The sequence below is a fragment of the Paraburkholderia fungorum genome (assembly GCF_902833645.1).
GTDB classification, from domain to species: Bacteria; Pseudomonadota; Gammaproteobacteria; order Burkholderiales; family Burkholderiaceae; genus Paraburkholderia; species Paraburkholderia fungorum.
In genome coordinates this window covers 287,695-338,732 of record NZ_CADFGE010000010.1, presented here as the reverse complement: position 1 = coordinate 338,732, position 51,038 = coordinate 287,695, and the positions used below count along the sequence as shown (strand labels likewise).

Here is a 51,038-nt window from a genome sequence, read left to right as displayed (position 1 = left end):
AATCCGGAGCGCACCCTGGCATCGGCTCACAGATACAAGCAGGCAGCGTAACGGTTCAGGCGACAACTACCTTGACACACACCGCCGCAAAGAAAGTAAGCAAAGAAAGCGGCTTTACACCGCCAGCTCATAAGCGGGTCCCCCGCACAGCCACGGTAGTGGTGCATCTGGAATCTGTCGGCTCGCACATTCCGCTTTAGTGACAAAGCAGTCATACCTCCGGCGGCGCTGCGCGCGCCGATACCTGGTTTCAAAACAATCAGTTATGCAAAGCATCGGTGGGTTTCCCTGGCAGACCCGTCCGCGACGCACGTAGTGCGGAGTGGGAGCTGATGAGTCCTTTGTCAACGGCGCGGAGTGTGCGGGGGCACGGATTCCAGATGTGCCACTACCGTGGCTGCGCGGGGGACCCGCTTAAGAATTAGCGGTGTGAGCCGCTTTCTTTGCTTACTTTCTTTGCGGCGGCAAAGAAAGTAAGTGCCGCCCCGCACAGGGGCAACGCTAATAGACCACTAACAAATCAAGGAAAGGCCAAAGGCTAAAAAAAGACCAACAACAGACCAACCCGCCAACGGTAAAAAAATCCCAAAAACCCAAATCCAGGAAGTGCCACAGGCAAAAAACCCAACAAAAAAACTGAAAGTCTGTCTTGCAGCGGCGACCGTTTCTGGCCTCGATATATTCACCCGGTAGTCACACAGTTCCGCAAGGCATCCTTATTTAAATGAAAAGGTGATTCATGAAAAAAACGATGAAACTGACACATCTGGTCGGGGCACTGCTCTGTGTCGGTGCCGTTTCCGCCGCGCATGCGCAAAGCAGCGTCACGCTCTACGGTATCCTCGATACAGGTATCGACTTCGCGAGCAACGTCAACGGCAACCATCTCTATCAAATGGCCAGCGGCGTCAGCGCAGGAAGCCGTTGGGGCCTCAGGGGCAAGGAAGATCTAGGCGGAGGCCTCGCCGCCGTGTTCGACCTGGAAAGCGGCTTCAACTCGACTAACGGCAGCCTGGGCAGCGGCCTCGCCTTCTCCCGTAATGCCTACGTCGGCCTCGCCAGTCAAACGGCCGGTACAGTCACGATCGGCCGGCAGTGGGACCCGGTCGTCGATCTTATCGAGCCGTACTCGCTCAACGATAGCTACGGCGGCTGGTATTTCTCCCACCCCAATGACATGGACAACCTCGATAACGGCTTCGCTGTCAGCAACTCAGTGAAGTACACGAGTCCCACCATCGGCGGCTTCACCGGTGAAGCGCTCTATTCGTTCGGCGGCCAGGCCGGGCAGTTCTCGAATAACTCCGCCTATAGCGCGGCAGCCTCGTACACGAATGGACAGTTCTCCATGGGGGCCGGCTATCTGCGCGTCAACGATCCGGAGCAGTCGATCCAGAGTTATCAGAACGGCACAGGCTACACCAACGCGGTGTACGGCAACTATCTCGCCAATGCCCGCAGCCAGGGTATCTTCGCAGCCGGTGCTTCGTATCAGATCGGCAAGTTCAAGATGATGGGCAACTTCACCAACGTCAACTTCCAGCAAGGCGATGCAGGACAGGACGTCAAATTCCAGAACTACGAAATTGCCGGCACCTTCGCGGCGACCAGTCAGCTGAACCTGGCCGCCGGTTACACCTACACGGATGGCCGCGATCACGCAACCAATCAGGAACCGAAGTATCAACAACTCAATCTGAGCGCGGAATACGAACTGTCCAAGCGCACGGCCATCTATGCGCTTGCGGCACTGCAGAAGGCCAGCGGCGGCGCCGTTGCGCAGATCGCGGGTTTCGATCCGTCGTCGGACGGCAAGCAGGTCGTCGGACGGGTGGGGATTCGACACTCGTTCTAAAAGCCGCCGCGTCAAATAAAAGAGCGCGCTGCCCGAAGGGGTGGCGCGCTCTTTTTTCGTTCGTTCATGAACCAAAATAGACGTTGCAGTAACTCGGTGGACCGACACAGTTGTCGGCGCTGGTGGGTGTCGTTGTCGTTGCGCAACCGGATAACAGCAGGCCGGCTGCGGCAGCGGCAACAGCGAAGCAAGCAGATCGTTTGATCGCGGTACGGAGGGTCATTGACGTTTTCGGGGCAGGAGGTCGGAGCGGTGCGATTAACGATTAAGCCGGGTGAAATCATTCACCCGCCTTAATTGTTCATCGGGATCAGTGAGCGTAAAGGGTCGAGTTCAGGTAGGCGAGCTGGCCGTCTTTCTCCGCATGCACCAGCTCCTGATAAACCTGTGCACGCGTCTTCCCGGCGGTCGCCTGACCGTAAGGCGCAACCCACGATCCTGCACCGTTGCTCCCGGTCGTGCTGTTCTGTGCCACTTGCATCGCCGGCGCGGCGTTTTGCTGTGCGGGCGCGGTGGTCGATTGAGCGAAGGCGGAAGCCGTTGCGGTTGCACCGATGAAAGCGATGGCGAGCGTCAGAGATTTCATGTTCGTAATCCTCACAAATAAAATTGGTTGGGGCCGATGCGCGAACCGCAATGCATTCGTGGATCGGTTGATGAGAAGGATAGTCACCCGGCTTTAGCGGTTCGGCGATGTGTGCATGAAAAGATATTTATCTGTTCAGGCGTCGTCGCGGTATTGTTTTAAAGGGCCTTCGGTCACATGTCATGAACATAAAAAACGTTTCATGAATCGGCCGGTTTTGATCACGGGTGTGTCATCGCGCAAATCTACATTGCGGCTACCCGCACGGTGTGCGGGATCGGTCCGTCAATGCGCGGGCCGGCGCCTTCTCTTACCCGGAATCAAACATGAATAAAGCATTGGTAACCACGCTCGTCGCGCTGGCAGGCACCTTCGGTGCGGCGGCGCACGCGCAAAGCAGTGTCACGCTCTACGGGACCCTCGATACGGGCATCGACTACATCAGCAATCAGAAAACGGCCACGGGCGGCAAAAGCAACTGGATGATGGAGAGCGGCAATGTCAGTACCGACCGCTGGGGCCTGCGTGGCAACGAAGACCTGGGCGGCGGACTGAGCGCGGTCTTCGACCTGGAGAACGGTTTTAATATCGACAGCGGCAAGTTCTCCAATGGCGGCGACGAATTCGGCCGTCAGGCGTGGGTCGGTATCGCAAGCAAACAGTGGGGCACCGTGACGATGGGCCGGCAATATGACTTCCTCGTTGATTTCGTCGCGCCGCTTTCGGCAACGGGTTCGGGTTTCGGCGGCAATATCGCCGACCATCCCTTCGATAACGACAACCTCAATAACGATCTGCGCATGAACAATGCGCTGAAATTCCGCAGCGCGACGTATGACGGCTTCACGGTCGGCGGTGCTTATGCGTTCAGCAATGCGGCCGGCGGTTTCAGCAACAACAACGCCTATAGCCTCGGCGCGCAATGGGCCGGCGGTCCGTTCAATCTGGCGCTGGCCTATCTGCAGGTGAACCAGCCGGGTGGCGTCAATCAACCCAGCAATACCGGCGGCGCGGTGAGCAGCAGCGACGGCGACGCGGTCTTTACCGGCGCGCGCCAGCGCATCCTCGGCGCGGCGGGCCGCTATACGTTCGGCGCGGCGACTGTTGGCCTCGTCTTCACACGAACGATGCTCGACGATCCGCATCAGATCACCCAGGGTGGTGCGTATTCCACGCTCAACGGCGATATGCTGACCTTCAACAACTACGAACTGAATGCGCGCTACGCGATTACACCGGCGTTCACGCTGGGCGGCTCGTACACGTTCACCGACGGGCATTTCAGCGACGACGGCAGGAGCGTCGCGCCAAAGTGGAATCAGTTCATGTTGCAGGCGGACTATGCGTTGTCGCGCCGGACCGATGTGTATCTGGAAGGTGTGTATCAGCACGTGTCGGGTGCGGACGGCATCGCGGTGCTGGGCAATGCGTCGATCTACTCGCTGGCGGCTTCGTCGAGCGATCGGCAGGCAGTGGTGGCGCTGGGAATGCGGCATCGGTTCTGAGTGCTGCAAGCTTGCTGCGAGTTGCAGCGGGCTTGCCCAAAACAAAAAAGTCGCCGGTTCATCACCGGCGACTTTTTTATGGCATTGGCGGACCCGGCAGTGAGATTCAACCGGCAGACTCAACTGGCAGCTTCAGCCAGCCGGTTCAATTCGCGGATGCGAGCACTCCGGGATCGGGATGCGCCACCTGCACACTGGCCGCCTGAACCTCAGGCGTGCCTGTGGCGCCGTCCGGCGACCAGCCGCCCCCCAGGGCCTCGATCAACCCCACCGAGGCCAGCAAACGCCGCGTAGTGAGGTTCAGCGCGTCGATCTGCGTGGTCAGTTCGGTGGTCTGCGCGGTCACCACGTCCAGATAGCTGACCACGCCGTCGCGATAGCGCGACATCGAAAGCGTCAAGGTGCGTTGCGCGGCGATCAGTGCCTCGTTTTGCTGCGTGGCCTCGTCGCCGAGATGATGTAGTTGGGCCAGGTTGTCCTCGACCTGCTGGAAGGCGAGCAGCACCGTCGCCTTGTATTTCGCGCCGTTCTCGGCGAGCTTCGCGCGCGCCTGCTGTGTGATCGCTTCACGGCGCCCGCCGTCGAATAGCGTGAACACCAGGCTTGGCCCGACCGACCAGATTTCGTTCGGCGCCATCAGCCAAGGCGAAAGCGTGTCGCTCTGATAGCCGCCGTCGAGACCCAGCGAAATGTCCGGGAAGAACGCTGCCTTGGCCACGCCGATCTTCGCATTGGCCTCGGCAACGCGCCGCTCGGCTGCCGCGATATCGGGACGCCGTTGCAGCAGCGCGGCCGGCACGCCGGTTGGAATCGATGGCAGGTACGCCGTTTCGATCTCCGGTGCGAGTGTGAACGAGGACGCCGGTGTGCCGGTCAGGCTGGCGATCGCGTGCTCGTACAGCGCGCGGCGTGCTGCGATGTCGTCCGCGGAAGCGCGCGCGGTGTCGAGTTGCGTTTGCGCGCGCGACACATCGAGATCGGATGCAATGCCTCCCGCGTGGCGGCTCAACGTGAGCTTGAGCGCGTGCTGATAGGTATCGATCGTATCGTTGAGCAGTTGCTGCTGCTCGTCCAGCCCGCGCAGATTGAAGTACGCACTGGCCAGATTTGCCTGCAAGCTCAGGCGCACCGACTGGAGATCGGCCTCGCTGGCCTGCATTGCCGAGCGGCCTGCTGAAACCTCGTTGCGGATCTTGCCCCACAGGTCGAGGTCGTAACCGATGCCGACGTCGACGGTATTCGCGCCGTACACCGCGGGCTGACCGACACCCCGCAGCGGGCGATTATCCGATTGCCTTTGGCGTTCGACGGACGCTTCCGCGCCGATGGTCGGGAACAGGCCCGAACGGGCTTGCGACAAATAGGCGGTGGCCTCGTCATGCCGCGCCATCGCGGCGGCCACGTCCGGATTGGCCGCCGCCACCTGAACTTCGAGATGGTCGAGTACGGGATCGCGATAGACGCGCCACCACGCGTCACGCGGCACGCGGTCGGCCGGTCTGGCGAGCTGCCAGGCGCCGCCTTCCTTGAAGGTCGTGGGGATGCGGGTGGCGGGTGCCTGGTAGGCCGGCGCAAACGAGCAGCCGCTCACCAGCGCCGCGGCCGCCAGGGCGATGCAGATGCGGCGTTTATCCATGAGCGCTCTCCGCCGGCCGGCGTTCGGCTAGCGACGTGTCCGTCGTACCGGCCGGCTTGCTTTCGAGCCGCACTTCGTCGCCGGACGCGAGCGAGTCGGGCGGGTTGTCGATCACGCGGTCGGTGGGATTCAGACCTGACGCGATCTCGACGTGCGTGCCGAGATCCGTGGCGATCGACACCGATTTGAGCACGGCGCGGTTATCGTTGCCGACTACGGCAACCTGCAAGCCGGCCTGCCGGAAGATAAGCGAACTGGCCGGGATCGACAGCGCGTGCGAGTTGGTCGGCAACGCGAAGTGCACCTCGGTGTATTCGCCGGGGATCAGCAAGCCATCCTGGTTGTCGACCGCGAGCTGCACCAGCAGTGTGCCCGAGGAAGGCGTGATTGCGTCGTCGGTGTCGACCAGTTTGGCGTTGAATTTCACGCCGGGCCGTTCCGGTACCGTGAGTGTGGCGGTCATGCCGGGTTTGATGGCGGCCGCCTCGTCCTGCGGCACGCTCACATAGACACGCAGCTGACGGGCGTCGGAGACCGTGAACAGTTCGGGCCCGTTGCCGCCGCCCGCATTGATGAGCGCGCCGATGTCGGTGGTGCGCGCGGTGACGATGCCGTCGAACGGCGCGGTAATGCGTTTGAACGATTCGAGCGCTTCGAGACGCCGCACGTTGGCTTGCGCGGCGGCTACCGTCGCCTGCTTGGCAACTAGATCGCTGGTCTTTTCGTCGGCATCCTGCTGGGAGACCGAATCCTGCTGGAGCATCCTGGTCCAGCGGCTGGCCGTGGAGGCGGCGAGTTTTTCGTTCGCCACCGAATTCTGCAGATCGGCGCGAGCCTGCAGCAATTGCTGATCGAGGTCGGGCGTGTCGATCACGCCGAGCAACTGGCCGGCTTTGACATGCGTGCCGATATCGGCATACCACGCATGCAGATAACCTGATACGCGCGCATAGATCGGTGCGTTGACGAAGGCGGAGAGGCGTCCGGGCAACACCAGTGCCTGCGCGTCGAGGTCATGCTTCGGCGTGTAGGCAACCACCGTCGGCACGGCTTGCTCGGCTGACCAGGTGGTGAGTTCCTGTTTCGCGTGCACGCGGCTGGCAATGCCGCTCGTCACGATGCCCGCTGCCGCCAGCAGCGCGACGATACCGACCAGCTTCAGATGACGCAGCCGCTTCGGCGAATTGATCTCGATCTCAGTGGACATGTTGGACTCCGGGTTCGGACGATGAGTGATCGTGTGAGGGATCGTTGGATGAGCGATGCGATGGGCCGTGCGACGGACCGTGAGCGCCGGCGTCGCGCCGGTGCACGAGGCTGAACACGACCGGTACGAAGAGCAGCGTGGCGAAGGTCGCGCAGATCAGGCCGCCGATGACGGCGCGGCCGAGCGGCGCGTTCTGCTCGCCGCCGTCGCCGAGGCCGAGCGCCATCGGCGCCATACCGATGATCATCGCGAGCGCCGTCATCAGCACCGGGCGAAAGCGCGTGAAACCGGCTTCCATTGCCGCGACCAGCGCGTTACCGGTCACCGCCAGCCGTTCGCGGGCGAAGCTGACCACCAGAATGCTGTTGGCGGTCGCGACGCCCATGCAGAGAATCGCGCCGGTCAGTGCGGGCACCGACAGCGGCGTATGCGTGGTGAACAGCATCCACACGATGCCGGCCAGCGCCGCGGGCAACGCGGTGACGATCACGAACGCGTCGCTCCACGAGTGGAAGTTCACGACGATCAGCAGATAGATCAGCAGAATCGCGCCGACCAGCCCTAGCGACAAGCCGAGGAACGCGCTATTCATCGTTTGCACCTGACCGCGCAGCGTGACAATCGAGCCTTTCGGCACGTCTTTCGCGCTCGCATGGACGATGTTCTGAATCTTCGCGGCGACGGCGCCCAAATCCTGCCCCTGGGTGGTCGCGAACACGTCGTAGAGCGGTTCGATGTTGTAGTGCGACACCACCGCATTGCCGACGCCGCGCGTAATGGTCGCGATGCCGCCGAGAATCTGCGCCTGGCCGCTCTTGCCGGTCACCGGCAGGTTGCTCAGATTCGACAGGGACGTCATGTCGTATTGCGGTGTCTGCGCGACGATCGGATACGACACGCCGTTCTTCGGATTCAACCAGTACGTCGGCGACACCTGGCTGGTACCCGAGAGGCTCGCCACTACGGAATTGGTCACGTCCTGTTCGGTAATGCCGAGCTGATCGGCACGCGAACGGTCTACCGACACGGTGAACTGCGGATACGTCGCGGCCTGCTGGATGCGCGTATCGGCAATGCCGGGAATCAGACGCATACGCCGCATCACCTCGTTGGCGTAGCGATGATTGGCCGCCTGGTTCGGTCCTGCCACCTGCAGATCGATCGGCGCGGGTGCGCCGAAATTCAGGATCTGGCTGACGATATCGGCCGGCAGAAACGCGAAGGTTGTCCCCGGAAACTGGCGCGGCAGTGTTTCGCGGAGCTCGCGCACAAAGTGGGCGGTCGGCTGGTGGTTCTCGTTGAGCGAGATGAGAATGTCGCCGTCCTGCGGTCCGGTGGTGCCGCTGTTGTTATAGGTCAGGTTGATCCCGCTATTGGGCAGGCCGATATTGTCGACGATACTGCGCAACTGGTCGGGCGGAATCGCGCGGCGCACCGCATTCTCGATCCGGTCGAATTCCGCGGCGGTATCTTCGACCCGTGTGCCGATCGGGGCGCGCACGTGGATCGAGATCGCGCCGGAGTCGATATCCGGGAAGAAATTGCGGCCGAGCCACGGCGCGAGCAGGAAGGACGCGCCGACCACGACCAGGAAGCCCGCCACGAAGCGTTTGCGATACGTGAGCGCAAGACCGAGCACGATCCGGTACACGCTGCGCACGCGCTCGAAACGACGTTCGAAGCCGCGCTGAAAACGCACCAGCGGATTGCGCGAGGGTGCCGCATGCGCGTGGTCGCCGTGCGGGTCCATCACCGCGGCCAGTTCGCCGGAGGCGTGGCCGCCGGACGCATGAGGGCGCAACAGGTACTGCGCCATCATCGGCACGAACGTACGCGAGAGAATGAACGACGCGATCATCGCGAAGATCACCGCTTCGGCCATCGGCACGAACAGGAAACGCGCGATGCCGTTGAGCAGCAGCATCGGCACGAACACAATGCAGATGCACAGCAGCGACACGAACGCGGGCGCGACGATCTGCGCGGCGCCGTCCATAATCGCGCTGCGCACGTCCTTGCCTTGTTCGAGATGCCAGTTGATGTTTTCGATTGTGACGGTGGCGTCGTCGACCAGAATCCCGACCGCGAGCGCAAGGCCGCCGAGCGTCATCACATTGAGCGTTTCGCCCATGGCGGCGAGGCCGGCAATGGCCGCCAGCACGGCGAGCGGAATCGACGCCGCAATGATCAGCGTCGAGCGCCAGCTGCCGAGGAACAGCAGAATCATCAGCGAAGTGAGCGCGGCGGCGATCACGCCTTCACGCGCCACGCCGCTGACGGCGCCCTTCACAAAGGTCGATTGATCGCCCATCGTCACGAGCTTCAGGCCGGGCGGCAGCGTCGCTTCAATACGCGGCAACTGCGCCTTGACCCCGGAGATGATGTCGAGCGTCGACGCGGAGCCGTTCTTCAGAATGCTCATTAGAACCGCGCGATGACCGTCCACTCGCACTACGTTGCCTTGTGGCGGATAGCCGTCGCGCACGTGAGCCACGTCGCGGATATAGATTGTTGCGCCGTCCACCGTCTTGATCGGCAGCGCATTCAGTTCGTCGAGCGCGAGCGGGCTGTTGTTCAGCTTGATGTTGTATTCGAAGCGGCCGATCTTCTCGGTACCGGCCGGAATGATCTGGTTCTGCTGTGCGAGGGCGGTGGCGACATCGTTGGCGGAGAGCTTTTTTGCCTGCAGCGCCTGTGGATCGAGATCGATCTGTACCTCACGGGTCTTGCCGCCGTACGGTGTCGGAATCGCCACGCCGGGCACGCTCAGCAATTGCGGACGAATGAAATTGGTCGCGTAGTCGGCGAGCTTCTGTTCGTCGAGCGTGTTGCTGGTCAACGCCAGTTGCAGGACCGGCACGGTCGACGCGTTGTAGTTCAGAATCTGCGGCGGCGTGGTGCCCGGCGGCATCTGCTTGAGCACCGTTTGCGAAACCGAGGTCACCTGTGCGGTGGCGGTGCGGATATCCACGGTCGGCTGGAAGAATATCTTGACGATGCCGTAGCCGCGAAACGATTGCGACTCGATATGCGCGACGTCGTTCACCGTCGTGCCGAGCGTGCGTTCGTAGTAGGTGACGATGCGTCCGGACATATCATCCGGTTGCAGGCCGGCATAGTTCCACACCACGCTGATCACGGGAATGCGGATGTCGGGAAAGATATCCGTCGGCGTTCGCAACGCGGCAAGCGGGCCGATCAACAGGATCAGCATCGCAAGCACGATGAACGTATAGGGCCGGGTCAAAGCCAACCGGACTATTTTTAACATCGAAGGCTGCTCCGTTCAGAGGCGCGCTTGAATCCGCGCGGGCGTGTGGCGGTTAGGGCACGCACCGATTGCGCGGGCCCGGTAACGGCATTCTGGAGAGCGGGTCCTAACAGTCGTGGACTAAACAAATGAAACTAGTTTTAGGAAGCCGGGACGATGTGCGCGATTGCGCCGATACTCGCGTTGCAACGGCTTTAGCGCTGCATGCAGCGCTAAAGCCTGGTCAGAAACCCTGCGAGTAGAGCGGCGTCAGCCGAACAGATAGCCCGAACCGCGAATGGTGCGAATCAACGGACGCTCGCCGGGTGTCTCGACCTTTTTGCGCAAACGGCCTACATGTACGTCGATCAGATTGGTGCCGGGATCGAAGCGGCAACCCCACACGGCTTCGAAAATCATCGTGCGCGTGAGCACCTGGCCGGCGTGGCGCATCATGAACTCGAGTACGCGGAATTCGGTGGGCTGCAGGTCGAGTTCGCGTTGCCGGTAGGTGACCTTGCGGCGTACCAGATCGAGTTCGAGCGAGCCGCTGCGCAGCAGCGTTTCAGCTTTGGCGTGACGTGGCCGGCGACGTAACAGCACCTCGACGCGCGCGAACATTTCCTCGGGCGAGAACGGCTTGGTCAGATAGTCGTCGCCACCGGCGCGCAGACCTTGAATGCGCTGATCGACATCGGACATCGCGCTCATCACGAGCACCGGCGTTTCCATGCCGACGCCCCGCATCGTCGCCACGATGGTCAGGCCGTCGAGGTCGGGCAGCATGCGGTCGAGTGTGACGACGTCGTAGTCGCCTGCCATGACCTTTGCCATGCCTTCGCGGCCGGTGCGCGCCACGTCGACCGCGAAACCACTCGCGCTGAGCGTGCGCACGATGTCGTGGGCGATCAGCTCATCGTCTTCGATCGTCAGTATTCTGGGCATGATGTGCGAGCCTGGTTCAGGCTACTGCCCGCAGTGCGACCGGACGGTCCGGCGCGCGATACTGGCTGACCGCGAAGTCGATGAAACTGCGCACGCGCATCGACAGGTAATTGCGGCCGGAATAGAGAATCGACACTTGACGTGGCCCGCCGTTGATTTCGAACTGCTCGAGTACGGGGACGAGCGCGCCTTGGGCGAGATCGTCGGCAATGATCGGCTGTGGCAGCAACGCGATACCCATGTGGCTGAGCGCGGCCACCCGCACCATTGCACTGCTCGTGGCGGTGAGCGCGCTGCCGGTATTGACGCGGTAGATGCCGTCTGCGTCCGAGAACTCCCACGCGCGCGACGAACCGTCGGAGACGGTCAGCAGGCCGTGGCGGTTCAACGCAGCAGGATCGCGAGGTGTGCCGTGACGTGCCAGATAGGCCGGCGAGGCGACCGTCATTTCATCGATGCTGGTCAGCATGCGGCTCACCAGCGACGAGTTGGCGAGCCGCCGGTCGTCGGAGAAACATACGTCGAAACCGCCTTCCACCAGATCGATATGCGTGTCGAACGTCGTCACGTCGAAGTCCACGCGTGGATGCAGGGTGCGATACGCGGCCAGCAACGTGCCCAACCCGGCGGTCGCGAATGTCATCGGCGTGGCGATTCGCAACGTGCCCTGCGGATCGCGCGTTGTCTCCAGCAGGTTCGACTCCATCTCGTCGAGTTTCTCGATGATCGTGCGGCAACCGTCGAGATATTCACGGCCCACATCGGTCAGCGAAAGACTGCGCGTGGTGCGGTTCAGCAGGCGCATATTCAGATGCGCTTCCAAAGTGCCGACACTGCGCGTGACCGCTGCTGCGGACATCCCTAGCTGTCTCGCCGCAAGATTGAAGCTGGCGAGATCGACCACCCGTGTGAAGACACGCATCGCTTGTAGCTGGTTCATGTTGGAACAGTAGAGAAGGACGATGAGCGCATCATCGGCGATCGCAGGTAAAACGGAACTGCTAGGTGGATTAAGTCTTTTTTAATTTTGTGCAATGTTCATGAACTGCAAGGAATCGACTTTGCATCGATCCATTTTTCTATCAACGAGCAATCCCAAATAATTGGCAAAAAAAGAGCACGGCCAGAGCCGTGCTTCGGAAAGAGACCTGAATGAAAGTAACCGCTATCACGCGGCGGGTTTTTTCAATTGAGCATGCCGTGTACTTCGAGCGATGCTTCCAGTTGCTGGGTCAAGGCGTGATGGAGCCTCGCGAGGCTTTCAGTGGGGAGCGCGAAGCCGGCCCAGCCGAGGCCGGAATGCCGCAGGAACAGCACGGCGCCGTCATGCAGCGGATGTTTTTCAGTGTGCCAGCACGGATCGATCTCGATCACATACTGATGAGTGCGCAGCGGCTCTTTCGGCACTTCCGGACGCATCGTGGCGCGCAGCGCGCTGAGGTGCTCGATCACGGCGTCCAGATCGGCCACTTCGAGCAGTACCGCGCGGTCGTCGATGGCGATGCGAACTGCGTTCTGTCCATATTCGTTGACTCTCTCGATGCTCATGGGGCGCGACATGTCTCTACTCCTTCCTGCTCTCACGGTAGGTAAATTATGATGCCGGCCCGCAGCGGGAATTCTTAAACAGCACGATCCAGGCATGAAACTTTGTTTAAGGAGGCAGCTGGCACGATTCCCGCCGCGATGCTTAATCATCTGATGTTTTCGCCGGTCAAGAAGCAAAGGAAACCGATATTTATCATACGAAAAAGAAGCCGATGTTTCATTATCGAAACATTTCCAGACGTCTGAAATCCAGGTTTCGAAATGCTTAATTCGGATTGTTTCATTAAATGTGCGGTTCGCCACATTGCCATCGCCGATAAATTCCCGATTTGCGAATAAAAGCGGGATTGAATGTTCATTATTTGCGATGTACGGAGTTCACGTTTGAAACATTTCTTGATGCGATGACGGTGAATTGCCATTGCAAATCCCATCATCCGAAATAAATGCGCCGACCCGGGCAGAAAGCTTCGAAGCAAGTCTGTGTAAGCTTTTACGGCATCATGGTTAGTGCGTATCCGGTATGATTCATTGCTATGGCCGATCGTATGCCGGTACTCATATGAAACGCGAAATAATGGTTTTCTTCATACGTTCTATTTCTCCGTCAAGATTTGTTTTTCAAATTTACTAAGTCAGGGTATTCCGCTAACATCACGCATAATCCGTTAAGCGGCGTTGCCGGCGGTTTTCACCCGCCGTTATTTAAATTCGTCTGTACCGGCCGGCCAACGGGCAGCGGGGTCCACAACGTACGACAGTTTGAGGAAAGATCATGCCGCACATGCATCTGGATACTGCGAGGATCACCTGGTTACATACGCCTACGCTGAACGTACGTAGCGCAGCGCGGCGAATCGGCGTGTTGCTGTTCGACGGCTTCTGGCTGCTCGGGCCCGGCACGGTGGTCGAGATGTTTCAGACCGCCAACGAACTTTCCGGCTCGCGGGCCGGCGAAGATCCGCCGTATGAAGTGCAGTTTCTGTCGATGGACGGTGGCAGCGTTGCGAGCTCCTCGTCAGCGCGCATCTGGACTGACCGCATCGACACCCGTTACGGCAGCGGTTTTGACGTGCTGTTCATCGCAGGCGGCTACGGTGCACACGAGGCCGCGCAGGACGAACGGCTGCTCAACTGGCTGCGTTCGGTGCAAACGCGTACTCGGGCGATCGAGACGATCGGCGAGGGCCGTCTCGTGCTGGAGGCTGCGGGTCCGGCGGAACACGACGGCTCGCAGGTGAGCCGCTATCCGGGCAGCGCCACCGTCGACGCCGCGCGCAGTGCCGCCAACGATCGCAATGATTGCGCGCGCAGCGCGCTGATGTTCATCAAGCGCGACCTCGGTGCGGAGCTCGCGCGCAGCGTTGCCGATCGGGTCATGCCCGGCATGGGCGCCAGTTGGATGCCGCTGCCGGCCGAAGGCGGCACGCTCAGCGTCGCCGAGAAAATCCGTGCCGCCGCGCGCTGGATGGAGGCGAATTGCGATCGTCCCGTGTCGGTTGCGGACGCCGCGCAAGTGGCGGCGATGAGCGAGCGTAATTTCCTGCGGCGCTTCAAGCATGAAATGCAGGTCACGCCTTCCGACTATCTGCTCCAGGTGCGCCTGCGGATTGCCTGCAACTTCCTGACCGAAACCGAACTACCGGTCGACAAGATCGCGCGCCGCAGCGGCACCGGCAACGGCGATCGTCTCGCGAAGATATTCCGCAAGCGCATGGCACTGTCGCCGACCGAATATCGCGCGCGCAGCCGGGTGGCGAGCGAGGTTTGAGTTTCGGCAGGCGCCTCGTCAGCAGCGCGCCGCATTGCCGGTGGCTGCATGCAGCGCGCGGCGTGTGCAGCAACCTGCGCAGCCGCGTGTGCATCGGCGGCCGCGTTTTCTCGGGGCAGGCTTCTAACGAGCACAGTGGCCATGATGGGCAACAAGGTAATGGCGACGGCGCTGCCGGAGGTTAAACTCATCGAGCCCGAGGTATTCTGCGACGAATTCGGCTTCTGCTTTGAGAGCTTCAGCGCGGACGAGTTTATCGACGACGTCGCGCAAGGCTTCAACTTCGTGCAAGACCGGCATTTGCGCGCGGTGCGTGGTGTGCTGCGGGGCCTGCACTACCAGGTGCAGCGTCCGCAGGGCCGCCTTGTGCGGGTGGTGGTGGGTGAAGTGTTCGATGTCGCGGTGGACTTGCGGCTCAATTCGCCGAATTTCGGCAAGTGGAGCGGTGCTCGCCTGAGCGCGGAGAACTATCGGCAGGTGTGGGTGCCGCCAGGTTTTGCGCACGGTTTCGTCGTGCTGTCCGAGGTGGCCGAATGCCTGTGGAAAACCACGGAGTACTGGTTCCCCGAACTCGAGCGCTGCATCTTGTGGAACGATCCTGATATCGGCATCGAGTGGCCCATCGAAGTCGAGCCGATCCTCGGCGCCAAGGACGCAGCCGGCCGACGTCTCTACGAAGCGGAAAATTTCGCCTGAGCGCTGCGTAAAGCGCGGTCCAGCACCGTCAGCGTGTTGCCACCACGGCGCCCACACTCGCGGCGACCACCAGCAGCGTGCCGGCTATCTGCACACCTTCCATTGGTTGATGGAGTACCACGAATCCGGCCAGTGCGCCGATTGCGGGTTCGACACTCATCAGGATTCCAAACGATGAGGCCGGCATATGCCGCAATGCCACCATTTCCAGTGCGTAGGGTAACAGGGGAACCAGCAACGCGAGGCCGGCGGTGGCGGCGATTTGCCCCGCGGCGATGTGTATGCCGCTTTGCGCGAAGCCGAATGGTGTAGCGACCAGCGCCGCCGCGAGCAGCGAAACCGACAGGCCTTCGAGGCCGGCGAACAGGGCGCCGGTCTTTTTCATCAGCACGATATAGCTGCCCCAGCCGATTGCGGCGCCGAACGCGAGCAGCACGCCGAGCGGTTCGCCGATCCAGCCGGCTCGATCGCGCGAGAGCAGCAGCACGCCGGCAATCGCCAATACGGGCCACAGTAACGCGCGCATGCGACGCACCGCGAGCGTGGCGACGGTGAGGGGGCCGAGAAAGTCGATTGCGACGGCGAGGCCCAGCGGAATCCGCTGAAGCGCCGCAAAAAAGCATAGTGTCATGCCGGCCATCGCCGCCCCCAGCGCACCCGCCGCGAACCAGTGCGAGCGCGAGTAGGTGAAGAGCCGCGGGCGAACCAGCAACGCCAGCACGACCGCGGCCCAGCACAGACGCAACCAGGTGGTGCTGAGCGAGCCGTAGGTTGCCATTGTCGGCGCGGAGAGCGCGGCACCGAACTGTACGCTCGACATCGACAACACGCACAGGAACGCGGCGCCCGCCGCGGCACCGGCAGGCTTCACCGGCATGGGTGTGGAATTCAGCGCCGGTTTGATGGTGGTGTCCTGCATCGTGGCCTCGTTGACGCTCGTTGGATTCATTGGACGCTATCTTATCGGTCCGAGCGGTATTAAGATAAGTTGATATTTCTTATGACCACTTCAAGAAACGTGATGACCCGAGATATCGACAGCAGTCTCCTGCGGGCGTTCGTTACCGTGGCGGAGACCGGCGCCGTGGGCGTGGCGGCGGCGCGCCTCGCGCGTACCCAGGCGGCGGTGAGCATGCAATTGCGCCGGCTCGAAGAAGAACTGGGACAGCGTCTGCTCGACCGCTCGCCGCGCGGCGTGCAACTCACCGAAGCGGGGCACCTGCTGCTGCCGTTCGCGCACACGATCCTTGGCGCGGGCGCCGATGCACGGCGGGCTTTGAGCGCGGGGCAGGTGTCCGGGACGGTGCGGCTCGGCATGCTGGAAGATATCGCGGTCGGCCGGCTGCCGCGTGCCCTGCGGCGCTTCTCGCTCGCCTATCCGCAGGTGGCGCTGGAGATCGTGGTCGATACCAGTTCGGCGTTGTCGAACCGGCTGGCGGACGGTGGCCTCGACGTGGTTGTTGGGGATCCCGCGCTGGTCGAATCGGTGCCGCCGCTATTGACGTGGACACAGCCGCTTTTCTGGGTTGGCGCACGCGGCTTTAGCCGTGACAGCGACGCGCCATTGCCCGTGGTCGCGTTCGGCGGCACATGTCTTTGGCAGCAACTGGTGTTGACGGCGCTGCGGCGCGCGGGCATTGCGTGGCGCATTGTGTGCACCAGCACCAGCTTGCCGGCGGTGCAGTCGGCAGTGGAGGCAGGGCTCGGTGTGTCGGTGCTGCTCGAGGGCAATATCCGCCCGGAGTCGATGCGTGTGCTCGGCCAGCAGGCAGACGGATTACCCGATGCGCCCACCGCCGATTTCGGGCTGTTCATGCGCCCCGTCCCCGGCACCCAGGCGGCCGCCGTGCAGACATTGCAGACCTTCCTTTGCGAAGAATTGCATCTTGGCCTGCGGGAAAACGAGCCGTGCGTGGTATCGGCGGCGTAGTGCCCGGGGCGAGATGCCGGCTTGCGGGCAGACATGCGCGCCGGGCGTCCCATGTGAGTTTTTACGACATTTTTTCTTGAGACGCCTACACGCCAAACTTACACTTCGTGCATCCTGATAGCGCGAGGTGTTCAACGTGAAGCGACGTGCAACGACGCAGCAATCTGTCCGCATCGACTACGTGTATCACGGCGTGGGCCGTGTCGAACTGCGCCGCTTCGATCCGTCGCGCGATTCATACGTCGCGTTGACCGCGCTGCTGCATCGGGCTTTCACCCGGCTCGGCGCGATGGGTTTGAATTGCACATGTGTGGATCAAACGGTGGAGACGACACGTTCACGCGCGACGCGCGGCGATTGTTACGTGGCGGTTTGCGAAGGGCGCATGGTTGGCACGATGACGCTGTATGCGCCGGATCATGAATCGCCGTGCGATCTATACCGCCGCGATGATATTGCCAGCTTGCGCCAGTTCGGCGTGGAGCCTGTGTGGCAGGCGCGGGGCATCGGCACCCTGTTGATCGCATTCGCCGATCACTGGGCCGCGACGCGTGGCTATGCGGAACTCGCGCTCGATACGCCGCAACCGGCTGCGCATCTGATTGCGTTTTACCGCGGGCAGGGGTTTCGCATTGTCGATTTCGTGCGCTTCGACGGCAAGCAATACGACAGCGCGATTTTGAGCAAGCCGCCGGTGGCGACGCGCTCGCTTGCGAACTGGTCGCATCGGTTGACTGTGCCGGCGCGGATTGCGCGCGCGGCGTGAGAGGGAATGGTGTGGCGGTAAAAACCCCGGAGCGGGCGGCAACTATTGCAATGCCATGAGGCAAGTATTGCAATAGTTGCGACTCCACGCGCCGGGGCGGGTGTTTCTTCGCTTGCTGGCTGACTTGATGGTCAGCGTCGCATCACGCCCATCAGAAGGGTGACGAGGAAGATCACTATGAAGATGAAGAACAGGATCTTGGCAATTTCTGTTGCGCCTGCGGCGATGCCGCCGAAGCCGAATACCGCGGCGATGATCGCGATGATAAAGAAGATTACAGCGTATCGAAGCATGGGGCCTCCCACCGATAGATTGCTGGATTGAAGTTAAAAACGGCCGCTCGTTGTGGGCACAGCGTGCTTTGACGGGTTTTCGCCGGCGAGCGATATACAGCAATAGGCGTGCCCAGGGTGAGGGGAGCAGGGGGTGCCCCTAATCGGCCAGTCGATGCCGTGCTGTTACCATCGCGGATCATCGATTCCCGGCCACCCTTGCCATGCAACACAATCCGCTCAGCGAGATCTCCCTGATCCGCAAGCTGAAGCTCAATCAGCTGATGATCTTCGAACGCGTGCTGGAGACGCGTTCCGTCGTCCGCGCGGCCAACGAGATGCGCTTGACGCAACCGGCTGTCACCAAGGTGATCCACGAACTCGAATCCTGTTTCGACGGCGCGCTATTCGCTCGTTCGAATCGCGGCGTTGTGCCGACTGAGTTGGGCTTGCTGCTTGGTCGGCGGGTCAAGTCGCTGATGGCGGAGTTGCGCTATATGACCGACGAGCTCAACGATTTCCGGCTGGGTACGAGTGGGCACGTGATCGTCGGTACGTTGATTTCCGCATCGGCGCGGCTGTTGCCTGCGGCGATCGGCATGTTGAAGGCGCGCACGCCGAATGTTCTGGTGACGGTGCGCGAGGGCACGACGGCCCATCTGTTTCCGGCGCTGGCGACGGGGGACCTCGACATTGTGGTTGGGCGTTTGCCTGAGCGCGAGTTGCCGATTGCGAGTGCTTTTCCGTTGACGCACGAGGCGTTGTTCGACGAGTCGTTGTGCGTGGTGGTGGGCAAGGGGTATGGGCCTGAGCCGGCTGGCGTGACGCATTTATCCGATCTGGTCGGTTCGCCGTGGATTCTGCCGACGCCTGATTCGCCGGCGCGCCTGGCTGCGGAGCATCTGTTCCGGGCGGCGGGGTTGCCGTTGCCCACGGACATTGTGGAGTCGTTGTCGTTGTTGACCAATATTGGATTGCTGCTCGATACGCCGAGGATCGCGTTGATGCCGCGGGTCGCGGCGCAGCAGTTTGAAGATGCGGGGTTGTTGCGGATTCTGGATTTGCCCGAGAGTGGCGCGTTTGGGACTGTGGGGTTTTCGGTGCGGTCGAATAAGGAGTTGAGTGCGGCTTGTCAGGCTTTTGTTGAGTGTTTACGGGGGGTGGCTGAGGGGGGGTAAAGGTTTAGGTTTTGGTTTTGCCTGCCCGGCAGTTGGGGGCCTTCGCGGCGCTTTTTCGTTGTCGGTCGGATTCTTTGGCCTTTCCTTGCTTTGTTAGTGGTCCGCTCTGTTGTTGGTCTTTTGGCCTTTCCTTGTTTTGGTAGTGGTCTATTAGCGTTGCCCCTGTGCGGGGCGGCACCTACTTTTCTTTGCCTGCCGCAAAGAAAAGTAGGCAAAAGAAAGCGGCTCAAACCGCCAGCTCATAAGTGGGTCCCCTGGCTTGGAGGGGGTAGTGGTGCATCTGGAATCTGTGTCCTCGCACATTCGGCGCTGGTGACAAAGGAGTCATACCTCCGGCGGCGCTGCGCGCGCCGATGCCCAGTTCATCAAACCGTCGGCTAATTTTTCCGCCCACGCGTCATTCGGCGCAATGCCTCAGGCTGTATTGTCCGCACTCCGCACTCCGCATCCGGCATCCGGCATCCGGCATCCGGCATCCGGCGCTTCGCCGAGGCGAAGCCGATGGCCCCCGCTGCGCTGCGCGCCCCCGGGTTTCCCTGGCAGACCCGTCCGCGACGCACGCAGTGCGGAGTGGGAGCTGATGAGTGCTTTGTCAACGGCGCGGAGTGTGCGGGGGCACGGATTCCAGATGCACCACTACCGTGGCTGCGCGGGGACCCGCTTAAGAACTAGCGGTTTGAGCCGCTTTCTTTTGCCTACTTTTCTTTGCGGCAGGCAAAGAAAAGTAGGTGCCGCCCCGCACAGGGGCAACGCTAATAGACCACTAACAAAACAAGGCCAAAGGACCAACAACAGAACAGACCACTACCACACCAAGCCAACACCCAAAATCCAGATCACCAACAAAAAGCGCCGCGAAAGCCCCAAAGCCGGGCAGGCAGGCAAAACCCACCCATATCTGGTATTCCCCTTTAGCATACCCACCACCCAATCTTTGATTACCGCCCCCGCGGGCCCCCCTTTAGACTCCTGCAAACACCTCAATCGAGCAGGAGACGTCGTGACCCTCACCCCGGCCGCCGCGCAGCGCGCTCAACCATTACTTCGCCATTACATCAATGGCGAATTCGTCGCCACAACGAACACCTTCCCTAATATCAGCCCGGTCGACGGCCGCGAACTCGCGCAAGTCTGCGAAGCCGAAGCCGCAACCGTCGATGCCGCCGTCCGCGCCGCAGCCGCCGCCCAACGCGCCGGCTGGCGCAACACCAAACCGGCGGAACGCGCCGACTGGCTGCATAAAATCGCCGACGGCATCGAAGCCCGTTTCGACGATTTCGTCGCAGCAGAAGTCGCCGACACCGGCCGCCCGCTCGAACAAGCCCGCAAGCTGGATATCGCCCGCGGCATCGCGAACTTCCGCACCTTCGCGGACCTCATCCGCACGGCGAACAGCGAATTCTTCGAAACCCATGCCGCCGACGGCAGCGAACTGATCAACTACGTCACGCGCAAACCGCTCGGTGTGGTCGGCATCATCTCGCCCTGGAATCTGCCGCTGCTGCTGTTCACCTGGAAAGTCGCACCGGCCCTCGCCATGGGCAATTGCGTCGTGGCCAAGCCCTCGGAGGAAACCCCCAGCTCCGCCACGCTGCTCGCCGAAGTCATGCACGACATCGGCTTGCCGCCCGGCGTGTTCAACCTGATTCACGGTCACGGACCAAATGCGGCCGGCGAATTCCTCACGCGTCATCCGGATATCAGCGCGATCACCTTCACCGGTGAATCGCGTACCGGCAGCACGATCATGAAGACCGTGGCCGACGGCGTGAAAGAAATCTCGTTCGAACTGGGCGGCAAGAACGCCGCCGTCGTGTTCGCCGACGCGGACTTCGATGCGGCCGTCGCCGGTGTGCTGAAGTCGAGCTTCACCAATGCAGGGCAAGTCTGCCTGTGCAGCGAGCGCGTGTACGTCGAGCGGCCGATCTTCGAGCGCTTCGTTGCCGCCCTGAAGGAAAAAACCGAGGCGCTGCGAGTCGGCGCGCCCGACGATCCCACCACCACGATGGGCCCGCTGATCTCGCGTGGCCATCGCGAGAAAGTACTGTCGTACTTCCGTCTCGCAGTCGAAGAGGGCGCAACGGTCGTAACCGGCGGCAATGTTCCGCAATTCGGCGACGCGCGCGATCAGGGCGCCTTCGTGATGCCGACCATCTGGACCGGTCTGTCCGACGACGCACGTTGCGTCAAAGAAGAAATCTTCGGACCTGTGTGCCACATCTCGCCGTTCGATAGCGAAGACGAAGTGATCGGACGCGTGAACGACAGCGCCTACGGCCTCGCCGCCAGCATCTGGACGACGCAGCTCTCACGCGGTCATCGTGTGGCGCGGCAGATCGAAACCGGCATCGTCTGGGTCAACGCGTGGTTCGTGCGCGATCTGCGCACGCCGTTCGGCGGCACCAAGCTCTCGGGCATCGGCCGTGAAGGCGGGCGTCATTCGCTCGACTTCTATTCGGAACTGACCAACGTTTGCGTGAGGATCGCATGAGCGAGATCGACCTGAACGCCGCGCAGCAGATCGCAAACACACTCTGGCAGGCGCAGCAGAACGGCACACCGGTCGCGCCGGTGCGCGCGGACATCGCGGAGCTCGGCGGCGATGCGCTCGAAGCCGCTTACGCGGTGCAGCGCTTGAATACCGAACGAAAGCTGGCGAGCGGCCGGCGCCTCGTGGGACGCAAGATCGGTCTTACGTCGAAAGCGGTGCAGACGCAACTCGGCGTCGATCAACCGGACTTCGGCATGCTTTTCGACGATATGTCGATCGCCGATGGTGAAGAAATCGCGTTGTCGCGCACGCAGCAACCCAAAGTGGAAGCCGAGATCGCGCTGGTACTCGCGCACGATCTGCCGCACCAACGGCATACGATCGCCGACCTGATTCGTGCAACCGCGTACGTGTTACCCGCCATCGAGATCGTCGGCAGCCGGATTGCCAACTGGGATATCCGTTTGACGGATACCGTCGCGGACAACGCGTCGAGTGGTCTGTTCGTACTCGGCAATCGCCCCGTCAAGCTTGATGCTTTCGATGCAATCAATTGCGGCATGGTCATGGAGCGGCGCGGCGATCAGGTGAGCATCGGCGTGGGTGCGGCGTGCCTCGGCAATCCGCTTTACGCGGCCGTATGGCTCGCCAACACGATGACCCGGGTCGGCGCGCCGTTGAAGGCGGGCGACATCGTGCTAACGGGTGCGCTTGGACCGATGGTCGGCGTCAGCGCCGGCGATGTCTTCACCGCCCATATCGAAGGACTCGGCTCCGTGAGCGCGAGTTTTGCCCATCACGCGGAATCCGCATCGTGAACGGAAACGCCATGCAAGAAAAACTGGACAAACAAGCCGTCGCCATCATCGGTTCCGGCAATATCGGCACCGATCTGATGATCAAGGTATTGCGCAACGCGAAGCACCTTGAAATGGGCGCAATGGTCGGCATCGATCCCGCTTCGGACGGTCTGGCGCGTGCCGAACGCCTTGGCGTGCCAACCACGGCGAAGGGGATCGAAGGTCTGGTCGGGATGCCGAACTTTGGCGATATTCGCATCGCGTTCGATGCGACCTCGGCGGGCGCGCATCATCGCCATGCAGCGGTGCTGCGTGAGCACGGCGTGACCGTGATCGATCTGACGCCGGCCGCTATCGGTCCGTTCGTGGTGCCGGTGGTGAATCTGTTCGCGCATCTCCACGCGCCGAATCTGAACATGGTCACCTGCGGCGGCCAGGCGACGATTCCCATCGTCCACGCGGTATCGCGCGTGGCGCCGGTGCGGTACGCGGAAATCGTCGCGTCGATTGCAAGCCGTTCGGCCGGTCCGGGCACGCGCGCCAATATCGACGAATTTACCGAGACCACCTCGAAGGCGATCGAAACCGTCGGCGGCGCGGCGCGCGGCAAGGCGATCATCGTGCTCAATCCGGCCGAGCCGCCGCTGATGATGCGCGACACCGTCTACTGCTTGACCGAAGAAGACGCCGACACCGATGAAATCGAAAGCTCGATTCACGCGATGGTCGCGGCGGTGGCGAGCTACGTGCCCGGTTATCGTCTGAAGCAGGCGGTGCAGTTCGACCGCTATAGCGCGGAAAACCCGCTTGCGCTGCACGCGAACGAACGCCGCGCGGGGCTGAAGGTGAGCGTGTTCCTCGAAGTGGAGGGCGCCGCGCATTATCTGCCTTCCTATGCGGGGAATCTGGACATCATGACTTCGGCGGCGCTCGCCGCGGCCGAGCAGATCGCGGCTAGCCGCGTGGCGGCATGAGAGCAACACGCAAGGGAAACACACAATGACCGATAGCAACAAGAAAATCTATGTGTCGGACGTGACGCTGCGCGACGGCATGCACGCGATTCGCCATCAGTACTCGTTGGACGACGCCGTAGCGATCGCGCGAGCGCTCGATGAAGCCGGCGTCGACAGTATTGAAGTCGCGCACGGCGACGGTCTCTCAGGTTCGAGCTTTAACTATGGTTTCGGCGCGCACACCGATCTCGAATGGATTGCAGCGGTCGCGGGCACGGTCAAGCGCGCGCAAGTGGCGACGCTGCTGTTGCCCGGCATCGGCACCGTCCACGATCTGCGGGCGGCGTACGACGCCGGCGCGCGCATCGTGCGGATCGCCACGCATTGCACCGAAGCGGATATCTCGAAGCAGCACATCGGATACGCCCGCTCGCTCGGCATGGACACCGTCGGCTTCCTGATGATGTCGCATATGACCACGCCCGATGCCTTGGCGAAGCAGGCGAAGCTGATGGAAAGCTACGGCGCGCAATGCGTCTATGTGGTCGATTCGGGCGGCGCGCTGAACATGCGCGACGTCGCCGAGCGTTTCGACGCCTTCAAGGCGGTGCTCGATCCGGCCACGCAAACGGGTATGCACGCGCATCACAATCTGTCGCTAGGCGTGGCGAATTCCGTGGCCGCGCTCGAACACGGTTGCGACCGCATCGATGCATCGCTGACGGGCATGGGAGCGGGCGCGGGTAACGCGCCGCTCGAAGTGTTCATCGCCGCGGTAGACCGGATGAAACTCAATCACGGTTGCGATGTGAAGAAACTGATCGACGCCGCGGAAGACATCGTGCGTCCGTTGCAGGAGCGGCCGGTGCGCGTGGATCGCGAAACGCTGGCGCTCGGCTATGCCGGCGTGTATTCGAGCTTTCTGCGCCACACTGAGGCGGCTGCGGCGAAATACGGCCTATCGGCCTTCGACATCATGGTCGAGCTCGGCAAGCGCCGCATGGTCGGCGGCCAGGAAGACATGATCGTCGACGTCGCGCTGGATATGCTGAAGGCGCGCGAACTCGCGAAGGAGGCCGCATGATCGACCTCGATGCGCTCGCGCAACGTATCGACGACGCCGCGCGCCACGCGGAACCGATCGCGCAACTCACCGCGTCCACGCCGTTCTCGCTGGACGACGCGTACGGGATTCAGCGCGCCTCGATCGAGCGGCGTATTCATCGCGGTGAAGGCATGGTCGGCGTGAAGCTCGGTTTCACGAGCCGCGCGAAGATGATCCAGATGGGCGTGGATAGCCTGATCTGGGGCTGGCTCACCGATGCGATGCTCGATGAAGACGGTGGCCGTGTTGCACTCGATCGTTTCATTCATCCGCGTGTCGAGCCGGAGGTCTGCTTTCTGACGAGCCGCGAGATCGACCGCCCATTGACGATGCTTGAAGCGTCGCGCTATCTGGACGCGGTGGCCCCGGCGATGGAGATCATCGATTCGCGTTACCGCGATTTCAAGTTCACGCTCGAGGATGTGGTCGCCGATAACTGTTCGTCAGCGGGGCTGGTGATCGGCCCGTGGAGCAAAGGTTTTGACCGTTTGCGCAATGCGGGCGTCACGATGCGAATCGACGGGCGCATCGTGCAGGCCGGTTCGACCGCGGCGATTCTCGGCGATCCGTTGCGTTCGATCGTGCAGGCCTCGCGCCTGATCGCGCAAAGCGGCCTGGTATTGCCCGCTGGCTCGCTGATCATGGCGGGTGCCGCTACCGCCGCTCATCCGCTGCCTGTCGACGCGCACGTGCATTGCGTCGTCAACGGCCTCGGCAGCACCGAATTCACAACCTATCGACTCTCATGACCAACGAACCGACCATTCAGGGGCGCGTAGTGCCCGGCAAAGCCAAACCGCGTGGCCGTTTTCCTCACGTGACGAGGGCAGGCGACTTCCTGTTCGTCTCCGGCACGAGCTCGCGCCGTCCGGACAATACGATCGCGGGTGCCTGCGCCGATGAGCTCGGCACGGTGCAACTCGACATTCGTGAGCAGACGCGCGTGGTGATCGAGAACATTCGCGATATTCTTCAGAGTGAAGGCGCGGACCTGTCGAACCTCGTCGAGATCTCGTCGTTCCTCGTCAACATGAACGACTTCGGCGGCTATAACGCCGTGTACGGCGAGTACTTCGACGAAACCGGTCCGACGCGCACGACGGTTGCCGTGCATCAATTGCCCCATCCGCACCTGCTGATCGAGATGAAGGCAATTGCGTACGCACCGAAAAAGTAATCACGCGTAGAAAACTAACGACAGAGACAGCCATGCTTACGTACGGCAAACCGTTCAATTTCCAGCGCTGGATCGACGATCACGCGCATCTGCTGAAACCGCCTGTGGGCAATCAGCAGGTATGGCAGGACAGCGATTTCATCGTCACGGTGGTAGGCGGCCCGAATCACCGCACCGATTACCACGACGATCCGCTCGAGGAATTCTTCTATCAGTTGCGCGGCAACGCGTACCTGTATCTATGGATCGACGGCAAGCGCGAGCGTGTCGACCTGAAAGAAGGGGATGTGTTTCTACTGCCGCCGCATGTGCGTCATTCGCCGCAACGGCCGGAAGCAGGCAGTGTTTGCCTCGTAATCGAGCGGCAGCGCCCGCAAGGCGTGGTGGACGGTTTCGAATGGTACTGCGATAACTGCGGCCATCTCGTTCACCGCGTCGAGGTGCAACTGAAGAGCATCGTCAATGACTTGCCACCGCTTTTCAACGCGTTCTATGCGTCGGAAGAGAAACGCCGCTGTGCGCATTGCGGTCATGTCCACCCCGGCCGCGCCGTCTAAACAAACAGAATCACGATGACACTTCGAATCGACATGCATTCCCACTTTTTCCCGCCGATCACGCGGGAAGAGGCCGCAGGCCTGGACGCGGAACACGCACCCTGGCTGAAGATCGACGCGGACGGCGAACGCGGCATGATCATGACCGGCGAGAAGAGCTTTCGCCCGGTGTATCGCGCGCTGTGGGACCCGCCCACACGGATTGCCGAAATGGATGCACTCGGCGTGGATATCCAGTTGATGTGCGCGACGCCTGTGATGTTCGGCTATCGCTACGATGCGGCCGCCGCGCATGATTGGGCCGCGCGGATGAACGACCACGCGCTTGAACTTTGCGCGCATGCGCCCGATCGGCTGATGGCGCTGGCACAGGTGCCGTTGCAGGACATTGAGCTGGCGTGCCGCGAGGCTACGCGCGCTCATCGCGCAGGGCATCGCGGCGTGCAGATCGGCAATCACCTCGGTCCGCGCGATCTCGACGACGAACATCTCGTGACGTTCCTCACGCACTGCGCGAACGACGGCATTCCGGTGCTCGTGCATCCGTGGGACATGATGACAGACGGCCGCATGAAGAAATGGATGCTGCCATGGCTGGTCTCGATGCCGGCGGAAACGCAACTGAGCATGGTGTCGCTGATTTTGTCGGGCGCATTCGAGCGGATTCCGAAATCGCTGAAGTTGTGTTTCGCGCACGGCGGCGGCAGCTTTGCCTTTTTGCTCGGCCGGGTGCAGAACGCGTGGGAGCAGCGCGACATTGTGCGCGAGGATTGCCCCAATCCGCCAGTGTCGTATCTCGATCGATTCTACGTGGATAGCGCGGTATTCGATCAGGGCGCATTGCGTCTGCTAGTCGACACGATGGGCGAAGACCACGTGCTACTCGGCTCCGACTATCCGTTCCCGCTCGGTGAGCAGAAGATCGGCGACCTGGTCGCGAATCATCCCCAACTGAGCGATACGGCGAAGACCAAGATCCTTGGCGCCAACGCTCAACGATTTTTTGATTTGCCGATGACGGTTGCACACACCGCCTAAGCAGCCGACACCACAGACTTTGCAATAGCAAGAAGAACACATAGGAAATTAGCCAGATGATCACCCGGGAACACTGCGCAGCGCTCGACGCCGCCGATACCTTGGCCCACTGCCGCGCGCGCTTCGATCTGCCCGCCGACACGATTTACCTCGACGGCAATTCGCTGGGCGCGATGCCCGCCAATGTGCCCGCGCGTATCGAACGGGCTTTGAAACAGGAATGGGCACACGGTTTGATTCGTTCGTGGAACGACGCTGACTGGTATCCGGCGCCACAACGCACCGGCAACAAGATTGCCCGCTTGATCGGCGCTGGACAGGACGAAGTGATCGTTGCCGATTCGACCTCGGTGAATCTGTTCAAGGTACTGGTCGCCGCCACGCGCATGCGTCCGGGCCGCAACGTGATCCTTGCCGAGCGAACCAATTTTCCCACTGACGTGTATATCGCTTCGAGCGTTGCCGAGATGACAGGTTGCGAATTGCGCTGCGTTGATCCGGATGACATCGTCGCGGCGATCGACGATACCGTGGCGATCGTGTCGCTCACGCACGTCAACTACAAAACCGGCAAGCGCTACGACATGGATGCGGTGACGCGTCTCGCGCACGAAGCCGGCGCGTTGATCGTGTGGGACCTTTGTCACTCGGCGGGGGCGATGCCGGTGAATCTGAACCGCTGCGACGCCGATTTTGCGGTGGGCTGCGGCTACAAGTATCTGAACGGCGGCCCGGGCGCACCGGCATTCGTGTTCGTTGCGTCGCGTCACATCGAAGCAGTGCGTCAGCCGCTGACCGGTTGGCACGGCCATTCGAAACCGTTCGAATTTACTCACGACTACGCGCCGCATCCCGGCATCGACCGGATGTTGACCGGCACCGCGCCGCAACTCGGCGTCATCGCGCTGGAGAGCGCACTGGAAGCATTCGACGACGTCGATCTCGACGTGCTGCGCGATAAGAGCGTGGCGCTCGGCAATCTGTTTATCGAGCTGACCGATCAGGAGTTGCAGGGTCTCGGTTGCACACTCGCTTCGCCGCGCGATGCCGGGCAACGCGGCAGCCAGGTCTCGCTGGGTCATGCGCAAGGCTACGCGATCATGCAGGCGCTGATTGCACGCAACGTGATCGGCGACTTCCGCGCGCCGGACATTCTGCGCTTCGGTTTTGCGCCCCTGTATGTGCGTTACGTGGATATCTGGGACACCATCGCGCAACTCAAGGACATCATCGCAACGGATGCATGGAACACCGAGGAATTCAAAGCGCGCAAATCGGTGACGTGAGCGATGGCAAGAATACGGTGACTCAAAACGATTCAATGAACAGACAAGCGCCGCGATTCGAACGTACCAGGTAATACGACCGCGGCACCGGCGGTTGCGTCCAGGTACGCGACCGCATCCCAGGAGGAGACAGAAAAATGACGCAAGAGCAGCGAGGCTTCGACACGATTGTCGAACGTGAGAAGGGGTTGCACCGTGGGTTATCGACGGGGCAGTTGTCGATGATTGCGATTGGCGGCGCGATTGGCACCGGCCTGTTTCTTGGCAGCGGATTTGCGATCGGCTTCGCCGGCCCGAGCGTACTGGTGAGTTACGCGATTGGCGCGCTGATCGCATTGTTGTTGATGGGGTGCCTTGCCGAGATGACGGTGGCGCATCCGACCTCGGGATCCTTCGGCGCCTATGCCGAGCACTACATTGCGCCGTGGGCGGGATTTCTGGTGCGCTATGCGTACTGGTCGTCGATTGTGTTCGCGGTCGGCACCGAGGTGACGGCGATTGCGGTGTATATGAAGTACTGGTTTCCGGCGGTGCCGGGCTGGTACTGGATTGTGGGGTTCTCCGCGGCGCTGATCGGCATTAACTCGGTGAGCGTGAAAGTATTCGGCGCGGTCGAGTATGTGTTTTCGATGTTGAAGATCGTGGCGATTGTCGGCTTCATCCTGCTGGGTGCATATGTCGTGTTTGGCGCGCCGGCGAACTCGGGGATCGGGTTTGGCAATTACACATCGCACGGCGGCTTCTTTCCGAAGGGCGTGTGGGGCATGTGGGTGGCGGTGATCGTATCGATTTTCAGCTATCTGAGCATCGAGATGATCGCGGTGGCGGCGGGCGAGGCACGCGATCCACAGAAGGCCATTACACGGGCATTTCGCGCGACGATGTTCCGGCTGGTGTTTTTCTATTTGCTGACGTTGGCGCTGATGCTGGCGATCGTGCCATGGAATGCGGCGGGTACGGATGAGAGCCCGTTTGTGCGGGTGATGGCGGCGACGCATGTGCCTGGCGCGGCGGGCGTGATTAATTTTGTGATTCTGGTGGCGGCGTTGTCGGCGATGAATAGCCAGCTCTATATCACGACGCGGATGATGTTCAGTTTGTCACGGGCGGGGTATGCGCCAAGGCGTCTGGGGGCTTTGAATAGCAAGGGCGTGCCGGTTGCAGCGCTTTGGCTATCGACGATCGGGATTGCGTTGGCTACCGTGTTGAATGTGATTTATCCGGATGCGTCGTTTGTGTTGATGATGTCCGTGTCGATGTTTGGGGCAATGTTTACGTGGTTGATGATTTTTGTTACGCACTTCTTTTTTCGCCATCGGCATAGGGGTGTGCCTTTGGCGTTCAGGATGTGGGGGTATCCGGTTACTTCTCTGCTTGGCGCCGGGCTGATGGTGAGTGCGTTGGTGACTACGTGGTTTACTCGCGAGTTTCGGATGACGCTTGTGATTGGGGTGCCGTTTGTTGTTGCGTTGCTGGTGGTTTATTTTGTCTGGTATCGGGGGAGAGCCGCTGGGGCGGCTCGTGCTGAGATGGTATGAGGGTGGGGTTTTGGTTTTGCCTGCCCGGCAGGGGGGGCTTCGCGGCGCTTTTTCGTTGTTGGTCGGATTCTTTGGCCTTTCCTTGCTTTGTTAGTGGTCCGTTCTGTTGTTGGTCTTTTGGCCTTTCCTTGTTTTGTTAGTGGTCTATTAGCGTTGCCCCTGTGCGGGGCGGCACCTACTTTTCTTTGCCTGCCGCAAAGAAAAGTAGGCAAAAGAAAGCGGCTCAAACCGCCAGCTCATAAGTGGGTCCCCTGGCTTGGAGGGGGTAGTGGTGCATCTGGAATCTGTGTCCTCGCACATTCGGCGCTGGTGACAAAGGAGTCATACCTCCGGCGGCGCTGCGCGCGCCGATGCCCAGTTCATCAAACCGTCGGCTAATTTTTCCGCCCACGCGTCAGCCGGCGCAGTGGCTCAGGCTGTATTGTCCGCACTCCGCACTCCGCACTCCGCACTCCGCATTCCGCATTCCGCATTCCGCATTCCGCATTCCGCATTCGGCTTTCGACATTCGACATTCGGCATGCAGCGCTTCGCCGAGGCGAAGCCGATGGCTCCCGCTGCGCGAAACGAAGCCGGTGGTTTCCGAGGCAGACCCATCCGCGACGCACGCAGTGCGGAGTGGGAGCTGATGAGCCCTGTGTCAACGGCGCGGAGTGTGCGAGGGCACGGATTCCAGATGCACCACTACCGTGGCTGCGCGGGGGACCCGCTTATGAGCTAGCGGTTTGAGCCGCTTTCTTTTGCCTACTTTTCTTTGCGGCAGGCAAAGAAAAGTAGGTGCCGCCCCGCACAGGGGCAACGCTAATAGACCACTAACAAAGCAAGGAAAGGCCAAAGGCCCAAAAGACCAACACCAGAACAGACCACTCACACGGCAAGGCACCGCCCAAAAACCCAGACCAACAACAAACCCGCCGAGCAGGCTCCTTATTTAATCCCCAAAATCCACCGAGCAAACCTCTCAGCGTCAGCATCCGAAATCGCATTGGCCGGCATCGCGGCCCCTGTACCCCACTTCCCGGAACTCCCCTCCAACATACTCTTCTTCAGCTTCGCGACCGCATCAGACTCCCCCCGATATCGCTCCGCGATAGCCCGAAACGGCGGCCCGACCTTGGTCGTGTCAATCGAGTGACAAGCGCGGCAAGTCTGCTCGCTAGCAGAAACCCCACTCGCAATACCAATCCCACCTCCGGGCGTCGCAGCAAACGAACTCCCACCCAAAACCCCAGCCAGCGCAGCAACAAAAACCATTCCTCTCACAATCCCACTCCAGTAAAAAACAAAAAACCCCGCCGGCGAAAACCACCGGCAGGGCAAAGCGCTCGACAAATCATCAAGAGAAAAGAAACAAACCCAATCGCATCACCGCGGCGGCCACGGTTTGGACGGCGCGCCAATCACCGGCTTACCCAGCAACGGCGTCGACAATGCATACGCCCCATTCTCCGTAAAGGCCCAAATGATGTTGCGGTCATACTCGGTATAAATCGCCAGCACACCCTTGCCGAGGGTATAACTCGGCAGCTCGCTCTCGTCCGCCAACGCCGGCACAAAATACCCGGCGATAGTCGGCTTCTCCGGATTGCGTACGTCGAAAATCTGCACGCCGGCGTTATAGAACGAATACGGAATCACACCCTGACGCGCACCACCCGGCTGACCAATCGCGTTCGAACGCTTAGGACCGAAGTTGCCGCCACGCTGGCAGAAACTCGTGAACGGCGCACCCTCAGGCGGTGTCGGCTGCGGCAGCTTGCCCGCTACCTTCAGATGCGACGGATCGCGAGCATCGACGACGAAAATGTCCTTGTACGGCTCGTAGCAATCGCGGTTCATCGGATAACCACTCGTCAGCACGAAGCCCGTGCGTTCGTACTGGCTGACGTCGGCATTGTCGTACTCGGTACCCGCAAAGCTCGGCGCCGTATTCACGTTGCCAAGAATCTTCGGCTGCGCCGGATTGGACAGGTCGAATGAATAAAGACCCAGACCGCCCATCGCGCCGAAACCAATCTTGCCGCCTTGTTCCAAAGGCTTGGGCAAGAAGATTGGAATCCGTGAACCCATCCACGAAGTGCGATTGCCGGCGCGCGGGTTCAGCAGATAAGCCTGCTCGTCAGCTTCATTGCCGACTTTCTGTCCCGGCACCGAGATCTGCGAGACGAACTTCGGATCGGCGGGGTCCGACATGTCCCAAACCTGATAACCCGGCGAATACAGATAGTTCGGGTACTCGGTCAGCGCGTAGCTGTCATCCGGCGCGGCCGACAGGATCATGTACTTGCCGCCGTAATATTCCGGCGCGTCAAGCGAGCCCGAACCCTGCTGCTGGCCGACCGGCGCATCGGGATGCTTGTAGTCGGTCGTGCGCGTGGCGATCAGCTTCCATTGGCTCGGCAGCGGGCCGTCCATTTCGAAGACCTTGAAGCCCTTGAGCGAGTTGTAGTGGCGCTGCGCTTCAACCTTATCCGGCTGCTCGCTCTTGTCGGTCATCAGACCGTAGCGGCCAATTTCGAACGAGGCAACCAGCACGGGCTTGCCGAGCTTCTTGCTCCATACGATCGTGGCGCCGCCGAGATAGTCATGCACGTTGTTCGGATCGAACTTCTCGGTCGGTCCCTTCGGTCCCCACGTGCCGCCCTGCGAAAACACGATCTTGCCGTTGGCGGGATCGGTGACGTCCATGATCCGCATATAGTCGCGATCGTGGATATAGAGGTAACGGCGGCCGTTGAAGTCGGCGATATTGTTCCAGGCGTGGAAGGGCGAGTCGACAAGAGGGTAGAAGGCCAGAACCTTGACGTCCTTGGCATAGCTCTTCTTGTCCCATGTGGTCATTTCCCCCGGGAAGTGCTGGCCCTGATGCACTTCAGGAGTGGCCTTCGGCCATACGAACTGGCCGGTTGCCGGGTCCATCCCGTAGTCGACGCCCGGCTTGAGCGGGGCAGGCCGGCGATCGGGCGTCAGGCGCAGCCACTGGGCAAGGTAGGGATCCTTGACATTCGGCGTACCGGGCGTCACTTGTGCAGCCGATGCCGCAGCGTCCGGCGCCGACGCGGCCGGCGCATTTTCCGTGGCGGCACAAGCCGCCGCGGACACGAACGTCAACAGGACGCCTGTTGCGAGAGTGGATTTGAAATTGCGTTTGCGAAGCATTGGCTTCCTCCTTTTTATATTAGAACGCGTGACGAATCCCGAACTGGAAGCCGCTCGGATTCTGTCCGCCGTTCGGATACACCTGGAACGTGACCGGATAGGGAACAGGCACATCATGCTGATGCGTCACGTGCGCGAAAGTCGCATACAGGTCGGTCCGTTTCGACAAACCGTAGATGTAGCCAATCACGCCACCGGTCGCGCTGGAAATGCTGGTGTTGTTGTCGTCGTGACGATGCACCACGCTCACGTACAGACGATTGCGCCCGTCGATGTTCCAGCGCGCGCCGATCTGTGCGTCCCACCCTTGCGAATTGAAGGCCACGTAAGGCGGATACGCGTAGTAGCCGTTGTACGTGTGATAGATAAACGTCGGCTCGAAACCGCCGAACTTGTAGACGGCGGAGAAATAGTTGTCGCGCGACGAATGAATCTGCGAGGACTTGAAAATATCGCGCGTGTATTGCAACTCGCTCACGGCGCCGAGGAAAACCGGTCCGTGCCGATATTCGATACTGGTGCTCAGGAAACGCCCCGCGCGCGTACTGTCGCCCACGCCGGTGGTCGCCATGATCCGGCCGGTGAAGCCGTAGAAGCTCGGCGTCTTGTACTGGATCGCGTTATCCACGCGATACGACGCGTAGAAGAACTCCATGTTGTTGACCATACTGAAGTCGGCGGCCCAGCTCGGATCGGCGTAGCCCGCAATCCAGTACGAGGGCGTGAACTGCCGGCCCATCGTCACTTCACCCCAGTTGCCTTTCAGGCCCACGAACGACTGGCGGAACTGCGTCGACTGCACGCCGGTGTTGGCGGAGAACATCGGCTCGACGGTGAACACGGCCTTGTTGCCGCCGCCCAGATCTTCGACGCCGCTCAAGTTGAAGCGTGAGTTGTTCAGGCCGCCGCTCGACATGCGGGTCACGTTTCCGCCGGAACCGGACGAGATCAGATGTTCGATGTTCATATCGACATAGCCCGACAGCCAGACGCTCGACTGCGCGTGTGCTCCGGCGCATGCAAGCATGACGGCGCCGGACACGAGTGCTTTCTTTTTCATTCAGTCTCCAAACCGATCGTTGTTTTTTTCGAGTGAGTGAGAGTGCTGTCGTCGCGCGCGACAGCCGCGGTTACATCCTTTTTCGTCGTGTATACACAAACTGAAGAAAATTATACCCACGGCAAAATTTGGATTCCGAGCTTTATTTTTTTATACAAAACAGCGGTTTAGTTATAGCGGGTTGACCCTGATGGCATCGCGCGTCAAAACAGATGCCTGATTCCGGCTGCATAGGTCATTGCGGTCCCAGAACCGGAAAGCTTGTCGTAGACGCTTACCAGGTAAAGATCGGTGCGTTTGGAGAGGAAGTAGTCGAGGCCCGCGGAGCCCGTATTGCGGCCGGTGACGGCGTTCTTCGGCGCGCTGCGGCGGGTGTACGACCATTCGGCGAGTGCGCTGAGTTGCGAGGTCAGCGGAACCGAGAGACCGGCTTCGTAGGTGTGTGCGCCGATGTCGGCCGCATCGGTACGCAGACCTTGCAGCGCGCCGTACAGTTTGAAGAGCGAAAAATCATAGGCGGCGCCGACGAGGTACGCGTTCTGTGTCGGCGACGCCACACCGGCGACCACCCGTGTGCGTTGTACGGTCGCGACAGCGGTGAGCGAGCCGCCTGCATAGAGGGTCGAGAGCGCGGCGTTGTACGTGCCGTTCGCACCCGCGAAACCGCCAGGCGCATACACCGCGGTGGTGGTCAGTCCGTTCAGGTTGGGGCTGGTGTACTGAATGCCGTTGTTCCAGACGGTATCGCCCGCAAGCGCACCGCCGTAAGGCGCGGTGAAGGTTTGCATGACCAGTGGCGAGAACAGGATCGAGGCCTGAAACGGATTGACCGCCTGCTCGGCAAGGTAGAGCAGATTGGTATGCCGGCCGAGCGTCACGCGTCCGAACGGCCCCGCGATACCCACGTATGAATTGCGTCCCCAGAACGGATCGGCGGCGGTGCGGCCGATGCCGCCGTTCGTCGGCTGGAAGAAGCTTTCCAGCACGGCGATCGCGCGATAGCCGGCGCCGAGTTCCTCGTTGACGCGGATGCCCCAGTAAGGTGCCGTCAATCCCGGGCTCTGTTCGGCGATGGCGGCGGACGGCCCGTTGCTCCGTTTGGTGCTGGCGACATCGAGCCCGACGAGTCCATACAGGGTGACGGAGGTTTGCGCTTTGACGGCATGGGACGCAAGTCCCCATGCGGCGGCGCAACTGAGCGCGAGCGCGCCCAGCGATCGAACGTTCATGGCGGATCCTCTTATGCGGTTGGGAACAGCGAGAGCACAGCGAGATTGCAACGGGACATCAGCAGAACACCGGCGGGACGGCGATGAGGCAACAACAGGACGGCAACAGGACGGCAACAGGACGACAGTGGGACGACAGCGGGACAGCAATGCAGCATCAGGTGGCGGCGCGACGCTGCGCCGCCACGTTTTCAGGCCGCGCGTACCGCGAATTCGATGGGAGCGCGTGCGAAGTGCTGGGACAGACTGGCGAGTAGCGCGTCTCGCTGCGCAATCAATGAAGCGGGCGAGCGGCCCGCGATGTGCGGGGTGATCAACACACCGGGATGATCGAGCAGGGCGGCCGGCACCTCGGGTTCGTCTTCGATCACGTCGAGCCCGGCACCGGCGATCGCGGCGTGAGCGAGCGCGTCGATCAACGCTTGCGTGTCGAGCACGGACCCGCGCGACACATTCACCACGTAGCCGTTCGGCCCCAGCGCTTGCAGCACCTCGCGATCGACCAGATGCCGGGTCGCGGCGCCACCGTTGCAGGCGATGACGAGAAAATCGCTGTCGGCGGCCAGTTCGATGAGCTCCGCGTAATAGCGGCCCGGCGCGTCGGCGTGCGGCCGGCGTCCGTGATAGCCGAGCGTCATGTCGAAGCCCTGCGCGCGCGCCGCGATTAGCCGGCCGATGCGCCCCATTCCAAGCAGCCCGAGGCGTGCACCCGTCAAGGTGGGCCGCTCGGCACGCGAGGCCTGCCAACGCCCGGCACGCACCGCGTCGGTGAGCGGCGCATAGCCGCGTGCGAGCGCGAGCAGCAGACCGATTGCGTGATCGGCGACGGTCGCCGCATTCGCGCCGGGTGCATGGGTTACCACGATGCCGCGCCGCGTGGCGGCGGCCACGTCGACGTTCTCGTAGCCGGCGCCGAACGCGCTGACGATCTCCAGCGCGGGCAGCGCGGCCATCTGCGCAGCGGATAAGCCGGTCGAGCCGTTGGTTACCACCGCGCGCAGGTTCGCCGGATCGACCTCGGCCGACAAGGCCGCGTCCCACCCGTCGGGATGATAGTGAAGCGTATAGCCGCGCCGCAGCGCATCCAGTGTCGCGTCCGGCAGTGCGATCAGCGCGAGCACATGCGTGCTGCTCGCGCTCTCGTTGACGTTGGCGCTGACAGGCGCGCTCATGCTTGTGGATCGGCGGCTTGTGCGGCAGGCGCGACTTCCTTCACCGCACCTTTCCAGCCGTTTTCGGTGATGTCGAACACGGTGCCGTCGGGCATGCGGTATTTCACTTCGTAGAACACGTTCGGATCTTTCTCGTGGCGTCCCGTCAGATACGTGCCGCCCGCCGCGACCACGCGCGCCGCGGTGTCTTCGACGCTGTCCACCCACATGCCGAAGTGAATCACGCCGCGCACGTCCTTCAGCCCCGCGTAACCGGGAACGGTCTCGTCCTTGAAGTTGAGGAGCGCCACGTTCATCGTGCCGTCCGTCATATAGATGCCGCGCATCGCGTTGCCGGCGCGGCGCATGCCGAATGCCTGTTCGAAGAATTGCGCGGCGGCTTCGGGATCTTCGACCGAAAGCGCGATGTGGCGGAGCTTGTCCATGAGATTTCCTAGGGTTGTCCTGCGTTGTTCTGCTGAGTGAATCGCCTGTCGGCGTAGAGAGGGTTGTCGTCACTTTGAATCAAGTGTGTCCGCAACTTCACCAGGTATACTACGTATAACAAATGTATACACAAAAACGATTTGATATACCAGAATGGTTCTCATACGTGGATCGGTGTTGTTAGCGCCGATCCGCCGCACTGTATGAGGACCACCGATGCACACCTTGCAGGAACCGTTGGGCAGTCTTTCCGCCACGCTCAGGCAGCGCTTTGCGCAGATCGGACCGGTCTGGGGGCGCGATATCAATGCGCATCGCGACCTGGTGATCGCCGCGTATTCGCCGCTGGTGGCTGCTGCGCGCGATGCGGGAGAGCCGCTCGAGGTGGCGCGCGATATCGCCTACGGTGGCCATGAGCGGCAGCGTCTGGATGTGTTTGCTTGTGCGCAAACGAGGGAGAAGGGCAACGCCGATGTCATGCTGTTCGTCCACGGCGGTGCGTTCCTGCGCGGCAGCAAGAGCTTCAACGGACTCATTTACGACAACGTGTCGCGCTGGTTCGCCCGGCAGGGTTGTGTCGCGCTGAACGTCGAATACCGGCTCGCGCCTGAAGCGCCATATCCCGCCGGCGCGGACGACGTCGCCGCTGCACTCGCGTGGGCACAGAAACACGTCGCCGGTTTCGGCGGCAATCCGCAAAGGATCTTTCTGGTCGGACATTCGGCGGGCGGTGCGCATGTCGCCACGTATCTGTGCGATCCGCTGTATGCCGCGCTGCGTGAAGGCGCTTCGGCTGTCGCCGGTGCGGTGTTGATCAGCGCCCGGCTGGCCGCCGACGTGCGGCCCGATAACCCGAACGCAGCCGGTGTGCGCGCCTATTTCGGCGCGGACGAAACGCGCTACGCCGTGCGCTCGCCGCTGAGCCATGCGGCGCATTTCGACACGCCGCTGATGGTGGTCGTCGCCGAATACGAGAACCCTTATCTGGACGCTTACGGCGCGGCTTTCTTCGAGCGCGTTCTGCTGGCGCGTCAACGTGCCGGCGACGGCGCGCCCAAACGCGCACCGCGCTTCGTGCAGATGCTGCGGCACAACCACACATCGGTGGTCGCGCATTTCGATTCGGGCGAGACCTTGTTAGGCGACGCGATGCTCGATTTTTTCAGCGCCTGATTGTCCACGTCTACGCCTATCCGTCCAGCTAATCAGGAGATCCGCATGTCCGTAAGCCGTCTATCTGCTTTTGCCAAACCACGCGTGTTTGCGCCGGTGGTTACGCCGTTCACCGCCGGGCCGGATGTCGATGCAGCGCGCTTTGTCGCGTTTTGCCGGTGGCTGGTCGGGCAGGGCGCCGGCCTCGCGCTGTTCGGCACGAATAGCGAAGCGAATTCGCTGAGCCTTGCCGAACGCCACACATTGCTGGATCAGGTGCTCGAAGCCGGTATCGACCCCGCCCAGATGCTGCCCGGCACCGGTGCATGCGCGTTGCCTGACGCGATCGCCTTGACCCGTCACGCGGCCGAAGCCGGCTGCGCCGGCGCCTTGATGCTGCCGCCGTTCTTCTATAAAGGTGTCAGCGACGACGGCCTGTTCGCGTACTACTCGGACGTGATCCAGGCCGTCGGCTCGGATCAGTTGCGCGTGCTGCTGTATCACATCCCGCAGTTCACCGGCGTGCCGATCACCCATACGCTGATCGAGCGGCTGATCGCGGCGTATCCGCAAACCGTGGTCGGCATCAAGGACAGTTCAGGCGACTGGGCCAACACCGCGGCGATGCTTGAGAAGTTTCCCGGCTTCGCCGTGTTTCCCGCGTCCGAGGCTTTGCTCGGCAAAGCGCTGCCGCTGGGCGCGGCCGGCTGCATTTCGGCTACCGCGAATATTCAGCCGCATGCGATCGCGAGTCTGCTGAACGCGGCGACGCTGGAAGAAAGGGCGATATGGGAAGGCAAGGTCGCGATGGTTCGCCTCGCCGTGCAAGCACAACCGATGATCCCCGCGTTGAAAAGCATCGTCGCGCACTTTGCACACGACCCGGAGTGGACGCGGGTGCGCCCACCGCTCACGCCGATGAATCCGGCGCAGTCGGGCGCGTTGTTGCAGCAGCTTCAGGCATTGGATTTTTCGATGCCGTCGGTGGCATCGCTTGCGGCGGTAGCTGCGTGAACGGGCCGCGATTTCAGCCGGCGCATCGGTGGCGAGCGGTGCCGCCCATGTCACCCATGGCGGCGGGGCAAGCCGCGAAGCGTCGGCAGCGTGCGCATGATCGCGCTACGTCCAGCGTTTCAGGCGTTTTCACGCTCGGTGCGTTGACGCTTGAGCCGGCCGAGGACGACGATAGACAGCCGCGCCGTATGGTCGCGCATCGCGTTGTACGCACGTTCCGGCTCGGAGTTGAGGATCGCGGAGACGATCTCGCGATGCTCGTCGGTTGCCGCCTCGAAGCGCGACGGCGAGGCTGGCTGCGCGGCGCGAAAACCCGCCAGACGCTGCCGCTGAACGGACATGATCGACGCCAGCGATTTGCTTTGCGCGCCCTTGCAGATCAGTTCGTGGAATTCGCGATTGAGCTGGAAGTACTCCGTTTCATCGCCGCGCGCGATCGCGGCGTTCATTTCGGTCTGGAGTTCTTCGAGCTGCTTCTTCTCGACGAGGCTCATACGCTGCGCGCTCAACCGGCAGCACAGCGCCTCGAGTTCGCACATCGCTTCGAGCATATCGGCCAGTTCGTCGATGCTGAACTGCGCGACCACCACGCCCTTGCGCGGCGTCAGTTCGACGAGGCCACGCGCGGCGAGCTCGCGCAACGCCTCGCGGATCGGTGTGCGCGACGCGTTGAAGCGTTCGGCGAGTGCCGCTTCTTCGAGCTTCTGGCCCGGTTCAAGCGTGCCTTCGATGATCTCGTCGCACAGCAGGCGGTAAATCTTGGAGGAGAGCGTCGTCATCGTGATGGTTGTGGGTTGAGCGAAACCGTGAGCAAGCGGCCCCATTATGCGCCAGCGGCCCAACCGCCTCAATCGCCACCACGCATATCCGGCCTCTGTAAGCCCATGCAGTGTACGCGTGAACGTGTTCATGCCCCGATTGGTGTATACGAGAATTTCAATAAAAATACACAGATGACTGAATGTATACGAATTATTGAACCCTCGACCACAGCTAACTAATCCCCTACAAACGCAAAAAGCGAGGCAATACGTGACCTGGTTTGGTATCGCAACTTATGAATTGAACGGCCGCACGGCCACTGGCCTGGCGGTTGGCGACAAGCTGTACGACGCGCAGGCGGTATTGAAGCAAAGCGCTTCGGCGCTGCCGTTTGCCGACGTCGGCGCGCTGATCGCCGCTTGGGAGGCGGACGGTGCGGCGACCGTCGAACGGCTCGAAGCCGCTGCGCACGCGCTCGAGGCGGGCACGCTCGACGCCGCGCCGCTCGCCGGCCACACGCTGTGCGTGCCGTATCAGCCGCGCCGCATTTTCGCGGCGGCGTCGAACTATTACGAACACGCGCAGGAGATGGGAACCGAGCTGGCGCCACGCGAAGAGAGCACGCCGTACATGTTCATGAAGGCCGAGACGAGCGTGGTGCCGACTCTTGCGAACGTGGTGATTCCGCCGCACGCGGAGCGGGTCGACTGGGAGGTGGAACTGGCCGTGGTGATCGGCAAGGCCGGCCGCCACATCGCGAAAGAGGTCGCTTACGACTACATTGCCGGCTACACGATTCTCAACGACGTCAGCGCGCGCGACCTGAATCGCCGCTCCGACTATCCGTTCAAACACGACTGGTTTCGCGGCAAGAGTTTCGATACCTTTGGCCCACTCGGCCCGTGGTTCGTGCCGCGCGCGTGTATCGCCGAACCGCAGAATCTGCGCATGCGTCTCGCAGTGAACGGCGAAATGATGCAGGACGGCAACACGTCCGGGATGATTTTCAACATCGCCGAGCAGATCGAATATTTATCGACGATCCTCACGCTGCAACCGGGCGATCTGATCGCCACGGGCACGCCGACCGGCGTCGGCATGGGGCGAGGCATTTATCTGAAGGCGGGTGACGTGATGGTCGCTTCGATCGACGGGATCGGTTCGATCGAGAATCCGCTGGTCGCCGGCTGAGCGTCAGCAGGCTCCCGGTACTTTCCATTCACCCCACTCACTCCACTCATAGACGGGGAACACGACATGTTGCAGCGGATACGGCGCGCGGTACGACAGTGGGTTCGGCCACTCGGGCGGCGGGCTGCGTTGAGCGCGGTGGCATTGACCGCCACCGCGCTTTTCACGAGCGCCCATGGGGCCGACAAGGTGCGCGTCAATCTGGCGTGGCTGCCGCAGGGCAGCACCGGTGGCATCCTGCTCGCGCAGGCCAAGGGCTACTACCGCGACGCGGGTCTCGACGTCGGCGTGATGCGCGGATATGGCGGCCAGCGCACCGTCAATGAAGTGGACGAGGGACTGTTCGAGTTCGGCTATGGCGACCCCGTCAGCGTGATGCTGAACCGCGCGCATGGCGGCCATGCGGTGATGGTCGGCGCGATCAACACGCGTTGGCCCGGTGCGATGTGTTATCTCGAGCGGCCCGGCTTCAAGGTGACGACACTAAAGGATCTCTCGGGGATGACGCTCGGCGGCGGCGGTGCGTCGCCGGTGCAGAACATCATGCCCGCATGGTTGAAGCAGAACGGCATGGCGCCCGACGCGATCAAGACCGTGCGCCTCGATCCGGCCGTGATCAATACCGCGCTGCTGCAAAAGCGCATCGACCTGTCCGAGTGCTGGGAAGGCGCCAGCCTGCCGGTGCAAGCCGCGTTGGCGAAGCGCGCCGGACAGCAGCTTGGCAAGGTTTTCTACCGGGACTTTGGGCTGGACATGATGGGCAACGGTATTGTCACCACCGATACCTTTGTGGCGCAGCATCCCGACGTGGTCAAACGATTTGTCGCCGCGACTTATCGCGGTTATGCGCTGATGCGCGAGCACCCGCAGGAGGCCGCCGATGCGATTGCCGGGCTTTATCCGGTACTCGACAAGACGATCCTGTTGCAGCAGATCGTCGAGACCAACGGACTGATCGCCGACGATCCCGCGCAGCACAAGACCGGCTGGTTGCGGCCCGCGCGCATGGATGCCACCGCCGCGTTTGTGTCGCGAGCGTTCGGCACCGGCTCGAAGGTGAAGGCGGCCGATCTTTATACGAATCAGTTTGTCGAGTGAACCCTATTGGGGGTGACGCATCGTTGATACGGCGCGCTCACTCCAACCAGCCCGCGCGAGGCGTGGGCACTGAGGAGACAGGCAATGAACAGTTTGCGTCCGAAGCGGCTTGGGCACATGGTGCTGATGGTGCGCGACATCCAGAAGTCCGCGCAGTTTTATACCGACGTGCTGGGCCTCAAAGTATCCGACTGGATTGGCGATCAGATGGTATTTCTGCGCGCCGGCAGCGATCACCACGATCTCGCGCTCGCGCAACTGCCGAAAGATTCCGCCGATTTCAACGACCTGCCGCGCTATTCGCGCCCCGGCCTCGAGCACTTTTCGTATCTGATCGACAGCTACGAGGAGATGGAACGCTCGGTGAAGGTATTGCAGGAGCATGGTGTCGAGATCGTGCGTGGGATCGGCCGGCATGGTCCTGGCAACAACCTGTTCCTCGTTTTCAAGGACCCGGATGGCAACAACGTCGAGGTGTACTGCGAGATGACGCAGATCGGCGAGCGCGACGCACACGAGCCGCAGGTGTGGGAGCGCACGATCGAATCGTTCGACCAGTACCGCTTCGAACGCTTTGTCGTGCCGCCGCCACCGCATCTGGTGGCGCAAAAATCGGCGCAGGCAGCGGCGGCGACTGCGGCGTCGGGCGCCCCGCAAGATTCAACGAAAGCCGATCCGTCCAGCTCGGCTGATAGCGAATAATTCGGAACCCTCATGAAGCGAATGATCGAAACCGTCCTGTTCTGGATCGTGATTGGTCTGATCTGGGAATTCGGCGTGCGTTGGACGGGCACGCGGGACTACGTGCTGCCGGCGCTGTCGCAGGTCTTTGCGGCCGGTTGGGAGATGCGTGGACAGTTGCTGTCCGACACCTTGGCTACCGCGTGGGAAGTGTTCGCCGGCTTCGCGCTGGCGCTGGTCGGCGGCCTGACGATCGGCTTGCTGGCGAGCATGTCGAGCATTGCGCGGCGTACCTTGTTTCCGCTTGTCACTGCCTTGCAGAGCATGCCGAAGATCGCGCTTGCACCGTTGTTGATCGTGTGGTTCGGTTACGGCTTTGCGTCGAAGCTGGCGGCGGCCGTGCTGTTCGCGTTCTTCCCGATCGTGATCGCGACGATGGGCGGCCTCGCCGGTGTGCCGCGCAACCTGGACGAGCATTTTCGGGCGCTCGGTGCGTCGCAGGCCAAGACCTTCTGGTATTTGCGGTTGCCTGCCGCGTTGCCCGCGCTGATCGACGGTTTGAAGATCGCGATGCCGTTGGCGGTCATTGGGGCGATTGTTGGCGAGTTCATTGGGTCGGAGTCGGGGCTTGGGCACCTGATCGTGTTTGCGACATCGAATGCGCAGACTGCGTTGTCGTTTGCCGCGATCCTGATGGTGACCGTGCTGGCGATGCTGTTTTACTGGGCTGTCGAACTGGTTTCGCGCGGCGTGTGGTGGAGAGGAGTGACGGTCTGATGGCACTGGTCGACAAGTTGCGTATTGTGCAGCGCGCCGCGGCAACCGGCGCACAGGTTCATCCTTTGCATCGCGACGAAGCGGCGCCTGCGCTGATTTCCGTCGAACAGGTCGGTAAGCGCTTTGCCGCGCGGGGTGGGGCGGAGGCATTCAGCGCGCTTGACGATGTATCGATGCAGATTCGCCAGGGCGAGTTCGTCTCGATCCTGGGGCCGAGCGGATGCGGCAAGAGTACGTTGTTGCGGATGGTGGCGGGGTTGGTGCCAGCCGATGGCGGGCGGATTCTGTTGGGTGCCGAGCCGATTACCGCGCCGGTGGCGGATATTGGCGTGGTGTTTCAGACCAGCAATATGCTGCCCTGGCTGACCGTGGGGGCGAATATCCGGCTGGGCGCGAAGTTGCGGAATGTGCCGCGGGCGCAGGTGGAGGAGCGGCTTCCTGGCTTGCTTGAGACTTTGGGGTTGACGGCGTTTGCCGACCGGTATCCGCATGAGTTGTCGGGCGGGATGAGGCAGCGGGCGGCGATCGGGCAGATTCTGTTGCTCGAGCCGCGCGTGATGTTGATGGACGAGCCGTTTGGGGCGCTGGATGCGTTGACGCGGGACCGGTTGAATGTCGAGCTTTTGCGGATCTGGCAGCGCAGTACGCTGACGGTTTTGCTGGTGACTCATAGTATTCATGAGGCGGTGTTTTTGTCTGACCGGGTGTTGGTGATGTCGGAGCGGCCGGGGAGGGTGATTCACGATGTGATGATTGAGTTGGCGCGGCCCAGGGAACCTGATCAGGTTAAGGGTGATCCCCTGTACGGGGAGTATGTTTCGGTGCTTTCCAGGTTGATGGGGGTGTTTTAGGGGCTGCGCGGGCTATGGGGTTGGTTTTGCCTGCCCGGCAGGTGGGGGCCTTCGCGGCGCTTTTTGTTGGTGATCTGGATTTTGGGTGTTGGCTTGGTGTGGTAGTGGTCTGTTCTGTTGTTGGTCCTTTTGGTCTCTTGGCCTTTCCTTGATTTGTTAGTGGTCTATTAGCGTTGCCCCTGTGCGGGGCGGCACCTACTTTTCTTTGCCTGCCGCAAAGAAAAGTAGGCAAAAGAAAGCGGCTCAAACCGCTAATTCTTAAGCGGGTCCCCCGCGCAGTAGCGGTAGTGGTGCATCTGGAATCTGTGTTTTCGCACATTTCACCTCAGTGACAAGGCAGTCATACCTCCGGCGGCGCTGCGCGCGCCGATACCCAGTTCAAAAACCATCAGGTATGCCAAGCGTTGGTGAGGTTTCCCAGGCAGACCCGTCCGCGACGCACGTAGTGCGGAGTGGGAGCTGATGAGCCCTTTGTCAACGGCGTGGAGTGTGCGGGGGCACGGATTCCAGATGCACCACTACCGTGGCTGTGCGGGGGACCCGCTTATGAGCTGGCGGTTTGAGCCGCTTTCTTTTGCCTACTTTTCTTTGCGGCAGGCAAAGAAAAGTAGGTGCCCCCCCGCACAGGGGGAACGCTAATAGACCGATAACAAAGCAAGGAAAGGCCAAAAGACCAACAACGGAGCGGACCACTAACCCAGCAAGGAAAGGCCAAAAGACCAGCACAGGCAGATCCCAACGCCATAGGCAAACCACAGATACCGATACCAACACCACCGCCAACGGCAAAAAAACAAAAAAATCAGCATCCCTAACAACAGAATAAAAAAACCACACCAAAAACAACCGAACCAAACCCGATTACAATCCCTCCACCCCCAAGCCAGCCCGCAGGGCAAAACCTCATCTTTTATGCTGAAGATCCTGATCAGCGCCTGCCTGGTCGGCCACCCCGTCCGCTACAACGGCAAAGCCAAAGCCAACCCCATCCACGACACGTGGCTAACCCACTGGCAGGCCGAAGGCCGCCTCATCACCGTTTGCCCCGAAGTGGCAGCAGGCTTCCCGACCCCGCGGCCGCCAGCCGAAATACAACTGCGCCGTACCGGCGCCGACGTCCTCGCGCATCGCGCCATCATCAACGACAACACCGGCACAGACGTCACCGCGCTCTTCATCGCAGGCGCCCAGCACGCGCTAAACCGCGCAAAAGCAGAAAATTGCCGCTACGCATTGCTCGCCGACGGCAGCCCCTCCTGCGGCAGCACCTTCATCTACACCGGCAAATTCGACGGCCAAACCCATCCCGCCACCGGCGTCACTGTCGCGTTGTTGCAACAACACGGCATCCGCGTGTTCGCAGAATCGCAGATCGCCGAACTGGCCGCGGAAATCGAACGCGCCTCCAGCAACTGAGACACACTGTCAAATCGACCTGACAATTCGTGATATTGACCCGCTCACCCAAAATTCCCCGGTAACGTTTGCGTAGCCTTAATCAGCGGGAAATTCAAATCGAGGCAGCGAGACGGAGTAAATGTTAATCAAGATTTGACATTTACAAAATCTGAAAATTATTGATCTGGATTTAACCTTCCGATAACTATTTGGAAAACGTTTGCGCCGCTTAATCCCCCGGCTTCGTCGGCAAAAATCACGCCTTCAGGTCAGCAAGCCAGAGTATCAAACGCCGGATGCAGCGGAAATCCGTTGTAAAATTGCGGAAGATACACGCTAGAATGCGCGTCGATTCATCGCTAATGACCAATCGTTCAAACGATGTTCGCGTGAGTCCAGTCGGCAAGTAATTGCATCCGATCGAATCGTTTCCCGCGCAGACGGGAATCGCCGGTAATTACCGGCTCAAGGCCTGTCAGATCGGTAAATACGGGGAAGCAATATTAACGCTTGCTCCGCAATGCCTGCCGCCAATAAAACATTTGTGTGAGATGCGGGGTATTGCCAATGAGGATTCTGTCGATTTTCGGCACACGGCCGGAAGCCATCAAAATGGCGCCGTTAGTCAAGCAACTGGAAGCCGATGCCGGCATCGAGTCGATTGTTTGCGTCACCGGGCAGCATCAGCAGATGCTCGATCAGGTGCTCGAGCTGTTTCAGATCAAGCCGCATCACAACCTCGCGCTGATGACCGGCAACCAGACGCTCAACGGTCTGGCCTCGCGTCTGATCGCCTCGCTCGACGAAGTGCTCGCTGCCGTACAACCCGATCGCGTGCTGGTGCACGGCGATACGACCACCGCGTGCGCGGCGGCGCTAGCTTCGTTCCACCGGCGCATTCCAATCGGTCACGTCGAAGCAGGGCTGCGTACCGGCAATCTGATGCAGCCGTGGCCGGAAGAAATGAACCGCCGCGTGGTCGACGTGATGAGCGATCTGATGTTCGCGCCCACCGCGAGCTCGAAAGCAAACCTCGCGCACGAAACGCTGCACGGCAAGATCATCGTCACCGGCAATACGGTGATCGACGCATTGAACCTCACCACCGCGCGCATCGACCAGGACGCGGCATTGCGCGCCGAACTCGACGCACGCCTGCCGTTTCTCGATGGCGCGCTGCCGGTGCTGCTCGTCACGGGCCATCGCCGTGAGAGCTTCGGTGCGGGCTTCGCGAACATTTGCGCGGCCCTTGCCGAACTCGCGAAAACCAACACGGTGCAGATCGTCTATCCGGTCCACCTGAATCCGAATGTGCGCGGTCCCGTGCAGGAAACCCTCGGCACGGCGCGCAACGTTCATCTGATCGAGCCGCTGGATTACCTCGGCTTCGTGCGCCTGATGCAGCGTGCGTCAATCATCCTCACCGACTCGGGCGGCGTGCAGGAAGAAGCGCCCGCACTCGGCAAGCCGGTGCTGGTGATGCGCGACGTGACCGAGCGGCCGGAAGCGGTGGCGGCCGGCACGGTACGCCTCGTCGGCACGGAGCGCGAAGCGATCGTGCGCGCGGTGACAGGCTTGCTCGCAAACGCGGGCGAGCGTGACGATTTTGCGCATCGCGTCAATCCGTACGGCGACGGCCATGCATCGCAACGAATTGTCGCGGCGCTGAGCGGGCGTCCGTTCGACGAGTTCGTGAGCGGCGCAGCGGGCAGCACCGCGCAGCTTGCGGGCGCATCGGCCGTGCACGCACTGTAAGACTGATGTTCGCAGGCCGCCGTCGATCGCGACGCGCCGGCAAAGCTTCCGGCAATACGGCCTGCCAAAGCGGCCTGCAAAAAAGCGGCCTGCAAAAAAGCGGCCTGCAAAAAAGCGGCCTGCCAAAGCGGCCTGCCAGAACCGGCATCGCAGTTTCAAACAATCCATGCAGCGCAAATTCGCCTCACTGTTTGCGCGCTAATTTCGAGACAAGACAACGTGACCACCCATTCGCTCATGCGCCGCCTGGCGCGCCCTCACCTGAAGGTTCTTGCCGCGCTGCTGTTGCTGGCGTCGACGGCCTATGCCCAGCAGCCGGCCGATGTCGCCGGCAGCTTCGCGCAGCTCGGCAGCGGCCGGCTCGCGACGCGCACGGTGTCGCTGGCCGAACTGGGCATGCGCGATCCGGTCGTGCTGCGTGCGCCGGACGGGCGTCAGGAGTTGTATCTGCCGGTGCCGGCCGGCGTACCCCTGAGCGATGCGGCCTTGCAGATCGACGGCAGCTATCTGCGCGGTAACGGCGGCCGCACGACCATGCTGGTATCGCTCGACGGCTCGCCGGTACTCTCGCGCACTCCGACGCAGGACCAGGGCGATGCGTCCGCGAGTCTGGGCGTGGACGGCGCGGCGAGGCCGAGCGGTTTCGTGCGCGTGGGTCTCGACTGGTCGTCGGTGCTGAGCGATAACATCTGTACCGACCAGACCGCGATCGGCAACGTCTGGCGCATCGCGCCGACTTCGCGGCTGACCTATCGCTACGATCCTGACGCGATCGTCGATCTGCGCAGCGCGTGGGGCGCCTTGCCGAACAAACCGGTGGTGATGCTCGGTGCGCGCACGCTCGGCGCACCGGCGTTCGATGCAGGCTGGCGCGTCGAAGCGCTGCTGCAACGCGAAGGCCGCACGCCGCTCACGCGGACGTGGCCCGTAGTGGGCGACACGGTCGACCTGAGCGATATCGAGGTGCCGGCGCCGCTGCGCGCGATTCCGGCCTTCGCCGCGCTGGCCACGGGCGGTTCGCACAAGCTCGCGAATCCGGCGGAAGCGGGCGCCCTCGTCGCACTGACGCCGCGCCCGGCATTCGCGCCGGACGTGATCGTCGCCGACGACACGCTGCGCAACACGCTGAAGACGTCGCTCGATGCGTTGCGCGAACAGGTTGTCGGCGCGGCCCCTGGTGCTGCCGACGCGTTCGACGCATGGCGTGCCCGCGCGATCGATCCGATCGCGAAGCCGCTCGTTTCGGGCGAAGTGCGCCTTGCCCACCTCGGCGGCCAAACCGCAATCGTGGTCGGCGATAACGACGGCGTGGCGATTCTCGCGCGCGCGTGGCGTCCGATCGACGTGACGAGCCGTCTCGTCGTGCATCAGATCGATACCGCGCCGAACACGCGTGGCGACGAAATCGCGCTGTCGCTGCTGGGCGGCCTGCCGCGCACGCTCGACGTGCAAGGCCGCGCCACCTGGGACGCGAATTTCGATCTGGGCGCGGTGTCGGGCAACGGCAAGCTGCCAGGCAGCGTGGTGCTCGACGTGGCCGCATCGCCGGCTCTGAACAACGCGGCGCAGACCGCCTCGATCTATTTCAACGACGTGCTGATCGGCTCGCAACTGCTGAACGCCAACGGCAAGCCGCAGCGCATTACCGCGCGCGTGCCGCACTACGCGCTGGCGCCGAACAATCTGCTGCGCGTGGTGTTCCAGCGCCAGCCGGAAGGCGGCTGCCAGCCGCGTAGCCAGGGTCATCCGATTGCCGTATTGCCGAGCAGTCATCTGACGCTCACCGACGCGAAGATCGGCGACGATTTCACCGGCATGGTCGCGCGTTTCGCGTCGGAAGCGAATGTGCTGGTGCCGGCCGCGTACCTGAACGATCCCACGCAAGCACTGCCGCGCGTCGCGCGCCTCGCGAACGCAAGCGGCATTTCGCCGACGGGCGCGGCCTTCAGCGTCGCCCGTGACGGCGAAGCGGTGAACCCGAAGGGCGCCTTCCTCGCGGCCGACGTCGCGCTCGCCGATGAGAAAAGCCTCGCACGGTTGTCGAAAGACCGCCTGTCGCTGACCGATGCATCCGGTAAGGTTCTCGCGGACGTGTCGGGTCTGAACCGTGTCGGCGTGATCGAAGCGGTGAAGTCGGGCAGCGTGTCGGGCATCGCGTATCGCACGGTGGGGGAGACGGCGGCGGTCTTGCCTGCGTCGTTGCAACTCTCGCGTGGCGATGTGGCGATCGTCGACGGCAGCGGTACGCTGCGCCAGTTCGATACGCGTCATCCGGGCGAAGTGGTCGACACGGAAGACGTGCAAGGTCCGTGGTTCATGCAGAACTGGGTGCGCTGGGGCATCCCGGCCGCGCTCGTCGGCCTGCTGATCGTATTGCTGCTGGTGGCCAACGTGGCGCGCCGCAGGAATAAGGACAAGTCGTGAGCATCGCGCTGATCAAATGGTATGCGGGCTACGCGGTAGCCCACTACTACCTGGGGCTCGAATACGTCGCGGCGCTGGTGGCGTTCATCATTCTGCTGTCCAGCATCGACGATCTGTTCATCGACGCCTGGTACTGGACCCGCACGATCTATCGCCGCTTCACGGTGCAGCGCACCTACAAGCCGCTCACCAGCGCGCAGTTGTATCAGCGCGACGAGCAGCCGATCGCGATCATGGTGCCCGCGTGGCACGAGTACGACGTGGTCGCGGCGATGATCGAGGACATGGTGCGGGTGATGGACTACCGCAACTATGTGGTGTTCGTCGGCACCTATCAGAACGACCCGCAGACCATCGCCGAAGTCGAACGGATGCGCCGCCGCTACAAGCAGTTGCGTCGCGTGGAAGTGCCGCATGACGGTCCGACCTGCAAGGCGGACTGTCTGAACTGGGTGATTCAGGCGATCTTCAAGTACGAGGGTGAAGCGGGCATCGAATTCGCCGGCGTGGTGCTGCACGATAGCGAAGACGTGCTGCATCCGGTCGAGCTGCGCTTTTTCAACTACCTGTTGCCGCGCAAGGACATGATCCAGTTGCCGGTTGCCTCGCTCGAGCGCAACTGGTTCGAACTCGTGGCCGGCACCTATATGGACGAGTTCGCCGAATGGCACGCGAAAGACCTGGTGGTGCGCGAGAGCCTGGTGGGTTCGGTGCCGTCCGCCGGGGTAGGCACGTGCTTCTCGCGCCGGGCGCTGCTCGCGCTGATCGCCGAAACCGATAACCAGCCGTTCAATAC

General features: G+C 61.7%; 44 protein-coding genes (1 of these 44 running past the window's edge). 28 read left to right on the top strand and 16 right to left on the bottom strand.

From position 1 onward, the window contains the following. Positions 1–739 precede the first annotated feature (739 nt). A complete protein-coding gene (locus HWX91_RS28490; RefSeq protein WP_102857333.1) occupies positions 740–1,855 on the top strand; it encodes a porin in 1,116 nt (371 codons plus the stop codon). A 310-nt stretch (positions 1,856–2,165) separates the two neighbouring features. Here the strand turns inward: HWX91_RS28490 and HWX91_RS28485 are convergent, their stop codons facing one another. Then, entirely contained in the window at positions 2,166–2,441 is a 276-nt protein-coding gene (locus tag HWX91_RS28485) for a DUF4148 domain-containing protein (RefSeq protein ID WP_028200677.1), read from the bottom strand. Positions 2,442–2,767: 326 nt separating this feature from the next. On the opposite strand from HWX91_RS28485, the gene HWX91_RS28480 reads away from it, so the two are divergent. Beyond that, positions 2,768–3,946, top strand: coding sequence for a porin (locus HWX91_RS28480; protein ID WP_102857334.1), 1,179 nt, complete (start codon positions 2,768–2,770; stop codon positions 3,944–3,946). 145 nt (positions 3,947–4,091) lie between these two features. Here HWX91_RS28480 and HWX91_RS28475 read toward each other — a convergent pair whose 3' ends face one another. The 6 genes from HWX91_RS28475 to HWX91_RS28450 form a co-directional block, all read right to left on the bottom strand. After that, positions 4,092–5,582 carry an efflux transporter outer membrane subunit gene (locus HWX91_RS28475; RefSeq protein WP_102857335.1) on the bottom strand — a complete coding sequence of 497 codons (1,491 nt, stop codon included), beginning with the start codon at positions 5,580–5,582 and terminating at the stop codon, positions 4,092–4,094. After that, positions 5,575–6,789 (bottom strand): efflux RND transporter periplasmic adaptor subunit, encoded by a 1,215-nt coding sequence (locus tag HWX91_RS28470; protein WP_025496414.1) that lies wholly within the window; start codon positions 6,787–6,789, stop codon positions 5,575–5,577. The genes HWX91_RS28475 and HWX91_RS28470 overlap by 8 nt, the downstream gene beginning before the upstream one ends. Beyond that, complete coding sequence (locus tag HWX91_RS28465; RefSeq protein WP_102857336.1) at positions 6,779–10,060, bottom strand: efflux RND transporter permease subunit; 3,282 nt, start codon at positions 10,058–10,060, stop codon at positions 6,779–6,781. Before HWX91_RS28465 ends, HWX91_RS28470 begins: the two co-directional genes overlap by 11 nt. Before the next feature lie 249 nt (positions 10,061–10,309). Continuing rightward, positions 10,310–10,984, bottom strand: coding sequence for a response regulator transcription factor (locus tag HWX91_RS28460; RefSeq protein ID WP_025496416.1), 675 nt, complete (start codon positions 10,982–10,984; stop codon positions 10,310–10,312). A 16-nt stretch (positions 10,985–11,000) separates the two neighbouring features. Beyond that, a complete protein-coding gene (locus tag HWX91_RS28455) occupies positions 11,001–11,924 on the bottom strand; it encodes a LysR family transcriptional regulator (RefSeq protein WP_025496417.1) in 924 nt (307 codons plus the stop codon). Positions 11,925–12,169: 245 nt separating this feature from the next. Further along, a complete protein-coding gene (locus HWX91_RS28450; RefSeq protein WP_102857337.1) occupies positions 12,170–12,544 on the bottom strand; it encodes a hypothetical protein in 375 nt (124 codons plus the stop codon). A gap of 763 nt (positions 12,545–13,307) precedes the next feature. Here HWX91_RS28450 and HWX91_RS28445 point away from each other — a divergent pair. Next, on the top strand, positions 13,308–14,303 hold the full coding sequence (locus tag HWX91_RS28445) for a GlxA family transcriptional regulator (RefSeq protein ID WP_025496573.1): 996 nt from the start codon (positions 13,308–13,310) through the stop codon (positions 14,301–14,303). A 144-nt stretch (positions 14,304–14,447) separates the two neighbouring features. Continuing rightward, positions 14,448–14,999, top strand: a complete 552-nt coding sequence (gene rfbC / locus HWX91_RS28440; protein WP_025496572.1) for a dTDP-4-dehydrorhamnose 3,5-epimerase — start codon at positions 14,448–14,450, stop codon at positions 14,997–14,999. Positions 15,000–15,027: 28 nt separating this feature from the next. Here rfbC and HWX91_RS28435 read toward each other — a convergent pair whose 3' ends face one another. Beyond that, complete coding sequence (locus tag HWX91_RS28435) at positions 15,028–15,918, bottom strand: EamA family transporter (protein ID WP_102857338.1); 891 nt, start codon at positions 15,916–15,918, stop codon at positions 15,028–15,030. An 81-nt stretch (positions 15,919–15,999) separates the two neighbouring features. Between HWX91_RS28435 and HWX91_RS28430 the strand changes: the two genes are divergently transcribed. Next, positions 16,000–16,929 carry a LysR substrate-binding domain-containing protein gene (locus HWX91_RS28430; protein WP_176035689.1) on the top strand — a complete coding sequence of 310 codons (930 nt, stop codon included), beginning with the start codon at positions 16,000–16,002 and terminating at the stop codon, positions 16,927–16,929. Positions 16,930–17,065: 136 nt separating this feature from the next. Further along, entirely contained in the window at positions 17,066–17,695 is a 630-nt protein-coding gene (locus tag HWX91_RS28425; RefSeq protein ID WP_102857478.1) for a GNAT family N-acetyltransferase, read from the top strand. A gap of 131 nt (positions 17,696–17,826) precedes the next feature. On the opposite strand, the gene HWX91_RS28420 is transcribed toward HWX91_RS28425, so the two are convergent. Further along, positions 17,827–17,988, bottom strand: a complete 162-nt coding sequence (locus HWX91_RS28420; protein ID WP_025496568.1) for a DUF1328 family protein — start codon at positions 17,986–17,988, stop codon at positions 17,827–17,829. A gap of 203 nt (positions 17,989–18,191) precedes the next feature. Between HWX91_RS28420 and HWX91_RS28415 the strand changes: the two genes are divergently transcribed. From HWX91_RS28415 to HWX91_RS28365, 11 genes are all read left to right on the top strand, one after another. Next, positions 18,192–19,145: a LysR substrate-binding domain-containing protein gene (locus tag HWX91_RS28415; RefSeq protein WP_025496567.1), complete on the top strand. Its 954-nt coding sequence runs from the start codon at positions 18,192–18,194 to the stop codon at positions 19,143–19,145. A gap of 1,000 nt (positions 19,146–20,145) precedes the next feature. Beyond that, positions 20,146–21,636, top strand: a complete 1,491-nt coding sequence (locus tag HWX91_RS28410) for a 2-hydroxymuconic semialdehyde dehydrogenase (RefSeq protein ID WP_102857340.1) — start codon at positions 20,146–20,148, stop codon at positions 21,634–21,636. Next, positions 21,633–22,454, top strand: coding sequence for a 2-keto-4-pentenoate hydratase (gene mhpD, locus HWX91_RS28405; RefSeq protein ID WP_102857341.1), 822 nt, complete (start codon positions 21,633–21,635; stop codon positions 22,452–22,454). The genes HWX91_RS28410 and mhpD overlap by 4 nt, the downstream gene beginning before the upstream one ends. A gap of 11 nt (positions 22,455–22,465) precedes the next feature. Next, a complete protein-coding gene (locus HWX91_RS28400) occupies positions 22,466–23,410 on the top strand; it encodes an acetaldehyde dehydrogenase (acetylating) (protein ID WP_025496357.1) in 945 nt (314 codons plus the stop codon). Positions 23,411–23,435: 25 nt separating this feature from the next. Continuing rightward, positions 23,436–24,476, top strand: a complete 1,041-nt coding sequence (gene dmpG, locus HWX91_RS28395) for a 4-hydroxy-2-oxovalerate aldolase (RefSeq protein ID WP_102857342.1) — start codon at positions 23,436–23,438, stop codon at positions 24,474–24,476. After that, positions 24,473–25,246 (top strand): 2-keto-4-pentenoate hydratase, encoded by a 774-nt coding sequence (locus HWX91_RS28390; RefSeq protein WP_102857343.1) that lies wholly within the window; start codon positions 24,473–24,475, stop codon positions 25,244–25,246. Before dmpG ends, HWX91_RS28390 begins: the two co-directional genes overlap by 4 nt. Further along, entirely contained in the window at positions 25,243–25,674 is a 432-nt protein-coding gene (locus HWX91_RS28385; protein ID WP_025496354.1) for a RidA family protein, read from the top strand. Before HWX91_RS28390 ends, HWX91_RS28385 begins: the two co-directional genes overlap by 4 nt. A gap of 32 nt (positions 25,675–25,706) precedes the next feature. Continuing rightward, positions 25,707–26,231: a 3-hydroxyanthranilate 3,4-dioxygenase gene (locus HWX91_RS28380; protein ID WP_102857344.1), complete on the top strand. Its 525-nt coding sequence runs from the start codon at positions 25,707–25,709 to the stop codon at positions 26,229–26,231. A 15-nt stretch (positions 26,232–26,246) separates the two neighbouring features. Continuing rightward, on the top strand, positions 26,247–27,269 hold the full coding sequence (locus HWX91_RS28375; protein ID WP_102857345.1) for an amidohydrolase family protein: 1,023 nt from the start codon (positions 26,247–26,249) through the stop codon (positions 27,267–27,269). Positions 27,270–27,325: 56 nt separating this feature from the next. Further along, positions 27,326–28,555, top strand: a complete 1,230-nt coding sequence (gene kynU, locus HWX91_RS28370) for a kynureninase (RefSeq protein WP_025496351.1) — start codon at positions 27,326–27,328, stop codon at positions 28,553–28,555. Between the two features lie 137 nt (positions 28,556–28,692). After that, the gene (locus HWX91_RS28365) at positions 28,693–30,093 is read left to right on the top strand and encodes an amino acid permease (RefSeq protein WP_025496350.1); all 1,401 of its coding nucleotides are present in this window, start codon (positions 28,693–28,695) and stop codon (positions 30,091–30,093) included. Between the two features lie 927 nt (positions 30,094–31,020). On the opposite strand, the gene HWX91_RS28360 is transcribed toward HWX91_RS28365, so the two are convergent. The 6 genes from HWX91_RS28360 to HWX91_RS28335 all read right to left on the bottom strand — a co-directional run bounded on the left by HWX91_RS28360 (position 31,021) and on the right by HWX91_RS28335 (position 37,138). Then, complete coding sequence (locus HWX91_RS28360; protein WP_082094261.1) at positions 31,021–31,347, bottom strand: c-type cytochrome; 327 nt, start codon at positions 31,345–31,347, stop codon at positions 31,021–31,023. A 111-nt stretch (positions 31,348–31,458) separates the two neighbouring features. Next, positions 31,459–33,252, bottom strand: coding sequence for an LVIVD repeat-containing protein (locus HWX91_RS28355; protein WP_102857346.1), 1,794 nt, complete (start codon positions 33,250–33,252; stop codon positions 31,459–31,461). Positions 33,253–33,271: 19 nt separating this feature from the next. Beyond that, positions 33,272–34,312 (bottom strand): porin, encoded by a 1,041-nt coding sequence (locus tag HWX91_RS28350; RefSeq protein ID WP_102857347.1) that lies wholly within the window; start codon positions 34,310–34,312, stop codon positions 33,272–33,274. 203 nt (positions 34,313–34,515) lie between these two features. Continuing rightward, positions 34,516–35,541, bottom strand: coding sequence for a porin (locus HWX91_RS28345; protein WP_102857348.1), 1,026 nt, complete (start codon positions 35,539–35,541; stop codon positions 34,516–34,518). A 191-nt stretch (positions 35,542–35,732) separates the two neighbouring features. Then, complete coding sequence (locus tag HWX91_RS28340) at positions 35,733–36,713, bottom strand: 2-hydroxyacid dehydrogenase (protein ID WP_102857349.1); 981 nt, start codon at positions 36,711–36,713, stop codon at positions 35,733–35,735. Beyond that, positions 36,710–37,138, bottom strand: a complete 429-nt coding sequence (locus HWX91_RS28335; protein WP_028646208.1) for a VOC family protein — start codon at positions 37,136–37,138, stop codon at positions 36,710–36,712. The genes HWX91_RS28340 and HWX91_RS28335 overlap by 4 nt, the downstream gene beginning before the upstream one ends. A gap of 217 nt (positions 37,139–37,355) precedes the next feature. On the opposite strand from HWX91_RS28335, the gene HWX91_RS28330 reads away from it, so the two are divergent. Continuing rightward, positions 37,356–38,312 (top strand): alpha/beta hydrolase, encoded by a 957-nt coding sequence (locus HWX91_RS28330; protein ID WP_102857350.1) that lies wholly within the window; start codon positions 37,356–37,358, stop codon positions 38,310–38,312. Positions 38,313–38,357: 45 nt separating this feature from the next. Next, on the top strand, positions 38,358–39,305 hold the full coding sequence (locus HWX91_RS28325; protein WP_102857351.1) for a dihydrodipicolinate synthase family protein: 948 nt from the start codon (positions 38,358–38,360) through the stop codon (positions 39,303–39,305). 119 nt (positions 39,306–39,424) lie between these two features. On the opposite strand, the gene HWX91_RS28320 is transcribed toward HWX91_RS28325, so the two are convergent. Next, complete coding sequence (locus tag HWX91_RS28320) at positions 39,425–40,084, bottom strand: GntR family transcriptional regulator (RefSeq protein WP_030103452.1); 660 nt, start codon at positions 40,082–40,084, stop codon at positions 39,425–39,427. Between the two features lie 253 nt (positions 40,085–40,337). Here HWX91_RS28320 and HWX91_RS28315 point away from each other — a divergent pair, with 253 nt between their 5' ends. From HWX91_RS28315 to HWX91_RS28275, 9 genes are all read left to right on the top strand, one after another. Then, positions 40,338–41,258: a fumarylacetoacetate hydrolase family protein gene (locus tag HWX91_RS28315; RefSeq protein ID WP_102857352.1), complete on the top strand. Its 921-nt coding sequence runs from the start codon at positions 40,338–40,340 to the stop codon at positions 41,256–41,258. A 66-nt stretch (positions 41,259–41,324) separates the two neighbouring features. Further along, on the top strand, positions 41,325–42,356 hold the full coding sequence (locus HWX91_RS28310) for an ABC transporter substrate-binding protein (protein WP_102857353.1): 1,032 nt from the start codon (positions 41,325–41,327) through the stop codon (positions 42,354–42,356). An 84-nt stretch (positions 42,357–42,440) separates the two neighbouring features. Beyond that, the gene (locus HWX91_RS28305) at positions 42,441–43,058 is read left to right on the top strand and encodes a VOC family protein (protein ID WP_028646310.1); all 618 of its coding nucleotides are present in this window, start codon (positions 42,441–42,443) and stop codon (positions 43,056–43,058) included. A 12-nt stretch (positions 43,059–43,070) separates the two neighbouring features. Further along, positions 43,071–43,814: an ABC transporter permease gene (locus tag HWX91_RS28300; protein ID WP_028646379.1), complete on the top strand. Its 744-nt coding sequence runs from the start codon at positions 43,071–43,073 to the stop codon at positions 43,812–43,814. Then, positions 43,814–44,665, top strand: coding sequence for an ABC transporter ATP-binding protein (locus HWX91_RS28295; protein WP_102857354.1), 852 nt, complete (start codon positions 43,814–43,816; stop codon positions 44,663–44,665). Before HWX91_RS28300 ends, HWX91_RS28295 begins: the two co-directional genes overlap by 1 nt. Positions 44,666–45,577: 912 nt before the next feature. Next, positions 45,578–46,081 (top strand): 2-thiouracil desulfurase family protein, encoded by a 504-nt coding sequence (locus HWX91_RS28290; RefSeq protein ID WP_102857355.1) that lies wholly within the window; start codon positions 45,578–45,580, stop codon positions 46,079–46,081. Positions 46,082–46,630: 549 nt separating this feature from the next. Next, positions 46,631–47,818 carry a non-hydrolyzing UDP-N-acetylglucosamine 2-epimerase gene (wecB, locus tag HWX91_RS28285; RefSeq protein ID WP_102857356.1) on the top strand — a complete coding sequence of 396 codons (1,188 nt, stop codon included), beginning with the start codon at positions 46,631–46,633 and terminating at the stop codon, positions 47,816–47,818. A gap of 219 nt (positions 47,819–48,037) precedes the next feature. Beyond that, positions 48,038–50,242 (top strand): cellulose biosynthesis cyclic di-GMP-binding regulatory protein BcsB, encoded by a 2,205-nt coding sequence (locus tag HWX91_RS28280; RefSeq protein ID WP_244144156.1) that lies wholly within the window; start codon positions 48,038–48,040, stop codon positions 50,240–50,242. After that, positions 50,239–51,038 carry the 5' portion of a glycosyl transferase family protein gene (locus tag HWX91_RS28275; RefSeq protein ID WP_102857357.1) on the top strand. 1,414 nt of this gene lie beyond the right edge of the window, so the window shows 800 of its 2,214 coding nt (coding positions 1–800); its start codon is at positions 50,239–50,241; its stop codon lies off the right edge, out of view. Before HWX91_RS28280 ends, HWX91_RS28275 begins: the two co-directional genes overlap by 4 nt.

Coding starts and splice junctions, on each gene's coding strand:
- HWX91_RS28490 (WP_102857333.1), top strand. CDS start 740: ATGAAAAAAACGATGAAACTGACACATCTGGTCGGGGCACTGCTCTGT.
- HWX91_RS28485 (WP_028200677.1), bottom strand. CDS start 2,441: ATGAAATCTCTGACGCTCGCCATCGCTTTCATCGGTGCAACCGCAACG.
- HWX91_RS28480 (WP_102857334.1), top strand. CDS start 2,768: ATGAATAAAGCATTGGTAACCACGCTCGTCGCGCTGGCAGGCACCTTC.
- HWX91_RS28475 (WP_102857335.1), bottom strand. CDS start 5,582: ATGGATAAACGCCGCATCTGCATCGCCCTGGCGGCCGCGGCGCTGGTG.
- HWX91_RS28470 (WP_025496414.1), bottom strand. CDS start 6,789: ATGTCCACTGAGATCGAGATCAATTCGCCGAAGCGGCTGCGTCATCTG.
- HWX91_RS28465 (WP_102857336.1), bottom strand. CDS start 10,060: ATGTTAAAAATAGTCCGGTTGGCTTTGACCCGGCCCTATACGTTCATC.
- HWX91_RS28460 (WP_025496416.1), bottom strand. CDS start 10,984: ATGCCCAGAATACTGACGATCGAAGACGATGAGCTGATCGCCCACGAC.
- HWX91_RS28455 (WP_025496417.1), bottom strand. CDS start 11,924: ATGAACCAGCTACAAGCGATGCGTGTCTTCACACGGGTGGTCGATCTC.
- HWX91_RS28450 (WP_102857337.1), bottom strand. CDS start 12,544: ATGTCGCGCCCCATGAGCATCGAGAGAGTCAACGAATATGGACAGAAC.
- HWX91_RS28445 (WP_025496573.1), top strand. CDS start 13,308: ATGCCGCACATGCATCTGGATACTGCGAGGATCACCTGGTTACATACG.
- rfbC (WP_025496572.1), top strand. CDS start 14,448: ATGGGCAACAAGGTAATGGCGACGGCGCTGCCGGAGGTTAAACTCATC.
- HWX91_RS28435 (WP_102857338.1), bottom strand. CDS start 15,918: ATGCAGGACACCACCATCAAACCGGCGCTGAATTCCACACCCATGCCG.
- HWX91_RS28430 (WP_176035689.1), top strand. CDS start 16,000: ATGACCACTTCAAGAAACGTGATGACCCGAGATATCGACAGCAGTCTC.
- HWX91_RS28420 (WP_025496568.1), bottom strand. CDS start 17,988: ATGCTTCGATACGCTGTAATCTTCTTTATCATCGCGATCATCGCCGCG.
- HWX91_RS28415 (WP_025496567.1), top strand. CDS start 18,192: ATGCAACACAATCCGCTCAGCGAGATCTCCCTGATCCGCAAGCTGAAG.
- mhpD (WP_102857341.1), top strand. CDS start 21,633: ATGAGCGAGATCGACCTGAACGCCGCGCAGCAGATCGCAAACACACTC.
- HWX91_RS28400 (WP_025496357.1), top strand. CDS start 22,466: ATGCAAGAAAAACTGGACAAACAAGCCGTCGCCATCATCGGTTCCGGC.
- dmpG (WP_102857342.1), top strand. CDS start 23,436: ATGACCGATAGCAACAAGAAAATCTATGTGTCGGACGTGACGCTGCGC.
- HWX91_RS28390 (WP_102857343.1), top strand. CDS start 24,473: ATGATCGACCTCGATGCGCTCGCGCAACGTATCGACGACGCCGCGCGC.
- HWX91_RS28385 (WP_025496354.1), top strand. CDS start 25,243: ATGACCAACGAACCGACCATTCAGGGGCGCGTAGTGCCCGGCAAAGCC.
- HWX91_RS28380 (WP_102857344.1), top strand. CDS start 25,707: ATGCTTACGTACGGCAAACCGTTCAATTTCCAGCGCTGGATCGACGAT.
- HWX91_RS28375 (WP_102857345.1), top strand. CDS start 26,247: ATGACACTTCGAATCGACATGCATTCCCACTTTTTCCCGCCGATCACG.
- kynU (WP_025496351.1), top strand. CDS start 27,326: ATGATCACCCGGGAACACTGCGCAGCGCTCGACGCCGCCGATACCTTG.
- HWX91_RS28365 (WP_025496350.1), top strand. CDS start 28,693: ATGACGCAAGAGCAGCGAGGCTTCGACACGATTGTCGAACGTGAGAAG.
- HWX91_RS28360 (WP_082094261.1), bottom strand. CDS start 31,347: ATGGTTTTTGTTGCTGCGCTGGCTGGGGTTTTGGGTGGGAGTTCGTTT.
- HWX91_RS28355 (WP_102857346.1), bottom strand. CDS start 33,252: ATGCTTCGCAAACGCAATTTCAAATCCACTCTCGCAACAGGCGTCCTG.
- HWX91_RS28350 (WP_102857347.1), bottom strand. CDS start 34,312: ATGAAAAAGAAAGCACTCGTGTCCGGCGCCGTCATGCTTGCATGCGCC.
- HWX91_RS28345 (WP_102857348.1), bottom strand. CDS start 35,541: ATGAACGTTCGATCGCTGGGCGCGCTCGCGCTCAGTTGCGCCGCCGCA.
- HWX91_RS28340 (WP_102857349.1), bottom strand. CDS start 36,713: ATGAGCGCGCCTGTCAGCGCCAACGTCAACGAGAGCGCGAGCAGCACG.
- HWX91_RS28335 (WP_028646208.1), bottom strand. CDS start 37,138: ATGGACAAGCTCCGCCACATCGCGCTTTCGGTCGAAGATCCCGAAGCC.
- HWX91_RS28330 (WP_102857350.1), top strand. CDS start 37,356: ATGCACACCTTGCAGGAACCGTTGGGCAGTCTTTCCGCCACGCTCAGG.
- HWX91_RS28325 (WP_102857351.1), top strand. CDS start 38,358: ATGTCCGTAAGCCGTCTATCTGCTTTTGCCAAACCACGCGTGTTTGCG.
- HWX91_RS28320 (WP_030103452.1), bottom strand. CDS start 40,084: ATGACGACGCTCTCCTCCAAGATTTACCGCCTGCTGTGCGACGAGATC.
- HWX91_RS28310 (WP_102857353.1), top strand. CDS start 41,325: ATGTTGCAGCGGATACGGCGCGCGGTACGACAGTGGGTTCGGCCACTC.
- HWX91_RS28305 (WP_028646310.1), top strand. CDS start 42,441: ATGAACAGTTTGCGTCCGAAGCGGCTTGGGCACATGGTGCTGATGGTG.
- HWX91_RS28300 (WP_028646379.1), top strand. CDS start 43,071: ATGAAGCGAATGATCGAAACCGTCCTGTTCTGGATCGTGATTGGTCTG.
- HWX91_RS28295 (WP_102857354.1), top strand. CDS start 43,814: ATGGCACTGGTCGACAAGTTGCGTATTGTGCAGCGCGCCGCGGCAACC.
- HWX91_RS28290 (WP_102857355.1), top strand. CDS start 45,578: ATGCTGAAGATCCTGATCAGCGCCTGCCTGGTCGGCCACCCCGTCCGC.
- wecB (WP_102857356.1), top strand. CDS start 46,631: ATGAGGATTCTGTCGATTTTCGGCACACGGCCGGAAGCCATCAAAATG.